Source organism: Campylobacter canis (genome assembly GCF_045504005.1).
Classification (GTDB): Bacteria; Campylobacterota; Campylobacteria; order Campylobacterales; family Campylobacteraceae; genus Campylobacter_A; species Campylobacter_A canis.
Genome location: NZ_JBJJXH010000010.1, coordinates 1 through 57,671 on the forward strand (window position 1 = coordinate 1; position 57,671 = coordinate 57,671).

At 37.9% G+C, this 57,671-nt stretch carries 52 protein-coding genes (1 of these 52 running past the window's edge); 30 read left to right on the top strand and 22 right to left on the bottom strand.

The window, feature by feature from the left end; genetic code table 11:
- Positions 1-126 precede the first annotated feature (126 nt).
- From ACHJH3_RS09445 to mqnE, 5 genes are read right to left on the bottom strand one after another with little or no spacing between them, the layout of a single operon-like run.
- Positions 127-783 carry a pilus assembly FimT family protein gene (locus tag ACHJH3_RS09445; RefSeq protein WP_407064592.1) on the bottom strand — a complete coding sequence of 219 codons (657 nt, stop codon included), beginning with the start codon at positions 781-783 and terminating at the stop codon, positions 127-129.
- 1 nt (position 784) lies between these two features.
- A complete protein-coding gene (locus ACHJH3_RS09450) occupies positions 785-1,990 on the bottom strand; it encodes an ArnT family glycosyltransferase (protein ID WP_407064593.1) in 1,206 nt (401 codons plus the stop codon).
- Between the two features lie 16 nt (positions 1,991-2,006).
- On the bottom strand, positions 2,007-2,447 hold the full coding sequence (locus ACHJH3_RS09455; protein ID WP_172201328.1) for a phosphoribosyltransferase: 441 nt from the start codon (positions 2,445-2,447) through the stop codon (positions 2,007-2,009).
- Between the two features lie 11 nt (positions 2,448-2,458).
- Positions 2,459-3,751 carry an NCS2 family permease gene (locus ACHJH3_RS09460; RefSeq protein ID WP_407064594.1) on the bottom strand — a complete coding sequence of 431 codons (1,293 nt, stop codon included), beginning with the start codon at positions 3,749-3,751 and terminating at the stop codon, positions 2,459-2,461.
- Between the two features lie 13 nt (positions 3,752-3,764).
- On the bottom strand, positions 3,765-4,829 hold the full coding sequence (gene mqnE, locus ACHJH3_RS09465; protein ID WP_407064595.1) for an aminofutalosine synthase MqnE: 1,065 nt from the start codon (positions 4,827-4,829) through the stop codon (positions 3,765-3,767).
- A gap of 60 nt (positions 4,830-4,889) precedes the next feature.
- Here mqnE and ACHJH3_RS09470 point away from each other — a divergent pair, with 60 nt between their 5' ends.
- Together ACHJH3_RS09470 and glmS are read left to right on the top strand one after the other, a co-directional pair.
- Entirely contained in the window at positions 4,890-7,430 is a 2,541-nt protein-coding gene (locus ACHJH3_RS09470) for an HD domain-containing protein (RefSeq protein WP_407064596.1), read from the top strand.
- 2 nt (positions 7,431-7,432) lie between these two features.
- Positions 7,433-9,244 (top strand): glutamine--fructose-6-phosphate transaminase (isomerizing), encoded by a 1,812-nt coding sequence (glmS, locus tag ACHJH3_RS09475; protein ID WP_407064597.1) that lies wholly within the window; start codon positions 7,433-7,435, stop codon positions 9,242-9,244.
- A gap of 51 nt (positions 9,245-9,295) precedes the next feature.
- On the opposite strand, the gene ACHJH3_RS09480 is transcribed toward glmS, so the two are convergent.
- Complete coding sequence (locus ACHJH3_RS09480) at positions 9,296-9,784, bottom strand: DJ-1/PfpI family protein (RefSeq protein WP_407064598.1); 489 nt, start codon at positions 9,782-9,784, stop codon at positions 9,296-9,298.
- 121 nt (positions 9,785-9,905) lie between these two features.
- On the opposite strand from ACHJH3_RS09480, the gene ACHJH3_RS09485 reads away from it, so the two are divergent.
- Both ACHJH3_RS09485 and ACHJH3_RS09490 read left to right on the top strand, forming a co-directional pair.
- Positions 9,906-10,271: an HIT family protein gene (locus tag ACHJH3_RS09485; RefSeq protein ID WP_407064599.1), complete on the top strand. Its 366-nt coding sequence runs from the start codon at positions 9,906-9,908 to the stop codon at positions 10,269-10,271.
- The gene (locus ACHJH3_RS09490) at positions 10,264-11,124 is read left to right on the top strand and encodes a cache domain-containing protein (RefSeq protein ID WP_407064600.1); all 861 of its coding nucleotides are present in this window, start codon (positions 10,264-10,266) and stop codon (positions 11,122-11,124) included. The genes ACHJH3_RS09485 and ACHJH3_RS09490 overlap by 8 nt, the downstream gene beginning before the upstream one ends.
- Here the strand turns inward: ACHJH3_RS09490 and ACHJH3_RS09495 are convergent.
- Genes ACHJH3_RS09495 through phsA form a run of 5 tightly spaced genes read right to left on the bottom strand, consistent with a single transcriptional unit; the run spans position 11,121 to position 16,748 of the window.
- A complete protein-coding gene (locus ACHJH3_RS09495; RefSeq protein WP_407064601.1) occupies positions 11,121-12,200 on the bottom strand; it encodes a sensor histidine kinase in 1,080 nt (359 codons plus the stop codon). The two genes, ACHJH3_RS09490 and ACHJH3_RS09495, sit on opposite strands and share 4 nt — an antisense overlap.
- 28 nt (positions 12,201-12,228) lie before the next feature.
- On the bottom strand, positions 12,229-12,897 hold the full coding sequence (locus ACHJH3_RS09500; protein WP_172201316.1) for a response regulator transcription factor: 669 nt from the start codon (positions 12,895-12,897) through the stop codon (positions 12,229-12,231).
- Between the two features lie 5 nt (positions 12,898-12,902).
- A complete protein-coding gene (nrfD, locus tag ACHJH3_RS09505; RefSeq protein WP_169940288.1) occupies positions 12,903-13,874 on the bottom strand; it encodes an NrfD/PsrC family molybdoenzyme membrane anchor subunit in 972 nt (323 codons plus the stop codon).
- Positions 13,867-14,436: a 4Fe-4S dicluster domain-containing protein gene (locus ACHJH3_RS09510; RefSeq protein WP_169940286.1), complete on the bottom strand. Its 570-nt coding sequence runs from the start codon at positions 14,434-14,436 to the stop codon at positions 13,867-13,869. Before ACHJH3_RS09510 ends, nrfD begins: the two co-directional genes overlap by 8 nt.
- Before the next feature lie 11 nt (positions 14,437-14,447).
- A complete protein-coding gene (gene phsA, locus ACHJH3_RS09515; protein ID WP_172201309.1) occupies positions 14,448-16,748 on the bottom strand; it encodes a thiosulfate reductase PhsA in 2,301 nt (766 codons plus the stop codon).
- Between the two features lie 405 nt (positions 16,749-17,153).
- On the opposite strand from phsA, the gene ACHJH3_RS09520 reads away from it, so the two are divergent.
- The 7 genes from ACHJH3_RS09520 (at position 17,154) to ACHJH3_RS09550 (ending at position 26,017) form a co-directional block, all read left to right on the top strand.
- Entirely contained in the window at positions 17,154-18,746 is a 1,593-nt protein-coding gene (locus tag ACHJH3_RS09520) for an ABC transporter substrate-binding protein (RefSeq protein ID WP_172201307.1), read from the top strand.
- Positions 18,747-18,759: 13 nt separating this feature from the next.
- On the top strand, positions 18,760-19,767 hold the full coding sequence (locus ACHJH3_RS09525; RefSeq protein WP_169940280.1) for an ABC transporter permease: 1,008 nt from the start codon (positions 18,760-18,762) through the stop codon (positions 19,765-19,767).
- Positions 19,764-20,618: an ABC transporter permease gene (locus tag ACHJH3_RS09530; RefSeq protein ID WP_407064602.1), complete on the top strand. Its 855-nt coding sequence runs from the start codon at positions 19,764-19,766 to the stop codon at positions 20,616-20,618. The genes ACHJH3_RS09525 and ACHJH3_RS09530 overlap by 4 nt, the downstream gene beginning before the upstream one ends.
- Complete coding sequence (locus ACHJH3_RS09535) at positions 20,618-21,472, top strand: ABC transporter ATP-binding protein (RefSeq protein WP_407064603.1); 855 nt, start codon at positions 20,618-20,620, stop codon at positions 21,470-21,472. Before ACHJH3_RS09530 ends, ACHJH3_RS09535 begins: the two co-directional genes overlap by 1 nt.
- The gene (locus ACHJH3_RS09540; RefSeq protein WP_407064604.1) at positions 21,469-22,245 is read left to right on the top strand and encodes an ATP-binding cassette domain-containing protein; all 777 of its coding nucleotides are present in this window, start codon (positions 21,469-21,471) and stop codon (positions 22,243-22,245) included. Before ACHJH3_RS09535 ends, ACHJH3_RS09540 begins: the two co-directional genes overlap by 4 nt.
- 248 nt (positions 22,246-22,493) lie before the next feature.
- Complete coding sequence (gene ccsA, locus ACHJH3_RS09545) at positions 22,494-25,565, top strand: cytochrome c biogenesis protein (protein ID WP_407064605.1); 3,072 nt, start codon at positions 22,494-22,496, stop codon at positions 25,563-25,565.
- 8 nt (positions 25,566-25,573) lie between these two features.
- Positions 25,574-26,017, top strand: a complete 444-nt coding sequence (locus ACHJH3_RS09550; RefSeq protein WP_407064606.1) for a fatty-acid--CoA ligase — start codon at positions 25,574-25,576, stop codon at positions 26,015-26,017.
- 188 nt (positions 26,018-26,205) lie between these two features.
- Here the strand turns inward: ACHJH3_RS09550 and ACHJH3_RS09555 are convergent, their stop codons facing one another.
- The 4 genes from ACHJH3_RS09555 to ACHJH3_RS09570 form a co-directional block, all read right to left on the bottom strand.
- Positions 26,206-26,733 carry a phosphatidylglycerophosphatase A family protein gene (locus ACHJH3_RS09555; protein WP_407064607.1) on the bottom strand — a complete coding sequence of 176 codons (528 nt, stop codon included), beginning with the start codon at positions 26,731-26,733 and terminating at the stop codon, positions 26,206-26,208.
- A 132-nt stretch (positions 26,734-26,865) separates the two neighbouring features.
- On the bottom strand, positions 26,866-28,047 hold the full coding sequence (locus ACHJH3_RS09560; RefSeq protein WP_407064608.1) for a sulfate adenylyltransferase: 1,182 nt from the start codon (positions 28,045-28,047) through the stop codon (positions 26,866-26,868).
- The gene (locus ACHJH3_RS09565; RefSeq protein WP_407064609.1) at positions 28,028-28,918 is read right to left on the bottom strand and encodes a response regulator; all 891 of its coding nucleotides are present in this window, start codon (positions 28,916-28,918) and stop codon (positions 28,028-28,030) included. The genes ACHJH3_RS09560 and ACHJH3_RS09565 overlap by 20 nt, the downstream gene beginning before the upstream one ends.
- The gene (locus ACHJH3_RS09570; RefSeq protein ID WP_407064610.1) at positions 28,915-30,033 is read right to left on the bottom strand and encodes a bifunctional 2-C-methyl-D-erythritol 4-phosphate cytidylyltransferase/2-C-methyl-D-erythritol 2,4-cyclodiphosphate synthase; all 1,119 of its coding nucleotides are present in this window, start codon (positions 30,031-30,033) and stop codon (positions 28,915-28,917) included. The genes ACHJH3_RS09565 and ACHJH3_RS09570 overlap by 4 nt, the downstream gene beginning before the upstream one ends.
- Before the next feature lie 105 nt (positions 30,034-30,138).
- On the opposite strand from ACHJH3_RS09570, the gene thiC reads away from it, so the two are divergent.
- The 3 genes from thiC (at position 30,139) to ACHJH3_RS09585 (ending at position 33,876) form a co-directional block, all read left to right on the top strand.
- Entirely contained in the window at positions 30,139-31,473 is a 1,335-nt protein-coding gene (thiC, locus tag ACHJH3_RS09575; protein WP_407064611.1) for a phosphomethylpyrimidine synthase ThiC, read from the top strand.
- Entirely contained in the window at positions 31,463-32,563 is a 1,101-nt protein-coding gene (locus ACHJH3_RS09580; RefSeq protein ID WP_407064612.1) for an Mrp/NBP35 family ATP-binding protein, read from the top strand. Before thiC ends, ACHJH3_RS09580 begins: the two co-directional genes overlap by 11 nt.
- 113 nt (positions 32,564-32,676) lie before the next feature.
- The gene (locus tag ACHJH3_RS09585; RefSeq protein WP_407064613.1) at positions 32,677-33,876 is read left to right on the top strand and encodes a tetrahydrodipicolinate N-succinyltransferase N-terminal domain-containing protein; all 1,200 of its coding nucleotides are present in this window, start codon (positions 32,677-32,679) and stop codon (positions 33,874-33,876) included.
- A gap of 41 nt (positions 33,877-33,917) precedes the next feature.
- Here the strand turns inward: ACHJH3_RS09585 and ACHJH3_RS09590 are convergent, their stop codons facing one another.
- The 4 genes from ACHJH3_RS09590 to ACHJH3_RS09605 are packed head-to-tail and all read right to left on the bottom strand — an operon-like array spanning position 33,918 to position 37,717.
- Positions 33,918-34,715 carry an alpha/beta hydrolase gene (locus tag ACHJH3_RS09590; protein ID WP_407064614.1) on the bottom strand — a complete coding sequence of 266 codons (798 nt, stop codon included), beginning with the start codon at positions 34,713-34,715 and terminating at the stop codon, positions 33,918-33,920.
- Positions 34,716-34,723: 8 nt separating this feature from the next.
- Complete coding sequence (locus tag ACHJH3_RS09595; RefSeq protein WP_407064645.1) at positions 34,724-35,533, bottom strand: DUF5131 family protein; 810 nt, start codon at positions 35,531-35,533, stop codon at positions 34,724-34,726.
- Positions 35,511-36,599 (bottom strand): GGDEF domain-containing protein, encoded by a 1,089-nt coding sequence (locus ACHJH3_RS09600; protein WP_407064615.1) that lies wholly within the window; start codon positions 36,597-36,599, stop codon positions 35,511-35,513. The genes ACHJH3_RS09595 and ACHJH3_RS09600 overlap by 23 nt, the downstream gene beginning before the upstream one ends.
- Positions 36,596-37,717, bottom strand: a complete 1,122-nt coding sequence (locus ACHJH3_RS09605; RefSeq protein ID WP_407064616.1) for a GGDEF domain-containing protein — start codon at positions 37,715-37,717, stop codon at positions 36,596-36,598. The genes ACHJH3_RS09600 and ACHJH3_RS09605 overlap by 4 nt, the downstream gene beginning before the upstream one ends.
- 182 nt (positions 37,718-37,899) lie before the next feature.
- Between ACHJH3_RS09605 and ACHJH3_RS09610 the strand changes: the two genes are divergently transcribed.
- The gene (locus ACHJH3_RS09610; protein WP_407064617.1) at positions 37,900-39,486 is read left to right on the top strand and encodes an ABC-F family ATP-binding cassette domain-containing protein; all 1,587 of its coding nucleotides are present in this window, start codon (positions 37,900-37,902) and stop codon (positions 39,484-39,486) included.
- A gap of 4 nt (positions 39,487-39,490) precedes the next feature.
- Complete coding sequence (locus ACHJH3_RS09615; protein WP_407064618.1) at positions 39,491-39,940, top strand: low molecular weight protein-tyrosine-phosphatase; 450 nt, start codon at positions 39,491-39,493, stop codon at positions 39,938-39,940.
- A gap of 66 nt (positions 39,941-40,006) precedes the next feature.
- On the opposite strand, the gene msrB is transcribed toward ACHJH3_RS09615, so the two are convergent.
- The 3 genes from msrB to tupA all read right to left on the bottom strand — a co-directional run bounded on the left by msrB (position 40,007) and on the right by tupA (position 42,691).
- Complete coding sequence (gene msrB / locus ACHJH3_RS09620) at positions 40,007-41,080, bottom strand: peptide-methionine (R)-S-oxide reductase MsrB (protein ID WP_407064646.1); 1,074 nt, start codon at positions 41,078-41,080, stop codon at positions 40,007-40,009.
- Between the two features lie 68 nt (positions 41,081-41,148).
- Complete coding sequence (locus tag ACHJH3_RS09625) at positions 41,149-41,769, bottom strand: IMPACT family protein (RefSeq protein WP_407064619.1); 621 nt, start codon at positions 41,767-41,769, stop codon at positions 41,149-41,151.
- Positions 41,770-41,875: 106 nt separating this feature from the next.
- The gene (tupA, locus tag ACHJH3_RS09630) at positions 41,876-42,691 is read right to left on the bottom strand and encodes a tungstate ABC transporter substrate-binding protein TupA (RefSeq protein WP_407064620.1); all 816 of its coding nucleotides are present in this window, start codon (positions 42,689-42,691) and stop codon (positions 41,876-41,878) included.
- Positions 42,692-42,773: 82 nt separating this feature from the next.
- Between tupA and tupB the strand changes: the two genes are divergently transcribed.
- From tupB to ACHJH3_RS09700, 14 genes are all read left to right on the top strand, one after another.
- The gene (gene tupB, locus ACHJH3_RS09635; RefSeq protein ID WP_407064621.1) at positions 42,774-43,466 is read left to right on the top strand and encodes a tungstate ABC transporter permease TupB; all 693 of its coding nucleotides are present in this window, start codon (positions 42,774-42,776) and stop codon (positions 43,464-43,466) included.
- A complete protein-coding gene (tupC, locus tag ACHJH3_RS09640; protein WP_407064622.1) occupies positions 43,463-44,428 on the top strand; it encodes a tungstate ABC transporter ATP-binding protein TupC in 966 nt (321 codons plus the stop codon). Before tupB ends, tupC begins: the two co-directional genes overlap by 4 nt.
- Positions 44,429-44,493: 65 nt before the next feature.
- Positions 44,494-46,074, top strand: a complete 1,581-nt coding sequence (locus ACHJH3_RS09645; RefSeq protein WP_407064623.1) for a cyclic peptide export ABC transporter — start codon at positions 44,494-44,496, stop codon at positions 46,072-46,074.
- 73 nt (positions 46,075-46,147) lie between these two features.
- Positions 46,148-46,939 carry a HugZ family heme oxygenase gene (locus ACHJH3_RS09650; RefSeq protein WP_407064624.1) on the top strand — a complete coding sequence of 264 codons (792 nt, stop codon included), beginning with the start codon at positions 46,148-46,150 and terminating at the stop codon, positions 46,937-46,939.
- A 241-nt stretch (positions 46,940-47,180) separates the two neighbouring features.
- A complete protein-coding gene (locus tag ACHJH3_RS09655) occupies positions 47,181-49,217 on the top strand; it encodes a TonB-dependent receptor (RefSeq protein WP_407064625.1) in 2,037 nt (678 codons plus the stop codon).
- A 238-nt stretch (positions 49,218-49,455) separates the two neighbouring features.
- The gene (locus ACHJH3_RS09660) at positions 49,456-51,423 is read left to right on the top strand and encodes a TonB-dependent receptor (RefSeq protein WP_407064626.1); all 1,968 of its coding nucleotides are present in this window, start codon (positions 49,456-49,458) and stop codon (positions 51,421-51,423) included.
- Between the two features lie 132 nt (positions 51,424-51,555).
- A complete protein-coding gene (locus ACHJH3_RS09665) occupies positions 51,556-52,188 on the top strand; it encodes a MotA/TolQ/ExbB proton channel family protein (RefSeq protein ID WP_407064627.1) in 633 nt (210 codons plus the stop codon).
- Positions 52,169-52,585: an ExbD/TolR family protein gene (locus tag ACHJH3_RS09670; RefSeq protein WP_169940218.1), complete on the top strand. Its 417-nt coding sequence runs from the start codon at positions 52,169-52,171 to the stop codon at positions 52,583-52,585. Before ACHJH3_RS09665 ends, ACHJH3_RS09670 begins: the two co-directional genes overlap by 20 nt.
- A gap of 94 nt (positions 52,586-52,679) precedes the next feature.
- Positions 52,680-53,663, top strand: coding sequence for a FecCD family ABC transporter permease (locus ACHJH3_RS09675; protein WP_173030751.1), 984 nt, complete (start codon positions 52,680-52,682; stop codon positions 53,661-53,663).
- Complete coding sequence (locus ACHJH3_RS09680) at positions 53,663-54,436, top strand: ABC transporter ATP-binding protein (protein ID WP_172201247.1); 774 nt, start codon at positions 53,663-53,665, stop codon at positions 54,434-54,436. Before ACHJH3_RS09675 ends, ACHJH3_RS09680 begins: the two co-directional genes overlap by 1 nt.
- A gap of 1 nt (position 54,437) precedes the next feature.
- Complete coding sequence (locus ACHJH3_RS09685; protein ID WP_173030750.1) at positions 54,438-55,238, top strand: ABC transporter substrate-binding protein; 801 nt, start codon at positions 54,438-54,440, stop codon at positions 55,236-55,238.
- A gap of 15 nt (positions 55,239-55,253) precedes the next feature.
- The gene (locus ACHJH3_RS09690; RefSeq protein ID WP_407064628.1) at positions 55,254-56,018 is read left to right on the top strand and encodes an energy transducer TonB; all 765 of its coding nucleotides are present in this window, start codon (positions 55,254-55,256) and stop codon (positions 56,016-56,018) included.
- A gap of 2 nt (positions 56,019-56,020) precedes the next feature.
- On the top strand, positions 56,021-57,238 hold the full coding sequence (locus ACHJH3_RS09695) for a radical SAM protein (RefSeq protein WP_407064629.1): 1,218 nt from the start codon (positions 56,021-56,023) through the stop codon (positions 57,236-57,238).
- A protein-coding gene (locus ACHJH3_RS09700) for a flavodoxin family protein (protein WP_407064630.1) crosses the window boundary here: on the top strand, positions 57,235-57,671 show its 5' portion. 76 nt of this gene lie beyond the right edge of the window; the window shows 437 of its 513 coding nt (coding positions 1-437); it begins with the start codon at positions 57,235-57,237; its stop codon lies off the right edge, out of view. Before ACHJH3_RS09695 ends, ACHJH3_RS09700 begins: the two co-directional genes overlap by 4 nt.

The window sequence follows — 57,671 nt, forward strand, 5'->3', positions numbered from 1 at the left end:
AAGGTGGTTTCTTAATTCGTGAGCTGGAATTATATAAGAGCAAAGCTTAAAGGGAGGTTAAAAAATGTGCAAATAATAAAAACTTTTTCTTATTCTTATAAAATTTATTTGAGTTTTTTTGAAATACTATAACGTAGGCACGGTAGCTCTAGTAAAGCCTGTTTCTCTTTCAATAGTTATAGTACCAGTACGTCCATTTCGAGTAATTAATGATATAACACAATTTGCATTAAATAATCTATTATGCTGTCTCGTAGCTCCTTGCATAGAACCACTTGGACGTCCAAAATTATCAAAAGATATGGTCTGTGTTCCATTGGCTCCACATCCATTAAATGTAATATTTACTATATCAAATGTTCTAGTTAAATTTAAATTTTGTTTAATAGATGCAGCAGGATAACCCTGATTACCAAAACCTGAGGTTAACCTTTTTTGAGGATCCAATGGGTCTAGCGCAATTTGATTTAATGAGTTTGGATTACCACTATAGGCACCAGCGTCTCTAAAAATAGTATATCTCCACATTCCAGCAGGCTCTCCCGTAACTGTTCCACTATGAAACAATATCCTCCAATAACCTCTAAACCAATTGCTATCTGCCGTATTAAATCTATTATCCTGCATGGCAAGGTGTTGAGTGTATCTTATATGAGAGACAATCTGATCGACGGCTTCGGCAAGATTATCACGCTCAAGTCTTGGTATAGCCATCGCAGCTAAAATTCCTATAACAACAATAACAACTACAAGTTCAATCATAGTAAAGGCTTTTTTAAGCATTTTATCTCTCTTTGATATAGTTAAATTTAGCTATCGGCTTATTAAATTTTTCGATGACTATATTAGCATATTTTTCTTTTATAACTAAATTTATAAGTTTATCTTTACCACTTTCAATCCCATAGAATTTCAACCTAAGAGCCAGTCTGGTATCGCTTGTATTAATTTGCTCAAGACCAATTTCTTTAAATTCAAAAGCTAATTCTTTTGCCACATGATACTTATAAGCAAAATGTTTTTTTGGATCTTGTAAAAAACCATAAAGAATTTCATTAAACAAAACAAAACAGAAGCTAACCACCAAAGAGATGGCAGTAAATATGGCTAAAATTTTATAAAACCTCCTAAATAAAGGCAATCTAACCCTGTATGAGCTAAAAAAAACTCTCACCATCAAAGGAGTTGATATCACGCAAAACGGTAAAAAATCTTCAAGCTCAAGCCGCTGTCTCGAAGATAAAACTATACAAAGACAAAATGATGTAACGACAACAAACCAAAGCAAGCTCTTTTGCTCTTTAATCCAAATTCTATAGATAGTATATACGAAATAAAAAAATACAAAAGGTGAAAAAACAGCCGCAAATACGCTAACTGTATCTAAAAAATACCCCCTTGGCTTACCTCCTGTTTCAAAGCCGTGCAAATAAAAACAAAGTCCAAATAAAATCCCGCAAATCCAAGCCAGTCTAGCGTCTCTTCTAAAAATTCCAAAAATAAAAAGCGACAAGAAAAAAACCAAAAACGACCCGCTTATAAAAGCAAGAACAATCAAAAGCAGATAAAAAGCTAAAATTTGCCTATTTTGATAACAATACAAAACAAGCAAGGTTAGCATTATAACGATGCCAGCGTCATTTACCAAGATCGCCGAAGCTAAGACTCCCGGTAATAATATAAACATCGCTACGCTTATCACTCTATCAAATTTACGTTTTAAAATGGATTTTGAAACCTTATAAAGCAAAGCAACGCTTATAAGATGGCAGATCACAAAAGGAAGTCTTAAAGCATAGTCGTTTTGCCCGAAAATTCCGGTTGAAATTTTTGCAAGAAGGGCTGAAATTTGATCTGTATTATAAAAAATTTCAGCCTCGTAGTAGCTTATGCTAAGCGTTGAAATTCCATACGTCAAAAAAAGCACGTCAATAAAACATATAAAAAATATCAAAAACGTCTCAGAGCTTAGTACGGATTGCTTTTGCATTGTTTGCTTTATAAATTTATATATGAATATCCCAGAAAAACTCGACCCATTCGTGAGCTTCTTTTACCTTAAATTCAGGCAATATCAAAGCTTTTTGCTTGTAAAATACAGCCGCTATCTTGATATCAAGATGCGGATACATTTTTAAAAGCTCGCGCTTAATCTCAACCATACTCTCTCCGGTGTCGATAATATCATCCACCAGCAAAATTTTAGTATAGTTAGTCAAATCAGGCACGTTAAATATATCGATAGTATCAAGCTTTTTAGTCTCTTCATAGTGAATCGAATTTAGCGTAAAGAGGTTTCGTTTATTAAGTGCAACCGCAAGCGAGTGCCCCAAAGTAAGCCCACCTCTAGCTATAGCCAAAATCACCTCCGGATCAAATTCGCTTCTTATCTCCTTAGCAAGCTCTCTTACATCTTTTTCAAATTCTTCATACGGATAATAAATCATACTCTCTCCTTTTATTGAACCCAAAATACTATAAAACTAATAAGTGCAAGGACGATTACGCCGACATTTATATGCTCAAACTCTTTTCTTAAAAGCCTAACTATCAAATACGCCAAAAATCCGCAAGATAGTCCATTGGTAATCGAGTAAGTAAGTGGCATAATAACTACTATCAAAAACGCGGCAACGCTTATGGCGGGATCTTTGAAATTCACATGCGCAAGCTCGCTAAACATAAGCACGCCAACCATTACAAGCACGGGATACACTGCATTTGAAGGGATGGCTTTAAAAAGAGGAAGCATAAAAATAGTAAGCACAAACAAAAATCCGCAAAATACCGCAGTAAGACCTGTTCTGCCGCCCTCTTCCACACCGCTTGCACTCTCTACGAACGAAGTTGTAGTACTAGTTCCCACCAAAGACCCCACTACCGTAGCTACGGCATCGGCCTCAAGAGTCTTTTCAAGCCTCTTTATGCCTTCATCGCTATGCTCATCAAATATACCTGCTCTATTTCCTACTCCGGCAAGCGTTCCTACCGAGTCAAAAAGATCGGTTACGAAAAATGTAATAATAACAGGCAAAAGAGCAAGAGAAAATGCGCTTGCTATATCAAGCTCTAAAAATATAGGTGTTATAGATGCAGGCTCTGAGAAAAATTCTTTCGGATAAGGGGCGATTTTAAAAACCCATGCGATTATAGAAGTAGATAGTATGGCAAGGATGAAAGCCCCTTTTACTCTCCAAGCCCAAAATGCGATAACAAAAAGCAGTCCTATGAGACCTAGCATTACATTTGTATCTTTTAAATTTCCAAGCCCTACGAGCACGGCGTCGTTATTTACGACTATGCCCATTTGCTGAAGCCCAATGAAGCTTATAAATACGCCTATACCCGCACTTATAGCTCGGCGAAGGTCGATAGGGATTGATTTTATAACCCAAATTCTAAAATTAGTAAAAGAGAGCGCTAAAAATATAATACCCGAGATAAAAACCACTCCAAGCGCAGTCTGCCAAGGAATTTTCATGCCTATCACAAGACCGAAGGTAAAATAAGCGTTTAACCCCATTCCGACACTCATCGCAACAGGAGTATTCGCCCAAATTCCGTTAAGCGCGGTTGCAAAAAATGTTATAAGCGCAGTCGCCGTTATAAGCGCGTCCATAGGCATACCGGCTTGACTCATGATGATAGCATTTACCGGCACGATATACATCATCGTTAAAAACGTCGTAAGTCCGGCATTTAGCTCTTGCTTGACGCTAGTGCCGTGCTCCTTTAGCTTAAAATAATCCATTCTTTCTCCTCTTTTAATAAATTTTTAACTCATTATAAAGACTATCGCGCTCTACAGGAATGAAACCTGAGCTTTTTATAAGCTCTATGAAGCTTTTCATGTCCATTCCTCTTGCGCTTTTTGCGCCTGCTGCGCTTTGAATGCTCTCTTTTTGGATCGTGCCGTCAAGATCGTCTGCGCCAAATTCTTGCGCAACCATCGCCAAATTTATCGTAGAAGTAGCCCAATAAGCCTTTATGTGAGGCACATTATCAAGCACAAGACGCGATATAGCCATAGTTTTTAAAATTTCAACCGAGCCTATAAATTTGCTAACTTTTATAAAATTATTATCGCGCTGATAGACAAGTGGAATAAAGGCGTTAAAGCCTTTTGTGATATCTTGCAAGTCGCGAATTCTAAGCATATGATCGATCCTGTGAGCTTCGTTTTCCACATGACCAAAAAGCATTGTGGCGTTGCTCAGCCTTCCTTTTTCATGCCAAATTTTATGAATTTTAAGCCAGTTTTCGCTACTTACTTTGCCTTTGCAAATTTTAGCCCGAATTTCCTCGTCAAATATCTCGGCTCCGCCTCCGGGCATGCTATCTACACCGTATTCGACCATCTTTTCTACTACTTCTTCATAGCTTAAGCCGTGATGACGAGATAAGAAATCAACCTCTGCCGCAGTTAGCGCTTTGACGTGCAAGTCAGGATAGTTTTGCTTGATTTTTCTAAAAATTTCAAGATACCACTGCCAGCTTGTATGAGGGTTGTGCGCCGAGACGATATGTATCTCCTTGGCACCGTTTTTTACGCTGGTAGCGACATCTGCCATAATTTCATCGTGACTCATCGTGTAAGGATTTGGATTTTTCCTATGCGAAGAAAAAGCGCAAAATTTGCACACATCAGCGCAGATATTGGTCGGATTTATGTGGCGATTAACGTTAAAAAAAATCTTCTTGCCGTGCATTTGCTTGCGTTTAATATTGGCGAATTTGCCGAGAGTAAAGAGATCAAGCTCATAAAGCTTTAAACACTCTTTGCGAGAAAGTCTATCGCCGCTTTGTAGTTTTTCAATCAAATTTGTCAATTTTACTCTGTCCGTTTTTTGGAAATAATAGAGCGATTATAGGTAAAAAAAGCTTTGTTTTTGCAAAATTTTAGTATGATTTATGAAAATTTCAGAAAGGCGCGTATGCAAAAAACGGCTTTAAAGAAGGAAAAAATAGACTTTTTAGAGCTAAAAGAGAGATTTAAAAATTACGAGATAAATTTAAAACAAGAGCTTAAAAAACTACAAGGAAAAGGCTTTGTAAATTTCATCTCAAAAGAGAGCGATGAGCTTATAAAGCTCTGCTTAAATGCCGTTTTAAATGAAATTTTTGATGACTTCCTGCCAGATCTTGACAGAATTCCCATCTGCGTAATCGCAACTGAAAAATACGCTCAAAATTTAGTAAGCCTTAACTCCGTGCTTGAAATTTTAGTAGTCTATAAAAATTCAAGCGGATTTAACGTAAGGCAAATTTTAAAGCTCGTTTTAAAAGCTCTTAGCGAGTGCGGACTAAAATTAAATATCAAAACGGCAGAAGTCGGCGAGATAATAAAAAATTTTAAAAACGACTTCAAGGCCAAAGCCGCACTTAGCAAAATTCGATTCATAGCAGGCTCGAAATACATGTATAAGCTCACAAGGGCTGAAATTTACGTGGCAAGAGAGCATGACAGGCAAGAAAACTTAAAACACTATATGAAAATTTTTGGCGCGTTTAACGAGATAAAAAACCTTAATCAAGAGCCGAATTTAAAATCGGATTTTGGCGGAAGCGATGAAATTTATTATCTGACTTGCGCACTAAACGGCTTTGAAAACGAGATAAGTCTGCGCTCACAGATGCTTAAATTTATTGATGAAAAGGAGCTTAGCTCTTTAAATTTGGCGATTGATTTTATACTTTGCATAAAATCGGCTCAAAATTTACTATTAAATTCGGATCATTTTAGTTCGCAAAATTTAAGCCAGATAACGGCTTTAATGCAGACAAAATCCAAAAAAACGCAAGAAACAACTAGCATCATCTCTCAAAAACTGCTTAGCTGTATGCATACGGTGGGTATTTACGCAAGATATCTTACAAGCTCGTTTTACCGCTCAAATTTCACTAGCCAAGCAAGCTTTAACGAGCTAAAAACGGCAAGACTTAAAAATGGATTTTATAGAATCGAAAATACCGTTTACACTCCGCTCAAAAAGCGCCCTACAAGCTTAAATTCGGTGCTTTTAGAGCTTCTTGAGCTTGGAGATATGGACTATAAATTTGACATAAGCGCTATCTTTTACATAAAACGCGCAGTCGTAAAAAAAGGTGAAAGCGAAAAAACGCTTGCAAATTTTAAAAGACTCTTACAAAGAAACAACAGCCACTGCATAATAAAAGCGCTACTTGACGCTGGAATTTTGCTAACTATCGTAAAGCCGATGGAGCACACAAGACACCTTGCGGTATTTGACGGATATCATAAATTTAGCGTCGATGAGCACTGCGTAACTAGCCTTAAATTCCTTGAAAACATAAAAGATAAATTCATAAAATCCCTATACGACGAGCTTTGCGTAGAGGGCAAAACTATGCTAAAGCTGGTTGCTCTCCTGCACGATGTAGGCAAGGGCTTGCCGGGCGATCACAGTATAACGGGAGCAAATATATTTAGAGCCTACGCAATGAAGCTAAATTTAAGCGCAAAAGCCGTAAATATAGGCGTAACGCTGGTTAGATACCATACCCTTATGAGCGATACGGCAAACCGCGAAGACATCTACAATCAGCGAACTATTTTTAGCTTCATATCAAAGCTAAACGACAAGCAGACCCTAAAGCTGCTTTATATCCTTACTTACTGCGTGATAAATGCAACCAACGAGAAGCTTTATAATCCTTACATAGCAAGACTTTTGAAAGAATTTTATCTCATCTCGCTTGAGAGCTTTGAGGATGAAAATTTGCTTGATGAAGCGACAAGAAGGGCTAAAAAAGAGCATAGCATAAGGCGAAATCCGGAATTTGTAAAACTTAGCGAAAATTTAAAAGATAAGATATTTTCCATTCCTTCAAATTTACTCTTTATCAAGTATCAGCCTTCAGATATCATAAATATCGCAAATTTAGCGCAGTCTTCAAACGAACTAAGCGTATTTACGCAAAATCATCAAAATTTTAGCGTTAAGATTATCATAAAATCTCATCCTAGTTTGGCTTTGGCGCTTTCAAATTTAGCACATTTAGATCTTGCCTATATGGAAATTTTTGAACTGTTTGACGATAAATTTTATATAAGGCTTGAATTTAATAAAAATGTTCGCACAAGCGAGCTTGAAAGCGTTAGAAATTTAATCACGCTTTCGCTTGAAAGCAATAACAAAATCAATGTTTCAAAGCCGACAATACTAAAAGAGGAGCTTAGTTTTGATACTAATCATTCAAAAGATTACGCTAAACTTTGCATAAACGCAAAAGATCAGCGCGGGCTTATGGCTTACGTGATGATGGTTTTTGAAAATTTGGGTATAAAAATCGCAAGTGCAAGAATTCAAACTATCAAAAATCGCACGCGAAATCTATTTTTAATAGAGAAGTCAGACGTCGCGCCGTATAATGAAAATAAAATTTTAAATTTACTAATAAGTGAGTAAAAATGTGTGGAATCGTAGGATACATAGGCAATCAAGAGAAAAAAAATATAATTTTAGGCGGCTTAAAAGAGCTTGAATATAGAGGCTATGACTCTGCGGGAATAGCGGTAATGAGCAATGATGACATATCTTATTTTAAGGCCGTAGGCAAGCTTGAAAATTTAGTCCAAAAGTGCGAAAATTTTAGCTCAAGCGGCTTTGGTCTAGCTATCGGACACACGCGCTGGGCGACGCACGGAAAGCCTACCGAGATAAATGCACACCCGCATATCGGCGAACACTCTTTCGTGATTCACAACGGTATCATAGAAAACTATAAAGAGATAAAAGACGAGCTTGAGGCAAAAGGAGTTAAATTTCTAAGCCAGACCGATACGGAGGTGATAGTTCATCTATTTGAAGAAATTTTAAAAGAGAAAAAAGATGTTTTTGAAGCTTATAAGGCTACTATAGCACGCCTTGAAGGCGCTTATGCGATACTTTTAATAACCAAGCTTGAGCCAAATAAGATATTTTTCGCTAAAAACGCGGTGCCTTTAATAATCAGCAAAAACAAAGACGGCGAAGTATTTTTCGGCTCATCGGATGCGGCTCTTATAGGCACTTCAGACGAGGCTATCTATCTTGAAGACGGGATGTATGGCTACGCAAGGCTTAATGACATAAATATCTTTAAAAACGATAGCAAGTTAAATTTATCCTTCGTAAAACTGCCTCAAGATAAGGCTTACGCTCAAAAAGAAGGGTATAAATTCTTTATGGAGAAAGAAATTTACGAGCAAAGCAGCGTCGTTACCGAAACATTAATGGGGCGAATTAAAGACGAGCAGGTAAAACTCGAGGAGCTTCAAGAGGGCTTTTTAGAAGGTATTAGCGACATCATATTTTGCGCTTGCGGTACGAGCTATCATGCCGCGCTTGCTGCAAGCTACTTATATGAGCGCATCGCAAAAATTCGCGCTAAAGTTGAAATAGCAAGCGAATTTCGTTACCGAGAGCCGATTTTAAATAAAAGCTCACTATTTATCGTCATCTCTCAAAGCGGCGAAACGGCAGACACTCTTGAAGCGCTAAAGATAGCCAAAAATGCAGGACTTAAGACTATAGCTATCTGCAATGTCGATAACTCCTCTATCGTCCGACTTGCCGACACCGCGATACTAACTCGTGCAGGCATAGAAAAGGGAGTTGCCAGCACAAAAGCCTTTGCAACGCAAGTAATCACGCTTTGGCTGCTCTGCTTGCAAATTGCGCAAATTAGGCAAACGATAGATAAAAATATACTAAAAGACGAGATAAGAGCCCTGCTTCATATACCGCAAATTTTAAATATCAAAGATGATTTACAAGAAAAAATTCGTAGGCTTTCTAAGCATTACCTGCACGGACACGGATTTTTCTTTATCGGCAGGGATATCTTTTATCCGCTTGCACTTGAGGGCGCACTTAAGCTAAAAGAGATAAGCTATCTGCACGCAGAAGGCTATCCTGCCGGCGATATGAAGCACGGACCTATCGCGCTTGCCGATGAAAATCTATTTACGATCGCCCTGCTTCCAAAAACTACTCTTTATGAAAAGAGCAAAAGCAACGTAGAAGAGCTTGCCGCAAGAGACGCTTATATATTAGTTATAAGCCCTGAAGAGTTTGAATTAAGCGATGATTTTATCAAAACAAGCAAGCAGACTCATCCTATGAGCGAGTTTTTTGAGATGATGATAATCCTTCAAATTTTTGCTCTTGAGATCGCGGTTAGACTTGGAAACGACGTGGATATGCCAAGAAATTTGGCTAAAAGCGTAACGGTCGAGTAAATAACCATCAAAGCTAAAGCAGGACTAGAAAATCCGCTTTGGCTTTTAAATTTAGTTGATGCCTAAAATTTCAGCCAGCTTTTCTTTCGCCTCTTTACTCCACTCGCAAATCGTCAAAATTTCGTCGTTTTGACAAATTTTCTCTTCACTAAATTCGCAGTACTCTTTAAGCGCATTTTTATATCCCGCCCTTACGCAAGCTTTTTTGCCTTCTAAAAATCCCGCTCCTGCGTAGATGAGAGCCCCCAAATCAAAGGCTATTTTAAGATTTGTGCTTGATGCACTTTTAATCCAGCTTAAAAATATCTCATCGTATCTAAGCCCAAGCGCGCCCATACCGTCAGGCACTATCACGCAATCATACCCGTAAAGGCTTTCACCGTAAATTTCAGGCGAAATTTTAAGTCCATGCTCATCTACTATCTCGCTTTTAAAAGCGCAAATTTTCACGTTACTTCTTAAATCAGCCGGAAACATCTGCCAAATTTGAGCGAAACTTAATAAATTAATCTTATCGTAAATCACAATTGCCGTCTTCATAATTATTCCTTTTTGATAAGTATAGGTTTTAAAAGATTAAAATTCAATTCCGTTAATTTTAACCCTTTTCTTAGCCAAATAAACATAAAATAAAACCTAATTAGCAAACAAAGGCTTAGCTATGATATATCAAGATGATTTTATATTTATAGAGCGTGAAGAGAGCGAAATTCCTTGGATTAAAATTTTTACTAAAACTCCTTTTGTGGAGATTAGCGACTGCGATGAAAGAACTAGAAACAGGCTATTTGAAGCGCTACTCATCACCGAAAAAACTATGATAGAGTTTTATAAACCCAAAAAGATAAATATCGCAAGCTTTGCAAACTACGTCCCCAGAGTTCATCTGCACGTTATGGCGAGATTTCAAACCGATAGCTTTTTCCCGGAGCCAATGTGGGGCAAAAAACAACGCGAAGGCAAGCTAGATTTGCCAAGCTTTAGAGAATTTTGCGAAATTTTAACAAGAAAGCTAAAAAATGAATAAAAAATTCGCCTTCATAACCGCGCTAGCAGCATTTGCTTTGATGTGCTTTTTGATATTTTACTGGATAGAGTATGAAAAAGAGGTCGAGATAGAAAATATCAAAAAATTTCTTGACTTTCAAACGCAAATTCTAAACAAAAACATAGAAGAAGAAAAGCTCTCAGCAATGACGGTTGCAGTGCTTTTATCAGAAAGTGAAAATATCAAAAAGTGCTTTTTGGAAGATAATAGAACTCACTGCATGCATACTCTGCACGATTTTACTCATATGCTTGAAAAAGTGCCGACATTTAAAAACGTCAGATTTCACCTTCATACGCCCGAGCTAAAGAGCCTTGCAAGAAGTTGGATACCTATATATAACGACAATCTTTCAAGCTTTCGCTTTATGCTAAAGGAGGCTAAAAAAGGAGTCGTAGCAGGCATAGAGATAGGCAGAGCCGGAGCTCTTATAAGATCAGTTGCACCTGTTTTTAAAGATAATAAAATTTTAGGAAGCGTTGAAGTCTTGCTTGATTTTGGACATCTGAGCGAATTTTTTCTAGATCAAGGAGTTGATCTCTTTGTGCTGCTTGATAAGTCCTCAAGCTCGCCTTACCAGATAGAAGAAGAAAGCGGCATAATCCAAAACTACCATCTTATAAATAAAGAGTATGCAAATTTAAACGTCTTGCCGATACTAAAAGACATTGATTTTAAAGATAATCAATTTTACAAATTTGACAATCACAACTTCGCTATAAAGCCTATGATTGATTCTCAAAACAAGCGTATAGGCTACTTCGTGATATACTTTAACTCAAATCAAAAGGAGAGAAATTTATCGAAATTAAACATCTGGTTTAAAAACTAATCAAGCAGATGTTTTGAGTAAGGAGTGAATTTATAAGTAAATTTACTACCCTTGCCCAGCTCTGAAGTTACGCTATAGCCGACACTATTTTTCACACAGATACTTTGGACGATATTTAACCCAAGCCCAAAGCCCCCCTGAACTCCCTCGTCTCTAACGTAGCGTTTCCAAATTTTATTCGTATCTTTTATCCCTTCGCCAAAGTCCTCCACTTCAAATATAATCCAATCGTCTTCAAGCTTTAAAGTTACGTTTATAACGCTTCCCGGAGAGCTATATTTAACCGCATTGCTAAGGTTATTATCGACTATCCTGCCTGCTTCTATCTTGCTCATAAAAATTTTTAGATCAGGTTCTATAAAGTCGTAAATTTTAATGTTTTTTGACATAGCAAAGCCTCGCATATAGCGCGCTCTTTCAAGACAAAATTCGCTGAAATTTAAAATTTCGGGCGGAAAAAGTATGTAACTGTGTTTTATATAGTACTCGACATCTTCATAGGTTATTTGCATCTGTTTTAAGGCTGAGCGCATTCTGGCCGTGTATTTGTTGTCGATATTAAGCATTTCTAAATTTATGCCGACTACTCCAAGTGGGGTTTTAAGCTCGTGCATAGCATCATTAAAAAAGCTGTTCATATATTTTTTAGCGTCTTTATAGGGCTTTATACTACTTACAAAAGACAGATAAAGAGTGAAAAAAACAACTATCAATATAAACACAAGCATTAGCGTAGCTATAAAAAATATCCTTGCACTGTTTTGTTTTTTGGATATTACAAGATAGTAAATTTCATCTTTTATCTTAAGGTAACTTTTGTAAAAGAGATAGCCGTTTTCCTCTTTGGTGATGAATTTTAGATTTTTTGGCGTGATGTCTAAATTCGAAACGATCTTTTTTTCTCTCAGATCAAATATCGCGTATCGATATATTAACGATGAGGGAACAGCTTCGTTTCTTTCTAAATTTTGGCGAATTTCGCCCTCATACTCCATAAGCTCAAAGATATTTTTAGAGTATTCGTCTTTCATGCTTAAATTTATAATCTCATAGCTTTGAAACAAAAAAAGAGTCATGATCGCCAAGGTGGCGAAAATAGGGATTTTAAGGCTTTTTAACATTAATCTTATAACCAAGCCCGCGAGATGAAACTATGAAATCAGCCTTGGTTTTTTGACGAATTTTACGCACGTGCATACGAACATCTGCAGGATCTACATCCTTGTCGCCCCAAACTTCCGCGCGCAGAGTTTCAAGAGAAACGAAGCTGTTTTTGTGATACAGCAAACACTCTATAAGCATTATCTCTTTTGCGCTGATATCGATCACCTCGCCTTCAAATTTAAGCTGCTTTTTAATAAAATCAAAAACAAATCCACCCTCTATCGCGAGCAAATTTTTATCGTCCGTTCCGTGATATTTGCGCATAAGCTCATTTACTCTAAATTTCAGTTCGGCTAGCTCAAAAGGCTTTTTTAGATATTCGTTGCAGCCAAGCTCATAACCTACGGCCATATCATTTATATCTACAAGCGAAGTGGTTATCATAATGGGGGTTTCAAGACCGATGTCTTTTGCGTATTTTATAACTTCGTGTCCGCTTATATGCGGAACTTTGATATCAAGTATGAGCAGGTGGTAGAAGTTATTAGCGATCTTGTCGCAAGCCACCTGCCCGTCTGGCGCCTCGTCAACCTCATAGCCTAAGGCCTGAAGATACTCCGAGACGCTCTCTCTATAATTAAAATCATCCTCTAAAAGTAGGATTCTCACTTCTATTAAGCTCCTGTAAAGACTTGTCCCGCATACACGATATAATATCTAAGCAAGATAACACCGCAAATTATAACCAATGAGTTTACTACGATGTAGCCAACTCTGTAAGCGTGATTTTTAAGTGCGGTAGCTGCGATAATTATAGGAGTAACAAGTCCTATGCCTACAACTCCTATCCAAAATATCATAGCATAATGTCCCGTAGTAAGAGCTTGCTTAGCCACTACAGCACTTGCTCCGCCTTCAAAATGAAGACCTAGGAAAAGAATCGCTATCAAAGGTATCTCAAATAAAACCGCTCGCAAATCCAGCACAAGCAAGTATTTTACATTTTCTTTATTGATTAGGTGCTTAAAGCATGTCATTCCCACTAAAATATTTGCCGCTACGCCTGAGCTAAATCCTGAAGTTAGGAATAAGATCGGAAGTATAGGCGTATTCCAAAGCGGAAGTTTATAAACCGCACTTAGCAAGAAGCCTGTGTAAATTCCAACTCCTATCGCCATTAAAAATAGTATCGTTTCAATGGTTTTAGCAAGAGGTGCAAATGAACGTATTACTCTTGACACGGGGCGTAATAGCGAAAAGATTGCGTATTTTTCTATCTCTTTTTCAAAGATAATTATCGCAAACAAAAACGCAAACGGCGTATAGATAAGTAGCAATGCAACACCTATTGACATAACGGAGCCAAAGTTATACTTAATCAAAATCCAATAAAAACTAAGCGGCTTACCAAGATCAAGCACAAGCAAAGCTAGGCCCACGCAGATAGTTACGGGGGCTACTATGGCGCCCGCTTTTACCATCGCGTCCCAAATAGTATCGTTTTCTTGTTTGTGATAGTTCCACTTAACTAAAAGTGCAACCATCATAGAGCCCGCTGAAAGACCAGCTAAAAACAGATAGACCGCAATCGGCCACGGCCAGTAAATTTCGTGATATTGAGCTACGCTTCCCCACATATTATTCATGGCTTCCTCCTTTGCGGTTTGCTATCATAGCTAGTTTTGGTCTAGTTTTAAGCTCAGCTTTTGGATAGTAGTGAGCCTTATCGTTTAAAATTTTGCTAACTTCGCTATTTGGATCATTTAGATCGCCAAATGCAAGCGCGTCTGTAGGACATACGGTAACGCAAGCAGGTTGTTCGCCTTTACTCACTCTTGTTTCAAAACAAAACGTACATTTACCTACTTCACCGGTACCCGGCTCAACGTATCTTGCATCGTAAGGACAAGCAAGGATGCAGTATTTACAGCTTACGCAGGTGCTGTGATCCATTAACGTAAGTCCATCTTCTGTCTTAAAGCTAGCTCCAGTAGGACATACGTCTACACAAGGGCTATCTTCGCACATAACACAGCTGTTTCTTATAAAATCCGTCTTTAAATTTGGAAACGTTCCGCTCATTTTTGCATGAACTTGAAGTCTATAAACTCCGTTTGGAACGTCATTTTCACTTCTACAAGCTACCGAACACGCTTGGCAACCTATACAAAGGTTTTCGTTATGAACCATTCTATATGCTTTTTTCATCTCACTCTCCCTTAAGCTTTAACTATATCAACGCCGACGTTTGTAACCATCGTAGAGCACACCGGACCCGCTTCAGGATTTAGAAGCTTACTTTGGTTTGTTCCCATTCCGTCCGTTCGTTTAAGACCTGCAGACACGTGTCCAAATCCATGATACAAGAATAATGTATCTTCTCTAATGCCTTCTGTTACAAATATAGTTGCCTTATCTTTTGAAAATTTATTTTGCAAAAAGACCTTATCGCCTGTTTTTACACCATATTTTTTAGCTGTTTTTGGATTTATCCACACAGGAGATTCACTCATTAAATCATTTAAGAAAGGAACGTTTTGAGTGTGACCGTTAGTATGGATAGGAGTTTTTCCCGTCATGATAGCAAGCTCATGTCCTGCATAAACATCCATATCTTTAACGTTATCTTCCATATTTCCTAAACAGCCGTAAGTAGGAAATTGCGCATCAACCTTTTCACTAAACAGCTCGATTTTTCCACTCTCTGTTTTAAATTTCACTTGAGAATCCATAAGTCCGTTTTCGCCTACAAATTTCTCTGCATGAGGGAATTTCTTAACAAAATTTTTAACGCTGTCTTTTTCTCTGAATAAAATTCCAGGCACTTTCCAAGTCACATATCCGTCTTTTGCAAGTTGCGCTAGTAGCTCGGCGTTACCTTTAACTTGCTGCATTCTCCACTCGTCCATAGTGTTGTTTGTATATTTTTCATCTATTTTCATGCGTCTTGCAAGCTCTCTAAAGATATCATAGCCATTTTTTGTATCGCCTACAGGATCAATTACTTTATTTCTTATCATATACGCAGGTTTTTGGCTTGATTTATCTTCAATTCCCTCATCTCTTTCAAGATATGTGCTTTCAGGCAAGATAACGTCTGCATAGATTGAAAAGTCGTTCATATAAACGTCAGAGCTTACTATAAAGTCAAGCTTTTTAAGGCTTTCTATCGTTTTGTCAGTTCCTGCAACGTTGATCATGTGATTAAATCTGATATTAAACCAACCTTTTATAGGATAAGGCTTTTCGCTCATTATGGCATCAGGAATTTCCATCAAAACGCCGTGGCTTCTACCTACGAATTTATTTCTTCCATCTTCGCCAGCTGCATCAAGTCTTGGAGTTTTTGGAACTTTTATAGCCGCATCAGGGTTTGTAATGCCAGGTATTAGCTCTTCTCCTGCTAAAGAGTTGTATTTTTTGGCGTTTTTACCGCCGAAAATTCCGCCCTTTTTCTCCCAGTTGCCCATCATCGCATTTGCAACCATGATAGCTCTTGTGCGGATGTATTCAGCCTTTGCGGTTGTTGTTTTATGACCAAAATCGATAATGACTTTTGGAGCGGCTTTCCAAATTTCACCCGCGATTCTCTCAACGGTTTTAGCAGGAATTCCGGTAATTTTCTCTTGCCACTCAGGAGTTGTATCTTTAGTGCTTTCTACGACTTTATCAAATCCTATTGTAAATTTCTCGATAAACTCTTTATCGTAAGTTCCGTTTTTAATCCATGTATGAATAAGCGCTAGTACAAACGCTAAGTCTGTTCCCGGTTTTACAGGAAGCCACTCATCGGCTTTAGCGGCTATAACGCTAAATCTTGGCTCAAGAACCAAGAGTTTAGTATCGTCTTTTTCAGCCATTTTCGCAACTTTTTTAGTGTCTGATATAACGATACCCTCAAAGAGGTTGTGACCGAAATTTACGATATATTTTGCATTTCCGAAGTCTCTTTTTAATCTTCCATCTCCATACATATGCTCACAGACCATTCTGTAAGTTATCGGACAACAGGACATGTGAGAAAAGCAGTTTGGAGAGCCGTATGCGCTTGCAAAAGTTGTCATAAGTTTATGAGTTTGGCTTGATTTTGCGGTAAATACAAAGCTCTCAGGACCATATTTTTCTTTGATCTCAAGCATTTTTTTAGCCACAAGATCAAGAGCTTCGTCCCAGCTTGCCTCACGCCATTTATTTTCACCGCGCTCACCTACTCTAATGAGAGGCTTTACAAGTCTTTGCGGATCGTATAGTTGATTGTGACCCGCGCCACCTCTTGCGCAAACTGAAGTTGCGGTTCCGCTAACTTTACCGTTTCCTTGTATAAAGATGTTTTTGCCGTCCACTACTTTAGCTTCGATAGGACAGCGAGTCGAACACATCTCGCAAAAACTATAAGCTACCCTCTCTCCGCCTTCCAATGCTTTAGCGCCGACCGCACCCAAAGTGCCGGGAGCATAAGTCATAGCTAAAAAACCGGTTGCCGTGGAAGCCTTCAAGAAATTACGTCTTGATTTGTTCATATTTCCTCCTCATTAAATTTTAATTTGATGAAATCATAAAATAACTGCGTAAATTATGCGTAAATTTTTCATATCATATTTAGTAGTTAATTGATAATTATTATCTTATAAAATCTCGTATTTTTCGTATTTTTATAAAAATAAATTTTAAATTTCTTACGTAAATTTAAAATTTATTTATTTTCATTTTTTTGTAAAATTGATATTTTTTAAGAATTTAAACAGGTTTATTCATATTTGATTTGTATAGTGTAAATTTGTTACTAAAGTTACTAAAATATAACAAAAATTAACATATTGTAAATTTTTTTGATAAATTTAGCCCATTTTATGCGCTACCAAAAAGCTTTTTTGATACAATCTGACACAGAATGCAAATTTAATTTACGATAAAGGAGAGCCAAAATGAAAAAGCTTACGATGCTTTTAATGCTTTTTTGCGCTAGTTTGTTGCTTGCCGAACCAAAATACGGCGGTACACTTGTCTTTGGACGCAGCGGTGACGCTACCGCTATGGATCCAGCTCACACTACCGACGGTGAAAGTATATTTGTAACAGACAATATATTTGACAACCTAGTTCAGTTTAAATACGGTTCAACCGAGATAGAACCAGCTCTTGCAAAGAGTTGGGATGTAAGCGCGGACGGACTTGAATATACGTTTTACTTAAGAGAGGGTGTGTATTTTGCTCCGACCAAATTCTTTAAGAAAAAAGTAGAATTTACTGCAGACGATGTAGTGTTTTCATTTAAACGCCAATTTGACAAAAGCCATCCTTTTGCAAAAGTAGGCGGCGCTTATGAATACTGGATAAATATGGACATGGACAATATTGTAAAAGATGTTGTTAAAGTAGATAAATACACGGTCAAATTTCTTCTTAAAAAGCCTGAAGCTCCGTTTTTGGCAAATATAGCTATGGATTTTGCGGGAATTCTTTCAAAAGAGTATGCTGAGGAGCTTATGAAAAACGGCAAAGCCGAGGACTTAAACCGCCTTCCCGTGGGAACGGGTCCGTTTGTCTTTGAAAAATGGATAAAAGACGATCGCGTTATACTTACGGCAAACAAAGAATACTGGGGCGGCAGACCTTATCTTGATAGAGTTATTCTTCGCGTTATACCAAACGCTTCGGTTCGCACCGCAGAGCTTAAAACTGGTCAAATTCAAATTTTAGAGCAGCCAAACCCTGCCGAAGTAAAAGATCTGGCAAAAGATCCTAATGTAAAACTTATCGAAAAAGAAGGTATGAACGTAGGCTATCTTGCCATGAATACAAATAGAGAGATGTTTAAAGACCTAAGAGTTCGCCAAGCCATAAACCATGCGGTTAATAAAAAAGCTATCGTAGATGCGGTATACGAAGGTTTCGGCAAGGTTGCATATGCTCCGATTCCGCCGAATTTATGGAGCTTTAACGATAATATCACCAAATACGAATATGATGTAGAAAAAGCAAAAGCCCTTCTTAAAGAGGCGGGGTATGAAAACGGATTTGAGGTTACGCTTTATGCTATGCCGGTATCAAGACCGTATATCCCTGATGGAAGAAAAGTGGGCGAAGCTATCCAATCAGACCTTGCAAAAGTAGGCATAAAAGCTAAAATAGTAAGCTACGACTGGGTAACATATCTTGATAAGACTAAAAATTTAGAGCATGATATGTGCTTGCTTGGCTGGACGGGAGATAACGGAGATCCGGATAACTTCTTAAACATCCTTTTAACCTCTCATGCAGCAAACGTCCCTGCGCAAAACTACGCGGCTTGGAAAAATCCTGAATTCGACAAGCTAGTAGCAAAAGCGAAAGAGACAAGCGATGTAAACGAAAGAACAAAGCTTTATCAAGAGGCTCAAGAGGTATTTGCCAAAGATGTTCCTTGGGTGACATTGGCAAATTCGGTTAATGTAGTGCCGGTAGCTAAATTCGTAGAAGGATTTAAGATAGACCCTGTCGGCAAAAGAAGATTTAAAGAAGTATGGCTAAATAAATAAAAAGAAGGCTTAATTGTTACGTTACATTATAAAGAGGTTTTTATGGGCGATACCCGCACTTTTTGGGGTATCGCTCCTTGTATTTTCTATGGTTCACCTAACTCCGGGTGAGCCTGCTTTGGCAGTTTTAGGTGAGCGGGCTACAAAAGAAAGTATTGAGAAATTTAATGAAGAAATGGGCTTTAATAAGCCTTTAACCGAGCAATATATAAGTTTCGTCACTAAATCTCTCAAAGGCGATTTTGGAAATTCAATCAAGACCAAGCAGCCCGTCTGGGACGAATTTATAGAGAGATTTCCGGCTACAGTAGAGCTTGCTACGATAGCTATGCTATTTGCTATTATTATAGGTGTCACAGCCGGCATAATATCTGCTGTAAAAAGATACAGCACTTTTGATTACGCTTCAATGTTTGTTGCGCTTGCAGGCGTTAGTATGCCGATATTTTGGCTTGGATTGATGCTTATTTATTTTTTCAGCGTGAAGCTCGGATGGCTACCCGTATCAGGAAGGCTCGGGTATGAATTTTACGTTGAACAAGTTACGGGATTTCACCTTATAGATACGCTTTTGGCAAACGATATAGATGCTTTTAAAGACGCACTTAAGCATCTTGTGTTGCCTGCTTTTGCACTTGGAACTATTCCAATGGCGATAATCGCAAGAATGTCGCGAGCAAGTATGACTTCCGTGCTAAAAGAAGACTATATAAGAACGGCAAAAGCAAAAGGATGTAGCTCGTTTAGAGTTATTATCTCGCACGCCCTTAAAAATGCTTTAATGCCTGTTATTACTGTTATTGGGCTTATGTTTGGAACTCTCTTTGCAGGAGCCATTTTAACAGAGACCACGTTTTCTTGGCCCGGTATCGGCAAGTGGCTAGTAAATGCCGTTTATCAGCGAGATTTTCCGATTATCCAATCAGCCACCCTTATAATCGCGACTATATTTATTGTTATAAATTTGATCACCGACTTGCTCTATGCGGTCATAAATCCAAAAATCAGGCTTGGCCAATGAGCAACCAACTAATAAAACAATTTACTAAAAACTACTTTGCTATGTTTGGTCTATTTATAGTTTTAGTTCTTGTTGTGTGTGCTATATTTGCACCTCTCATAGCTCCATTTGATCCAAACGAGCAAAATTTGGCAATGCGCCTTTTGCCACCTATTTATGAAAACGGAGCAAATTCGGCTTATATACTAGGGACCGATGATTTTGGAAGAGATCTTTTGTCGCGCATCATATATGGCGCAAGAGTTTCCATAATGATAGGTTTTATATCCGTCGTTATATCTCTTGCAATTGGACTCTTGCTTGGAATTTTAGCAGGTTATTACGGCGGGCTAATCGATCTAATCATAATGCGAATTGTTGATATCATGCTTGCAATCCCCGCGATCTTGCTTGCTATCGTTATCGTAGCTATCCTTGGACCAAGTTTATATAACGCCATGATAGCAATCGGTATAGTCGGAATTCCAACTTACGCAAGGATAATAAGAGCAAGCGTACTTGCCGAAAAAGAGAAAGAATACGTCATCGCTTCTCGCATAAACGGCTCAAGCGATCTTAGACTAATGCTACTGGTTATCCTGCCAAACTGCCTAAGTCCTATCATCGTACAAGCCACTATGGGCTTTGCTAGCGCGGTGCTAGAAGCGGCGGGACTGAGCTTCCTTGGACTTGGCGCGCAACCTCCGCTTGCAGAATGGGGAGCGATGCTTTCAAATTCACTCCAGTACATCACGACGGCTCCTTGGATGATATTATATCCGGGTCTTGCGATATTTCTAACAGTGCTTGGATTTAACCTTATCGGAGATGCTCTAACAGACGCGCTTGATCCGAAGCTAAGGAGTAGATGATGCTACTTGAAGTTAGAAATTTAGAGGTCGGATTTGAAAGCGAGCTAGGCTATACAAAAGCAGTAAACGACGTGAGCTTTAGCCTTGAAAACAATAAAACTCTTTGCATAGTCGGAGAAAGCGGTTCAGGCAAAAGCGTAACAAGCCTAAGCATAATGAGACTGCTTGATAAAGAGGCGCGTATAAAAAGAGGTGAAATTTTATTTAACGGCACAAATTTGCTAAGCCTCAAAGAAAGCGGTATGCGAAATATCAGAGGCTCTCAAATCGCTATGATATTTCAAGAGCCGATGACTAGCCTAAATCCTAGCCTAACAATAGGCTATCAGATAGATGAGGCACTAAAGCTTCATCAGCCAAATTTAAGCAAGAAAGCGCGAGCTTTAAAAGTAATCGAAAGCCTTGAGATGGTAGGCATAAAAGAGCCTGCAAAGCGCATCAAAGAGTATGCTTTTAAGCTTTCAGGCGGTCAGCGCCAACGCATAATGATAGCCATGGCTATGGTCTGCAAACCCCAGCTTCTTATCGCGGACGAGCCTACAACGGCACTTGACGTAACCATACAAGCTCAAGTTATCGAGCTTATGAAAGATTTGCAAAGAGCAAATAATATGGCAATTTTATTTATCACGCACGATCTTGGCATCGTTTCAAATATCGCTGATGACGTGATAGTAATGTATAAAGGTCAAATCGTTGAAAGCGGCGGAGTAAAAGAGGTATTAAAAGACCCGCGACATCCATATACAAAAGCTCTTATGGGCTCGATCCCAAAAGAGGGCGAGCGTAAAACGAGGCTTGAATTTGTTGATGAAAACATCAATTATTTAGAGTTTAAAAAAGAGATAAGATGAACCTTTTTGAGATTAAAAATTTAAAAAAATACCACACGATAAAGACCGGAATTTTAAAAAAAGAGGTTATAAAAGCGGTTGATGACATAAGTTTTGAGCTTAGAAAAAGGGAAATTTTAGGCATAGTCGGCGAAAGCGGTTGCGGCAAATCAAGCACTGCAAAACTTCTAATAGGGATTGACGAACCGACAGGCGGACATATCATCTACAAAGATAAAGACAAGGCTAAATTTGATAAAAACGATCTGAAAAATTTTAGAAAAAATGTTCAGATGATCTTTCAAGATCCTTATTCCAGTCTAAATCCGCGCTGGAACATAGGAAAAATCATATCAGAGCCGCTAGTGCTAAATACTGATTTAAGCAAGGACGAGATCAAAGGCGAAGTGCTAAAGATAATGAAAAAAGTAGGGCTTAAAGAGGAGTGGTACCACCGCTACGCCCATCAATTCTCAGGAGGACAGCGTCAGCGCATCGGAATCGCTCGCTCTCTTATCCTGCGTCCGGAAGTCATCATCTGCGACGAACCTGTAAGCGCACTTGATGTAAGCATTCAAGCTCAGGTTTTAAATTTACTTCTTGATTTGCAGGATGAATTTGGCCTTACCTATATCTTTATAAGTCATGATTTGGGTGTGGTTGAGCATATAACGGACAGAATTTTAGTAATGAATCACGGCAAAATAGTTGAAAGCGGTGAAGTGGATGAGATTTTTAGCTCGCCTAAGAACGAATTTACAAAAACTTTAATGAAAGCAATACCTAAAATTTAATTTTTATTTTTTATAAATCTTGTTTAAAACAGAAGTAAATTTTCAAATTTCAGGCTATTTTGCACCGAATTTAGCCTGTTTTTAATATATGTTATCAAATTTAAATCTCACAATTATAAATCCCTCTTAAAAAATGATACAAAATAATCTAAAAATATTAAAATTCGTTACATATTAATAACTAAGCGCAGAAATTTTTAAAGAAATATTGTTATAATGTGCCATTTGATAATTTAAAAAGGATAATAATGAGAGGGGTAAAATCTATATTTTTTAGTATGACTTCAGCTCTTATATTGTTGCTTTTGTTTGCTATCGCAAGCGGTCTTGCTACGTTTATCGAGACTTATTACGATACTAAAAGCGCATGGGCTGCGGTTTATGGTGCAGGCTGGTTCGCTGCGATCCAACTGCTTTTAGGTATAAATTTAGCTTACAATATCTACCGCTACAGGCTTATTGACTCTAAAAAACTTCCCGTTTTTATATTTCACCTTAGTTTTCTCTTCATGTTGCTAGGCTCTGCTATGACGCGCTATCTTGGATTTGAAGGCAATATTCATATCAGAGAAAATACTGCCGAAAACACAATGTATGAGATGGGCTCAAAGATAACTATGGAGACCAAAAAAGACGGCAAGGAATTTAAAGTAGCCATTCCAAAACAGATAACTTCAATGAGTCCGAACGAATTTGATATGAGCCTTGATATAGAAGGTAAAAAGGCGAATCTAACATATAAAGCCTACTATAAAAGTGCTGAATTTGAGTATTTTGAATCTAGTAGCGGCGAAGCTTTAATAGAGCTTGTAGTTTCAGATACGCAAAACCGAGAAGAAGTAGCTCTAAGACCGGGTAGCGTTAGAGAGCTTGGAGGAGTTAGCTTTGTATTTAACACCGAGCCGACACTTGAAAAATTCGTGCAGTTTGAATATAAAGACGGCAAATTTAGTATGAATTCAAGCCATAATATCGGCTATTTCATTATGGCGTCAAACGACAAAGGCGAATATGCCGCAAAGGACAAGGTTGAGTTCTTGCCTAGCCAGCTTTATACGATAGGAACAATAAATTTCGCTCCGAGAAAAATTTTAGAAAAGGCCGACAGAAGGCTTGTTAGCAAAAATGGCGATTTTGACGCGATTGTGGCAAATTTAAGCTTTGAGGGCGAAAATAAAGAGGTGATCCTTTATGAAAACCACGTCATTCCCGTCAATGAAACGGTAGGAGGGCAGGACTTTACGCTTACATGGGGTGCTCAGCCTATAGTGCTTCCGTTTTCTCTTTACCTAAAAGACTTTGAGCTTAAACGCTATCCGGGATCAAATTCTCCGATGAGCTACTCAAGCGACGTAGTCGTGCAAGATAGTCAAACCGGCAATTACGACTATAAAATTTATATGAACCACGTGCTAGATCATGCAGGATATAGATTTTTCCAAAGCTCTTACGACATGGACGAAAAAGGCACTATCCTTTCTGTAAATAAAGACCCCGGCAAAATTCCTACTTACCTCGGATACTTCTTGCTTGGAGTCGGGTTATTTTTTAACGTAGTAAATCCTCATAGCAGATTTAGAAAACTTGCAAAACTTATAAATCAAGATGCCATAAAGAAAGTAGCAAGCCTGCTTGTTATATTTGCCGCCTGTGCATTTACGCCAAGCGCTGAAGCTTACGAAGCTCCGAACATAAATGCAGATCACGCAAAAGAGCTTTCAACCGTCATAGTTCAAAGCGCAGACGGTCGCATGAAGCCTTTTGATACGATAGCAAGAGAAATTTTAAATAAAGTTCATAGAAAAGATACTATAAACGGTATGAACGCAAATCAAGTCATGCTTTCTATGATGGTAAACGCTCCATACTGGCGCGAAATTCCGATAATAGCGATTCACAACAAAGATCTTAAAAAGATGATAGGCGTAGATGAAAATGCAAAATACGCCAAATTTAACGACTTTTTTACCTATGATCAAAATACAACCAAAAGCACATATAAGCTAACCAAATATGCCGAAGAAGCCAACAGAAAGCGTCCTGCAGAAAGAGGAACTTTTGATAAAGACGTACAAAAAGTGGACGAGAGACTAAATATACTTTATATGGTATTTGTAGGTGAAATTTTCACGATGTTTCCAAAGATAGACGATCCTAACCATACTTGGTATGCGCCGGCCAGTGCGATGATGTATTTTCCCAAAGAGGAAAGAGAGCCGATTAGTAGAATTTTACAAGATTATTTTACGGGCGTAAGCGATGCGAGCAAAAGCGGCAACTGGAGCGTGCCAAACAGAGCGCTTGCAGAAATAAAAACATACCAAGAAGAGCACGGCTCTGCGGTAATGCCTGCTAAAAAACGCATAGATATGGAAATTTTATTTAACAAATATAAAATTTTTGATTCTCTAACGCCATTTTACTTATTAGCGGGCTTTGCTCTGCTCATATTCGTATTTATCAAGATGGCTCGCCCTAGACTTAACATCAACTGGATGTTTAAGATAGTTTACTCTGTTAATATCCTAGCCTTTTTGATACACACGGCAGGACTAGGACTTCGCTGGTATATCTCGGGGCACGCACCTTGGAGTAATGCGTATGAATCCATGATCTATATCGCTTGGGCACTAAGCCTTTCTGGTATCGTATTTTCTCGCCAAAGCCCTATCGCGATGGCGCTTACTTCGATTCTAGCAGGCATTACGCTATTTGTGGCTCATCTCAGCTGGATGGATCCGCAGATCACCACTCTTGTGCCGGTGCTTCAGTCGTATTGGCTAACTATCCACGTATCTGTTATAACGGCTAGCTACGGATTTTTAGGACTTTGTTCTCTGCTTGGAATGTTTTCGCTTATACTATTTATATTCCAAGGCAAAAAAGAGAATAAAGAGATATCAAGAAATATCCTTGAAGCGACACGTATCAACGAAATGGCGATGATACTAGGTCTTAGCCTTCTTACGCTTGGAAACTTCCTTGGAGGCGTTTGGGCAAACGAAAGCTGGGGAAGATACTGGGGCTGGGACTCTAAAGAGACTTGGGCACTCGTTTCCATCTTGGTTTATGCAGTAGTTTTACACATAAGATTTGTTCCAAAACTCAACAACCAATACGCTTTTGCGGTTAGCTCGATGTTTGCTTATTGGGCTATCATAATGACTTATTTTGGCGTAAATTTCTACTTAAGCGGTATGCACTCGTATGCGGCGGGCGATCCGGTACCGGTGCCTGATTTCGTATGGATAACTATGCTTATAATGGTAATAATAGCTATCACGGCATACTTTAGAAAGTCGCCAAACGTAAGACTATAAGGAATAATTTGGATACCAAATCCATAGTTATAATATCACTGATAATAGCAGTAGCGGCGGTCATCGCCATACTGCTATTGATCGTATTTAAGCTAAGAAAAACTCCTCAAGCAAAGCCTAAAGTATCAAGCGAGCCTGTTTTAAAAACTGATGAAAATATCAACTTAAATTCCTTGCTTGATATAGTAGCGAACAAATCCTCAACCAAAGACGAGCTGTTTGGCGCGCTTAAAATTTTTACTGATAAATTTAGCATACCCGCTAAACAAAATAGCAAAATTCCAAATGAAGCAAAAGCTTATCTGAGCTTTATCCTCCTTCTTGCAAGCCATTCAAATGCCGATGCGAAGCTAATAGCGTTCATGAACAACGAACTAAAAAAGAAAAATCCTACCTATGCAAACGAGATAGAATTATACGAAGAACAAGGTAAAGCAAGGCGCAGGAAGTAAATTCAGATAGTCCATTACAATCTAGTAGATGCTTAAAACAAGCCTGGACATACCGCATCTTAACAACTCTAACCTTTAAAATACTATTAATTTGTAAAAAGATAGCAAAAAGAAAAATGCAAAAATTAAATTCAGTTGTTAAATTTGCAATACAGGCATAAATTTCTTCAAATTTATGCCTGATTAGTCTATTTTAAAATTCCCTCTATCATATTTGGCACTTCGTAAAACGGCATTTGAAGGCTGATCCATTCGTAATCAAGTCCCGATTTCACAAGTAGCGCATAAGTAATCGCGCTCATCAAGGCGGCAAAAAAGCCTGCTAGCATATCATCGCCCATTACGCCAAGTCCGCCCTTAACTCCTCTATCAACCCGCCCTATGATGGAAGGCTTCGTGATATCTAAAATTCTAAAAAACACTACCGATAAAACAAACTGAACCACCGTAATAGAACTCATCGAAAGTGCGAGCCAAACTCCTGCAACCTCATCTATAACGATACTTTTATCATCATGCACGCCGGTTTGTTCTTCGTATTTATTGATAACACCGATACTTGCGGCAAACAGCAAAATAGATGACAAAAATAGCGTCTCAGGAGGTAATACAACCAGTATAAGATAAGCCGCCAAAGCTCCTGCGATACTTCCTACGGTGCCGGGCGCTTTTGGACTAAGTCCCGTATAAAAAAAGGTTAAAAATAGTTTTTGCATAAATTTCCTTAAAATTATTAAATTTCCGGCTTTATATCTAAGGCAAAGCCTAACCAAACCGCTTTACATAAAGATACCTTAAGCAGCATAAATTTAAGCCTCAAATTTTACAAGCCACAACTAAAAACAAAATCAAGTAAGCGAAGTCGTCTGATAAAGCTGCATAAGCTCCTCATAAAATTCTCTCTCGGTATGATTCTCAAGAAGTCCCGAATTTGGAAATAGATCATCATAAAGCTTTTGTAGATTTTTAAATCTATTCGGAAAAACTTCACTTAAAATCATTGCCGAGATATCCCGCCTCATCAAAATCGCAGGAGGCAAAATTCCCTGTTGAAGAAGCGCTTTAAGAGTGCTTGTGTGATATTTTATATGATGATGCTGTCCGTGCGGGCAAGTTTTCGTACTTACTATCGTCCTGCATTCGTTACAATACACAAGCTCTGGAAGCACGATTATCTCAAGCTTTAAAGCCTCTTTATATTTTTCAAGTATGGTATGCGCGACATTTTGATCATAAAACATCCCGATGCCTGCGTGATTTTGCCCGACAACGAGCTTATCTGCGCCAAGACTGTTTGCGGCTATACACTCAAGAGTCGGGTTCATATGCGCGCTAAACAAATTTGAGTTTTCAAAAGGGACTATTATGAGGCGATTTTTAGGCAGGTAGTTTTGTGAAAAATACTCCATTACGCGCTTTTTAAGCCCAAATTCTATCTCCCAATCGCTCTTGTAGCTCTTAAGCAAAAACAAAAGCACCAAGTCCGCCTTATCTATCGTCATCCTGATAAGCCTCTCATGAGCTCTGTTAAAAGGCTCGGCAGTTAGCATCACGGCGGTTATTTTTTGCGCGTTTAGCTCGTTTTTTACGGTGGCTATCTCCTCTTTTACTTTTTTAAATATATCGCTATAAATTTCAAATTTACCGCTTACCGCAAGCTCTCCGCTTTGAATCAGCTCAGTTTGGATAGTCTCATTGGCATGAAAGATGTTTTGATATTTTTTAGATTGGTTAAATTTAAAAACACTATCAACAACGATGTGTCCGACTATCTTATCATCTTTTAAAAGCTCGATCTTGTCTCCGCTCTTTGCATTTTTTAAGCACTCTTGGTTGCGCTTGCCAAAAGGGGCTAAAATAAAGCTATAAGGCATCGGCTCTCCGTTTAAAAAGCCTGTTTCATACACTTCTTGCGCCTCTTTTTCATTCATCAAGCGATTAAATTCGCTAAAAATTTGATTGTGAATCAGCTCAAGTGCACCGTAAGCTTCCTCGTTTATTAAGATAGTGTTATTTTTTCTTGACGACATCGTATTTTTTCCTCTTTTCCCAAAGCGATTTACGCGAAATGCCAAGCTTCTTGCTAAGCTCGGTGTCAGGATAATTCTCTTGATAATTCACTATAATATGCTTGATATAATCATCAATAGTCAAAATTTCATCTATCTGGAAATTTTTCTCATCGGTAGTGATATTTAAAATTTCAAAATTTGCGCTTTCGTTCTGATTGGTAGAGCTTATTATAAGCTTTCTTTTCATCGCGAGGTTGTAAATTTTATTCTTATCGTCGCTTCTTAAAATTTGAAAATTTGAAAAATACAGCAAATCCCTAGGATTGTCTTTTGCTATGGTTTCAAAATCTGGATTTTGATCAAGCGGGATAAATTTAAAGGATAAATTCATAGCCTTTGCGTATTCAAATACGAAATTATCGGCATTTATTATCTTATTGCATTTTATAAGCATAGGAAGTTTGAGTTTCTTAAAATCAAAATTCAGATTAGAAACCGCCTTAAAATGATAATTCAAATAATCCTGATAAGTCCTGATAAAGCTTTGCAGCCTTTTAAATTCCTCAAAATGCTTGATCTTACGCACAAGCTCTTCTATCATAAAAGGCTTTTGTATGTAGTCGCTCACGCCGGCTTTTATCGGATTTGAGACGGTATCGTTGCTTATATAGGTTATGAGTAAGATGATGATAGAGCTTTTAAATTTGTTGATGATCTTATAAAAATCCTCGCCCGGCAGTGTTGCAGAAAGTAACACAACATCAAAATACTCGTTCTTAAGCCCCTCTTTTACCGTCCTTGCTATCTCGCACTCATAGCCCAAATCCCCTAGCTTAGTCGCTATACTCTGAGCTAGATAAATTTCATTTTCTACTATTAAAACTTTCATGCTTGCGTCCAATCATAATATCTAAGGCTTGCCGTAGCACTTGCGGCTATACCTTCGCCACGCCCGACAAATCCTAATTTTTCCGTAGTTGTTGCCTTTACATTTATCCTGCTTGCACTTATATTTAGCGCTTGGGCTATATTTTGAGCCATCTTAAGCTTAAAAGCGCTTAGTTTCGGAGCTTGCGCCATAACGGTTATGTCGGCATTTACCAGCTCAAATCCAACGCTTTGAACGAGCTTATACGCCTGCTTTAAAAGCTCTATCGAATCGGCTCCTTTATATTTATCATCAGTGTCAGGGAAAAGCTCGCCTATATCGCCTAACGATGCCGCTCCTAAAATAGCGTCTATTAAGGCATGAGTTGCAACATCGCCGTCAGAATGAGCCTTAAATTTAAATTTATGTGGAATTTTCTCACCACAAATTGTTACGAAATTTCCCTCTTCAAAGGCATGCACATCAAAGCCGTTACCAAGATAAATTTCATTTTTCGGAGCTTTTAGGCAAGAAATTTTGGCCAAATCCTCTTTAAAGGTAATCTTTCTAGCGTTTTCATCACCCAACACATACCAAATTTTAGCCCCTATCGCTCTCATCGCCGAGCTATCGTCGGTATAAATTTTATCGCTTTGCAAGGCTTTTTTAAGCAGATCGGTTCTTGAAAGCTGCGGAGTTTGGACTAGCTTTACCCTATCTCTATCGATGACATCATCTTCAAAATAGACAGTATCTGCGACTTTAAGCACCGGCACTACGCAGTCGGCGTTATTTAGACCTTCTATTATCTTTGATAGTAAATTCGCACCGATACAGGGTCGAGCTATATCACTAACCAGAACAAATTCGCTGCTAACTTTATTAAGAGCGTTTTTTAAACTCTCTTGTCGTGTAACTCCACCACGCACAAAGCTGTAATGTGGCGCAAATTTACTCATGTAATCAGCCTCATTGCTTACCACTATGACATCTTTAAATGGATAATGAGAGCTTAAATTTTTAGTGGCAAACAACCAAAGCGGCTCATCTCCTGTGCGTAACCACTGCTTTTTTACGGGCATTTCAAATCTGGTTGAGTTGCCGGCTCCAAGCATGATAAGCGATATATCAAACAAATTTCATCCTTTTTACAAAAGTGTTACGATATTATACACTTAAAAAGCTTTTTTTTATCTTTTTTTGAGTAGTATTATTTCTATTTTATTTAGGAGAATTAGCTAATGAGAAAAGACTGGATAAAAGATAGATTAAACGATAAAACACCGACACAGATGTATTATGCTAAGCATGGCATTATCACGGAAGAGATGAAATTCGTAGCTAAAATCGAAAATTTAGATGCCGAGCTAGTGTGTAAAGAAGTAGCAAAAGGTAGCATGATAATACCTGCTAACATCAATCACGTAAATTTAACTCCAATGGCAATAGGCATGCAAGCAAAGACAAAAGTAAATGCCAATATCGGCAACTCAAGCCTTGCAAGCGATATAGAAGGCGAATTAGAAAAGCTATCTGTATGCCTAAAATACGGTGCCGATACCATTATGGATCTATCAACTGGCGGAGATCTTGATAAAATAAGAGAGGCAATCATCGCGAATTCAACCGTTCCCGTAGGAACAGTGCCTATGTATCAAATCATACACGATGTAAAAAACATCGAAAATTTAACCATAGATAAGATGCTAGCGGTCATAGAAAGACAGGCTAAGCAAGGTGTTAGTTACTTTACGATACATGCGGGATTTTTGCTAAAATTCATGCCTTTAATCTCAAAGCGAAAAATGGGCATCGTAAGCCGTGGCGGAAGCCTTATGGCAAGCTGGATGATGCACTATCATAAAGAAAATCCTTTTTACGAAGCCTTTGATGAAATTTGCGATATCTGCGCTAAATATGACGTAGCGCTATCGCTTGGAGATAGCTTACGCCCAGGATGCTTATATGACGCAACGGACGAAGCGCAGCTAAGCGAGCTAAAAGTACTTGGAGAGCTAACGCTTAGAGCATGGGAAAAGAACGTTCAGGTAATGGTTGAAGGTCCGGGTCATATACCTTTAAACGAAATTGAGTATAATATGAAAATAGAACAAGAGCTTTGCCACAATGCTCCGTTTTACGTGCTTGGACCGCTTGTTAGCGACATCGGCGCGGGATATGATCATATAACATCCGCCATAGGCGGCGCTTTGGCGGCGTATCACGGAGCTAGTATGCTTTGTTATGTAACGCCAAAAGAGCATTTAGGCTTGCCAAATGCCGCTGATGTAAGAGACGGTATCATAGCTCACAAGATAGCCGCTCACGCAGCGGACGTAGGGCGAAAGCGATCCGGTGCCATAGAGCGCGATCACGCAATGAGTGATGCTAGGTATAACTTTGACTGGAACAAGCAATTTGAACTAGCTCTTGATCCTGATAAGGCGCGTGAACTTCACGATGAAAGCCTACCTCAGGATGTTTTTAAAGAGGCTGAATTTTGCTCGATGTGCGGGCCGAAATTTTGCGCTTATAAAATTTCAAGAAATATTATAAAGGAGAATGATGTTAAGTAAAGAACAGGTTATCGAAAGATTAAAAGGCGTTATATATCCGGGCTTTGAAAAAGACATAGTAAGCTTTGGATTTGTAAAAAACGTAGAGATTGGCGATAAAATTTTAGTAGAGGTTGAGATCGTAAGCTCAAATCCCGACATAGCAAAAGAGCTTCGCTTGGATATCCAAAGAGTTCTTGGCTCAAACGAGGCTGTTATCAATATAATCCAGCCAAAAATTCCCGAGGAAAAAAGCAACTCTCAAAGCGGTAAAAACATAGCTCCGCAAGTTAAAAATTTCGTCATGGTAAGCTCAGGAAAAGGTGGAGTAGGCAAATCGACAACGACTTTAAATTTAGCTATATCCATGGCAAAGCTTGGCAAAAAAGTGGGAATTTTAGATGCCGACATATACGGACCAAACATCCCAAGAATGCTTGGAGAGGTAAATACTCAGCCTCAAGTTATAGGCAACAAGCTTCGTCCGATACTTAGCCACGGCGTTGAGATGATGAGCATGGGCGTGCTTATGGAGGAAGGAACGAGCCTTATATGGCGAGGATCTATGATAATGAAAGCTATCGAGCAGCTTTTAAAAGACGTTATATGGAGCGAGCTTGACGTGCTATTTTTAGATATGCCTCCGGGAACGGGAGATGCGCAGCTGACGCTTGCTCAAAGCGTACCGGTAACTGCCGGAATTTGCGTAACAACGCCTCAAGTTGTCGCACTTGATGATAGCAAAAGAGCGCTTGATATGTTTGAAAAACTGCATATCCCAATCGCAGGCGTGATAGAAAACATGAGCGGATTTATCTGTCCTGAAAGCGGCAAGGAGTATGATATATTTGGCAAAGGCACGACAGAAGAGATGGCAAAAGCCTATAAAACCGAAGTTTTAGCCGAAGTGCCAATCGAGCCTGCCGTGCGCGTAGGCGGCGATAGCGGAAAACCGATAAGCTTTTATGAACCAAATTCCGTAACCGCAAAACGCTACGAAAAAGCCGCCGCTCGACTTTGGGAGATAATAGAAAATATCAATAATGGCGGCGGAGCCGATAACTCATCGATCCAGCCTGTAATGGACGGCAAATCAGCCTGCAGTAAGTAATAAATAGTTTAAATCCCCTGTTTTTGGGGATTTAACCAACTAACACAACTTCAAAATTTCATCTTAAACAATATTTCGTTAAACTTCACAAAATAAATTTACAAGGAGTAAAAATGTCAAAAGAGTTTAAAACAGCCGATGAATTTAAAGAATTTTGCGAGAAATTTAGAGCTAAAAAGGGCTATAAAGACCCGGTTGCGTTTGCTATCGCTAGGGTGGATAGAGGTCAGCTTAACAGAGATAAAATCCTGCAAGCAAGCTACGCGGTAGTAAATTACAATGAAAGCTTTTTGTCAGCCGCCGCGTTTATATGGGCGCTTGAAAAGTGCGGAGTGGAGGTTGATTTTACAGATAGCGAATTTGTAGCCGAATTTACTCCAAAAGTAGCCAAAAAAGCAAGCAAACTCTTTAGCGTCTTTGAAAACGAGCTTGAAAAACACAAAAACGTGCAAGTTTTACACATGATAAAACACGCTTTTGAAGAGGATTTGGAAAACAACGAAGATAAATTTAAGATCGTATTTATGTTTGAAGATGCTAAGCCAAAGAGCGTTGAAATCGTATATCTGAAGCTTTATCTACTCTCTTTAAACAAAGCTCCCCTTAGAAGCCTGGTGATTGACGGAGCATTTGGCGTGCTACCAAACGTAGCATGGACGAGCCGCAATATCCCGATCGAGCTTGAGTGGCTTCGCAAAAACGAAATTTGGCTAAAGATGAGCGGTGGATATCCTGCGATAGTAAGCGTAGATAAGTTCCCGCGTTTCTTAAGTCATATCATTCCAAGCGATAATACAAGAATCCTTGATAGCGCAAAGGTTCGCCTAGGTGCGTCCATACATCCGGGCACTACGGTAATGCCGGGCGCTGCGTATGTGAATTTTAACGCAGGCACGACGGGTTCTGTTATGATAGAAGGGCGAGTAAGCAGCTCGGTCGTAGTCGGCGAAGGAAGCGACGTGGGCGGAGGAGCAAGCATCCTTGGCGTGCTAAGCGGCACAAACGGCAACCCTGTAAGCATCGGCAAAAACTGCTTGCTTGGCGCAAATTCCGTTACGGGAATACCGCTTGGTGATAAGTGCATAGTCGATGCAGGAATCGCGATACTAGAAGGCACAAAGGTCTTTATAAACGAAGCCGAGCGAGCAAAACTAAACGAGATAAATCCAAATTTCAAATTTGATCGCGAAATTTACAAGGGTCTTGAGCTAGCAAATCTTGACGGACTTCACTTCCGCCAAAACAGCCAAACAGGTCAGATCACGGCAAGCGCAAGCAAGCGCGCGATAAAACTAAACGAAGCGCTTCATTAAAATTTGTTTTTAAGCCCGCTTAAAACAAGGCGGGCTTAAGACTACTTGCTTAAAATTCCTTCTAAAATTCGCTCAAATTCCGCATTATAAAGTATATCGTTATGTCCCGCATCAATCTCATAAAATTTATCCGTAGGCTTTAAAATTTTAGCTAATTTATGAGAATTTAAAACTTCTATAAGATCATCAAATTTGCCGTGAATTATCGATATGTTCGTATTTTTTGCCTCTTTTAAGAACGAAACTGTCGGAATTTTGTATTTAACTATAAATTTTGGCACAAAAAACACTTTTGAGCTTGCCAGCTCGTCAAATTTAAAATAAGGCGCAACCAAAACAAGCTCGCGTACGTCAAATTTGCTCGCGATATTTGCTGCAAGTCCGCTTCCAAGAGAGTATCCAACCAGCTTTATCTTGCTTATATCAAAATCCTCAAGCACTCGCTTCATCATCTCGTAGCTATCATTATAAAGCTCGTTTTGATTTGAAATTTCGCCGCTACTTTTGCCATAGCCCCTATAGTCAAAAACATAAAAATCATAGCCTAAATCTGTATAAAATTTACCAAAACCGCCCCAGCCTTTTAGCGAGCCTGCATTGCCGTGCAAAAACAAAACCGCTCCCTTTGGATCGTGTGCATAAAAATGAAGCCCGTTTAAGGTTGCGCCCTCTACATTTAAATTTATCTCTTCAAACTTACCGCCAAACTCGAATTTATAGTCGCTTGCAAGCTTTGTGGGAACAAACAGGAGTTTTTCTTGAAATACATAAAGCAGAGCTAAAACAACCAGATAAAACAGAAAAAATACACTAGAAAGATATAAAACGGTCTTACCCATAAAAATCCTTAAAAAAATATCTTGTATTGTAGCTTATTAGCGTTTAAAACATCTTGCAAATTTGATTTAAGACCTACGTAGTAACTATCATCGCCAAAAATATAAATTTGCTTATAAAGTCCTAAAAGATGCGGGAAATTTCGCCCTATAAAGGCTAAAATTTTATCTTTAAAAGCAGGATACAAATTTAGCCTGTCAAACATAATCTCATCTGCCATATCGCCGTAATCTTGTGCGAATTTAATCGCAGGCGTAATAGCCGGAAAAATAGGAGCAACAAATAAAAATGTCTTAATCCCCTGCTCTCTTAAGCTCCTTAACGCATCTAAACGCTCACTAATCCGACTTGCTCTGGGCTCAAAAACGGCTCGCAAATTTTCATCAAGAGTAGAGAAACTAAGCCCTACTATTAAATTCGGCATAGTTTTAAAAAGATCGATATCACGCACTACCAAGCTTGACTTGGTTAGAATTTGCAAATTCACATCCGAATTTGCTAACGCTTCAAGCACTTTGCGAGTGTTTTTAAATTTAGCCTCAAACGGATTATAACAATCCGTAACCGAACTCATAAAAATCCTCTCGCCTTTGTAACTTTGCATAAATTTTTCAAGCGAGCTTTCATCAAACTCCTTAATATCAACAAATTCTCCCCACTTTTCAGAGTGTCCGCTCATCTTTTGCATAAATTCGGCATAACAATAAATGCAAGCGTGCGGGCAACCAACATAAGGATTGATAGCGAAGTTAAAGCCTGAAATTTTAGAAGAAGAGATGATGTTTTTGGATTTTAAGCTATATATTTTCAGAGTTGCTATCTGCGATTGTCTGAGATATTATTACTTTGCCTAAAACGCAATTTTTTCCACTTCGTTTTCCCTTAGCCAACATATCGTCAGCTTCATTTGTGATGTATTGCATATCAAGGTCGTTATTTACAAAAACACTAACAAAACCGAATGTCATTGATATTTTTACTTTGTCTTCACCGAATTCAAAGGTATGAGTATAAATTTTTTCTCTAATTCTGTTTAAGATAAAGTCCGAATTAGAGAAATTAGTATCGGTTAAAATAATCAAAAATTCTTCACCTCCAAGTCTAAAAGCATAATCCTGCTTTCTTAGACTTGTTCTAAAGATATTGGCGACTACTTTTAAAACCTCGTCGCCGGAGCTATGACCATACCTATCGTTTACTTTCTTAAAGTCATCCAAATCCGCAACTGCAACACTAATATGACGCTTAAGATTTAAAGTATTACTTTCTAAAACACTATGAAACGCTCTGCGATTCGGTAGACCGGTTAAATGATCCTTGTTTGCTATAAGCTCAAGCTCTTGTTGTTTATAAATCATATTAAGATATACCATGGTATTAAAAATTTTGAGAATATTAGAAGCTATAACCAAAGCAAAAACAACTAGAAAAAAGTTAAATATATATATAATATCAGCCTCTATAGTTGAGTTGATATTTGGTAAATCTTGAGATAAAAAATACAAGAAAACATAAGCTAATCCTTGCAAAACAGCAGTCACATATCCAAATGTTTTGCCTAGGGCATTTGTAAAAAAAGATACCGAAATAAGAGCCAATATAATATTTTGAAAACCATAATCCCAGCCTAAGGCAAGTGCGCAAACAAAGGCATGCGTAAAAATTTCCAATCTGGCTATTAAAAAAACTTTTTCTGCGGTATCGTTCTCTTTTAATATGTATATTAAATATACGTATACCAAGATGCTAATTATATTCATCATAGAAAGATATGAATGGTTGATATATATAAAAATAGCAAAATACACAACATGAATAATCATAAAAAGTATCATTATACTTTGTAGATTTTTACATATTTCGCTATTTATTGTATTCCTGATCACTTTTTATTCCATTTTGTAATTTTAACTCGGTTTTTGCCATCTGTTTTACCTTGATACAAAAGCTCATCAGCTAGCTTGACTATATTTTTTATATCAATTTCATTACAAGAACCACACTCTACGACTACTGCGCCAAATGTTATTCCTACGCCTCCATCATCAGGAGTTTTTACCATATTTATTTTTCTTAAAATTCTGTTTAAAATTTTCTCGGCATCTGTTTGATCATCAACAAAAACAGCTATCAAAAATTCCTCGCCACCCCATCTTGAAACAACGTCTTGGTTTGACCTAAAATTATCCGAAAGCACTTCGGCAACACTTTTTATAACCTCATCGCCAAAGCCATGACCGAAAGTATCATTTATCTTTTTAAAATTATCAATATCTGCAATAGCTATTAAAAAATCTTTTTTTGCTTCCGTGACTTTTTTATTACTACATGTCTTTAGCATATTTTCTATCGCATGCTCTACCCCCATGCGATTTTTAAGACCTGTTAAATAATCATGCTCGGACATCTCCTTAACCTTGCTACTCTGTTCTTGAATATCGTTAAAATTTTTAATATGCATAGAGCCTAAAGTCATAGATCTTTTTACAAAAGAGGCAAATATACATAAAAATATAATCAAATAACAAGATTCTTTGTATTTATAGTCCAATATACCAAAGCCTAGATGATCTTTAAAAATAAAAAACAAAACATATACAATAGCTTCAAACATAATAATAACAATAGGAAAAAGTTTTCTTTTTGATACTATAAAATAGTTTGCTCCTATAGACCAAATAAGCAAATTTTCCATTCCAAAGCCCCATCCATAAACGAGAACCCCAAAAACAGCATGAAAAACAACTGTGGCATGAACCCAGTAAACAACAACTTCTTTTACCGATTTTTCTTTGTAGTATAAATAAGATGCCATAATACTAGTAAACAAATAGACGTTTACAACTTCTACAAAAACATCTTGGCGCAATAAAAAAACTGAAAATATAATATTAATCGATATAAAAAGAAGGAGTAAAAATCTATATACCTCATCGCGCCCTGTCTCATTAACCTCTTCGCGTATTTTGAGTATATTGTATTTTTTTGTTACGGCATTTGACATTAAAATGAGTTACCTTCCATATAACCTAAAATTTCATATATCAAAATCTGAGTGATTATACATCATTATGGCTTTAAAATAGCTATACCACACAATAGATTTATAAAGTTTATACGAATTTTAAACAACTTTTTGGCAAGATAATTAGATTATTAAAAATAACGAAATTCAGAGGTAAATTTATGGTTGAGATTAAAAATTTAGTTATGAGATTTAATGCGCAACTTCTATTTGAAGATGTAAATTTAAAGCTAAATCGCCAAAATAGATACGGACTCATCGGCGCAAACGGTGCGGGCAAATCAACGTTTTTAAAAATTTTATCAGGAGAGCTTGAAGCAAATTCAGGCGACATCATCATCGAAAACGGACTTAGAGTAGGCACGCTCGGGCAAGATCAGTTCGCATTTGAAAATTTCACTATTAAAGACGCCGTTTTATACGGTAACAAGCGCCTTTATGATGCGGTTAAAGAGAAAGAAAAACTTTACATGAGTGAGGAATTTACCGACGAGATAAACGAGCGCTTAGGCGTTTTAGAGATGATAACGGCTGAAGAAGATCCAAGCTACGAGTATGAAACAAGGATAGAAAAAATCCTAAGCTCGCTTGGGTTTAGCGACTTTGATAAGCTTATGAGTGAAGTTGAAAATTCGGACAAATTTAAAGTGCTTTTAGCTCAAGTGCTCTTTCCAAAGCCTGATATTTTATTTTTAGACGAGCCGACTAACAACCTTGATATCGAAAGTATCAAGTGGCTTGAAAACGAGCTAAACCGCCATGAGGGCACGATGGTTGTTATAAGCCACGACCGCCACTTTATCAACGCTGTCTGCACGCATATCTTGGATGTGGATTTTAAGAAAATTCGAGAATTTACAGGCAACTATGACGACTGGTATATCGCCTCAACCCTCGTTGCAAAGCAGCATGAGATGGAGCGCGATAAGAAGCTTAAAGAAAAAGAGGAGCTTGAGAAATTTATCGCTAGATTTAGCGCAAACGCAAGTAAAGCTCGCCAAGCTACAAGCCGTCAAAAACAACTAAGCAAGCTTGATATCGAAGAGATAAAAGTCTCAAGCAGACGCGATCCGAGCATACTCTTTCGCACCAAGCGCGATATCGGAAATGAAATTTTGGAAGTTCGCAACATAAGCAAGAAATTTGACAAAACGCTTTTTGAAAATTTTAGCTTTAAGCTCGAAAAGAACGACAAAGTAGCCATCATCGGCGCAAACGGCGTAGGCAAAAGCACTCTGGCTAAAATCATCATAGGAGAGATTAAGCCCGATAGCGGCGATATCCACATAGGTGCAACCATCGAGCCAAGCTACTTCGCACAAGATACGACAAATAAAATTTCAGGCGAACTTAAGCTATACGAGTGGCTACAAGATGAGAAAAACAAAGACCTAGATGAGATCAGAAAGTGCCTTGGTAGAATGCTCTTTAGCGGTGCCGAGCAGGAAAAATCGGTAAGCTCGTTAAGCGGAGGCGAAAAGCACCGCCTAATGCTTAGCAAGATCATGCTTGACCGCGGAAACTTGCTGATCTTAGATGAGCCAAACAACCACCTTGACCTTGAGGCTATCATCGCTCTTGGCGAGGCGCTTTATAAATTTAACGGCAACGTAATCTGCATAAGCCACGACAGGGAGCTCATTGATGCGTTTGCAAACCGCATTATCCACCTTAAAGGAGATGGCGAGATAGTGGATTTTAAAGGAACATTTGAAGAGTATATGCAGCAGCTTGAGGCTGGAGTTTAAGTACATGATAAAGGTTTTATTCGTATGTCACGGAAACATCTGCAGAAGCACGATGGCGGAGTCTTTATTTACACACATAGTTACGAGGCATGGTTTAGCGAGCAAATTTGAGATAGCTTCGGCAGGCACAAGCAGTGAAGAGATAGGCAATCCCGTTCATCACGGCACACAATCTAAATTAAAAGAAAAAGGCGTAGCGGTAGTATCACACAGAGCCGTTCAGATGAAAAAGAGCGATATAGACTACTACGACCACATAATCGCAATGGATACGGCAAACATCAGAAATATCGAGCGTATCGCAGGGTATAAAAGCTCAAAAGTTGCAAAGCTGCTTTCGTTTGCAGGCTCTAGCGATGATGTCGCCGATCCTTGGTACACAGGGGATTTTGAAACCACATTTAAAGATATTAAGATGGGACTTGAGGGGTTTTTGTCTACTTTAAAATTTTAGGCTAAATTGCTTGGTTTTAGCCTAAAATTCATGCACCGCCTAAGGCTAGACGATGCATGAAATTATCTATTTTGCAGCCTTAGCTTGCTCGTTAAGATACGGTATCAAGTAGCCATAGCCCTCTTTTTCCATATCCTCTTTTGGGATAAATTTAAGAGCAGCGCCGTTGATGCAGTATCTTAGACCACCCTTATCTCTTGGACCATCGTCAAAAACATGCCCAAGGTGCGAATCAGAAAGACTTGTGCGCACTTCAACCCTTCGCATACCGTAGCTATTATCAGCCACTTCGCCAAGCAAAGAGCCGTCTATCGGCTTAGTAAAGCTTGGCCAACCCGAGCCTGAATTGAATTTATCATAAGATGAAAATAGCGGCTGTCCGTTAGTTATATCTACAAATATCCCTTCCCTTTTTTCATCATTTAGTTCGCTCGTAAAAGGTCTTTCCGTAGCCGAGTTTTTAACTACGTCATAAGCCAGATCGCTAAGCTCGCTTTTAAGCTGTGCATCGTTTTTATTTTGATAACTTTTTAGCTTATCCATATCCATTTTCGCTTCTTTCTTTTTACTGCTTAGCACCGCGTCTTTTGGAGGTAAGCTCTCAAATGTCACGTGGCAGTATCCGTTTGGATTTTTAGTTAAGTAGTCTTGATGATACTCCTCTGCTTTGCTGATATTTTGCAGCGGCATAACCTCGACAACTATAGGCTTACTATACTCTTTTTGCTTTTCTTTTATAAAAGCTAAAATTTCAGCCTCGTCCTTTGGATCGGTAAAGTAAATTCCCGTTCTGTACTGAGTTCCGCGATCATTTCCCTGCTTATTTAAGCTAGTCGGATCAATCGTATAGAAAAAATACTTAAGCAAATGCGGCAAATCGATAACATACTCATCATACTCGACATATACGGCTTCAGCTGCATTTGTGTTGCCGTAGCTTACTTGCTGATAGCTTGGATTTGGTACTTTTGAATTCGCGTAAGCGACATACGTATCTTTGACTCCTGGAAGCTGCTTAAGATAAGCCTCCGTCCCCCAGAAGCACCCTCCCGCTAAAACTATAGTTTTATTTCCCATTTCGGCTCCTTTTGCCCATGTTGATACGGCTGTAATAAGCAAAGCCGCAACGATTTTTTTAATCATTTTCTCTCCTCATTTCTAATTTTATTTTGAAATGATATATTAGATTTGTAAAGCTAGTGTTAAATTTATATAACAATTTTATTTGCAAAGAGCGGCAAGGCTAGAAATTTAAACTCCTCAATCTCAAAAACAGTTGCAAATTCATAAAATTTACTCATCTCTTCTTCGTTAAATTTAGCCGTCCATATCGCACCGCTACTGTTAAATTCACGCTCGAATTCGTTTAAATTTTGAGAGCTAAAAAAATGCTCAAAGCGAGACATCAAAGCAAAAGGAGTATAAAATTTACACTCGTCTTTAAACTCAAATTTTTTAAGCTCCGCTTCGTTTATTGCTAAATTTACGGCCGAGCTATAAGCTCTTACAAGCCCGCCCGTGCCAAGCTTGATCCCGCCAAAATAGCGCACTATAAACACGCCTGCATTTATCAAATTCGCTCCTCGCAATGCGTTTAAGCTAGGCGCTCCACTCGTGCCTTTTGGCTCGCCGTCATCGCTTTGATTTTCTACGATTTGACCGTATTTATTTAGCTCGCGGTAAGCCCAGACTATATGCACGGCTTTTGGATGCTCAGTTTTAAGGCGCTCATGGACTGATTTAAACTCGTTAAGCGGCACAAGATAGCTTAAAAATATAGATTTTTTGATCTCGCTTTTAGCGGTGTAAATTTCAGATATTGTCTGCATAGCGGGTGAATTTCCTAAAAATTTTAGTTGATTTTAGCAAATTTGTAAAATTTAAAGAAGTTAAAAAGAGCAAAGAGAGCGGAAAATCCGCTCAAATTTAGCAAAATTATTTGCGAGTAGTTGCATCAGGAGTAAATAAAGGCTTATTCATAAGCTTAAAGTCGGCTATGAATTTTTGCCCTTTCTCGCCTGTTATCCACTCGATAAATTTATTTGCATTTTCTACGTCAGTTTTTGCGCAGTGTTTAGGATTTACGGCGATTACGGAGTAGAAATTTTTAAGATCGTCATCGCCTTCATTTACGATTACAAGCGACGGATCGTTTTTCATGTTCGCTTCATATTTGATATATGTGCCGCGATCGGTAAACGTAACGCCTTTTTGCTCGGCAGCCGCATTTATAGTAGCTAGCATGCCTTGACCTGTTTGAGCGTACCAAGCGTCTTTTTCAGGAACTTCGCCTGCAACTTTTTTCCAGATGCCTTTTTCTTTATTATCGGTGCCTGATTTATCGCCGCGTGAGAAAAATTTAATGCCCTCAGCCTTAATCATCTCAAAAGAGCCTTTTATGTCTTTACCCTGAAATTTAGGCGCGATTGATTTATCGGCGATTAAAACGAAGTCATTATACATAACAGCCTTGCGCTCAACACCAAAGCCTTTTTCAACGAATTCTTTTTCAACCTTTGGCGAATGCACGAAAAGTATGTCGGCATCGCAGTTCTCGCCAAGTTTAAGTGCCGCTCCCGTGCCTACGGCAGTCCATTTTAGATCCACTCCCGTTTCAGCCTTATAAGCAGGATAGATAGCATCTAGCAAGCCAGTATTATCGGTACTTGTCGTAGTAGCCATCACAAGATCTCTATCAGCGGCAAAAACAGCAGATGCAACAACAAGTGAGCTTAAGATTAACTTTTTCATTTTTCTCCCTTTAAAATTTTAATAAAGATGTGCTATCATAGCAGATTTTAAATAAATTTAAATCAAATTTGGGAAATTAATTTTGGATTACATCTTAGAGGGGATAATATCCGCCTTCGGCTTGCTTTTAAATGGCGATGCAGAGACTTATTCGGCGATTAAGGCGACACTTTATACATCAAGCATATCGATCATGCTTGCTATCATCTGCGGATTTCCTATCGGCTTTATTTTGGGATTTTACAACTTCTTCGGAAAGAAATTTCTAAGACTTCTAAGCGATACGGCTCTAGCAGTGCCGACGGTCGCTATCGGACTTATACTTTATGCTTTTATCTCAAGACACGGTCCGCTTGGAGAATTTGGACTTTTATTTACGCTAAAAGCCGTCATGCTGGGGCAGTTTGTGCTAGCTATGCCTATTGTTGTTTCGCTAACGGCAAGCGTTATAGAAAATATGGAGCGCAAACACTATCTTACGCTAATGAGCTATCGTTTGAGCAAATTTAAGCTCATTCTAGCCGTTCTTTACGAGCTTAGATACTCGCTTCTTGTAGTTTTTGCAACCGCTTACGGCAGGATCGTGGCCGAAGTGGGCGTTGCGATGATGATAGGTGGAAACATCAAGTGGTTTACCCGAACTATAACCACGGCGATATCGCTTGAAACAAACAAGGGCGAATTTTCTATGGGTATCGCTCTTGCTTTGGTGCTGATTTTTATCGCATTTGCCGTAAATTTAACTACTCACCAGCTAAAAAGACTTGACAAATGATAAAGCTTAAAGGCGTGCTCGTAAAATACGAAAACAACATCGTGCTCGATATAAAAAATTTAGAGCTTCAAACAAGAGGTATAACCGCACTTATGGGCAACAACGGAAGCGGCAAAAGCACGCTTATAAGAGTTGTGTCCTTTCTTCAAAAGCCAAATTCGGGCTATGTGGAAATTTGGAAAGAAAGCAAGCCTAGTCTAAAAACCCTGCGTCAAATTTCAGTGCTTTTTCCCGAGCCCATGCTTCTTAAAAGAGGCGTGAGGCAAAATTTTGAATTCGCGTTAAAAAGTAGAAATTTAGAGCGCGAATTTAACCAAAGAGTTGGCGAAGCGCTAGAGCTTGTAGGGCTTGATGATAGCTTTTTGGATAAGAAAAATTATGAGTTAAGCTCGGGTCAAACTCAGCGCATAGCGTTTGCTCTCGTGCTTGCTTTGCGTTCAAGGCTAAATTTACTTGACGAGCCGACAAATAGCGTAGATCTAGCCACTTCAAAGCTGTTTGGCAAAGCCGTAAAATATCAACACGAACAGTATAAAAGCGGCTTTATAATCGCAAGCCACGATGAAAAATGGCTAAGCGCAATCGCACAAGATAGCGTGTTTTTGCACAGAGGTAAGGTAAGCGAATTTGAGATAAAAAACATATTTGAAAATCAAAACGGCTTTTTAAATTTTGGCTCCGAAGTTAAATTTGCATTGCCGCAAGCTCTAAAAAACGCAAACAAAATCGCAATCAATCCAAACAAGATAATATTAAGCAAAGAGCCTTTTGTCGGTAGTTTTAGCGGACTCTTGCACTCCGTTTCCATTATCTACGGCACATCTCTTTTGGTTAAGGTTAAAATCGGAGATTTCCTTATAAAAGCGGTCGTTAGTAGCGAAAATTTTATAGGAAATAAACTAACAACAGGCGAAAATGTATATTTTGGCTTTAGCGATGAGGCATTTTTGGATATAGAATAAATTAAAAATTTATAAATTTCTTGATATGATAATGATTTTTAAATTAATAAGGTTAAAAATCGAAAATGGACTCAAAAATTTCAAGAAATTTGGCTATGAAAATCCTTGCGATGATAATTTTAGGGGCTATTTATAGCGGCTCAAGCATACTGATACTATTTTTTATCAACAAATACCTACTAACCTTAACTCAAAAAAACGCTCTTGTTTTGGCTAGCTTCTTTGGGCTTTTGGCTGCATTTTTGATCTCTTCGATACTTTCTCGCATAGCGCTGTCTGCTATCGGTCACAACTTCGTCTTTGATATGAGAATGCAGATAATAAAGCGAATTTTAGACACTCCCAATCAAAAAATAGCCGCCATAGGAAAGTCGAATTTATTAGCCTCGCTTTCAAGCGACATCATAAGCCTTACAAACGGATTTACGAGGATTCCGGACATCATACAAGGAAGCTTGATCATATCCTTTGCGAGCTTTTATATAGCCTACTTGTCGCATGAAATTTTTCTTTTTTTGCTTATTTGGATGAGCGTTACGATATTTATTAGCAACGCTTCTATGAAAAATATCTATAAATACTACGGACTTCACAGACAAAACGAAGATACGTTATACAAAGACTACCAAACCAGCATAGAAGGGCACAGGGAGCTAAGCCTAAATTTAAAAAGAGCAAAAAAGCTTTACAATGACAGATTCGTGCCAAACGCCAAGGATCTTCGCTCAAATATCATAAAAGCTGAAATTTACTCATCGTTTGCCAGCAACTGGATCAGTGCTATGATGCTAGGCGCCATAGGAGCGGTTATTTATATCTGTCTTGCGTATCAAGTTACGACTTTGCAAGATGCTATAACGATAGCCTTAACCATACTATTTTTAAGAGCGCCGCTTATGATGGTTGTCTCAAGCATTCCGAGTCTTTTTAAATCAAAAATAGCCTACGAAAAACTAAAAAAGCTTGATCTAACCAAATACGAAGCGGAATTTAGCATGAGTGAAAATTTCCCGCAAAGCTGGGGCAAGCTAAGTTTAAAAAATATAAATTTCAAATACGACATAAACGACGAATTTGGCTTACATGATATAAATTTAGAGATAAACAAAGGCGAAGTGGTATTTCTGGTGGGTAAAAACGGAAGCGGCAAATCAACTCTTTTTATGATATTAGCAGGACTCTTAAAGCCAAATAGCGGAGAGATGTATGTGGATGATCTGCTTATCACAAAAGAGAATTTAAAAGCCTATGCAAATACGATAAGCGCCGTATTTAGCGACTTTTATCTATTTGATGAGGTCTTAAGCGATGATGATAAATTTATAGACGAACTTCTTAAAAAGATGTTTTTAGATAAAAAAGTAAGCATAAAAGACGATAAATTTAGCACCCTAAACCTCTCTCAAGGGCAAAGAAAACGCCTTGCTATGGTTGCGGCACTACTTGAAAAACGCAAATTTATCATACTTGACGAGTGGGCCGCCGATCAGGATCCGCAGTTTAGAAAGATGTTTTATAAAGAAATTTTAAACGAACTAAAACAGGACGGCTACACTGTTTTTGCCATCAGTCATGACGATGCTTATTTTGAATGTGCGGATAAAATTTACAGCATAGAAAACGGAAATTTAAGTCAAATAAAATAATTTTTGATTTTAATTATTAATTAAATTCTATTTTGTTACTATTGAGTAATTTTTTAAATTTTAAGGAGTGTTAATGAAAGAAAGAGCGATCGAGCATATGAACTCAGATCACATGGAAACCGTTATTGCGTTTTGCAAGAAATTTGGTTCTTTTAAAGATGTAAGCAACGTAAAACTAACCGATATGAACGAAGACGGACTTATTATCACATGTGATCAAGGTGAAGTTTTTGCGCCGTTTTTACAAAAAGTGGTTAATGGAAATTATAAAGACGAGATAATGGCTCTTTATAGAAGCCTTGATGTAGGAAGCGGGCTTGAAAAGATCGAAAAAGGCGTTATCGAACTTATCGACTCTCTAAAAACGGTTATCGTTTCAAGCGTGCATAGCAACATGCAATGTGTCGGCTCATATACGCCGTTTGTAAGAATTAATGAAGATATATACATCTGCCTAAGTTCGGTTGCCGAGCATTACCACTCGATAAAGGCAAACCCTGATAAAATTTCTTTGCTTTTCATAGAAGATGAAAGCTCTGCAAAAACGATATTTGCAAGAAACCGCTTAAGCATAAAAGGTGAAGCTAAATTTGTAGAAGACGAAGCACTTAGAAATGAAATTTTTGATAAACTTGCCGAGAAAAACCCAAAAGAATCAGCTATCAAACAGCTTAGAAATATGGCAGATTTTTATATCATAAAAGTTGATCTAAAAGAAGGCAGATATGTAAAAGGATTTGGCGCAGCGTATAATTCAAACGGTCTTAAACTAAGCCAGGCTGCAGGAGAGAGCAATCCTCACCAAAAAAACCCGCACGGACACAATCCTCACGGCGCACACAACCCACACCAAAGACAACACTAAAAATCACTTTCTATAAAACATAGTCGCTAAATTTAGCGACTATATCTCTTTCGGCCTAGTTTTTAAATTTAATAAAATTTATAAAATATTAATTATTCAAAAAATATACTTTTTTCATAATACAATATTGATTTTAATTATCGATTAAGTAATAAAGTTATAATATTACTACTAAATTTTATATTTGTTCTAAATAAAATAACTATATTTTAAAATACTAATTACACAATAAGGAGCAAAAATGTATGACAAAAAAGAGGTAGGCTTAGTAAAAGCGGTCATCATCACGTCTTTTGTGACTACGATAAGCTTATATGGCTCGGGCGAACAAATTACGAAACTCAACAAGACTATCGTAACCTCAACAGGCTTTGAAACCCAACTCAAAGACGAGGTAAAAAATGCATACATCATCACAGCCGACGAGATTAAGGATAGAGGGTATACAAGCGTATCCGAAGTGCTTGAAAGAGCGCCCGGAGTATATATATCAAATGCGGGAATATTTGGCGAAGAAGAGATAGATATGAGAGGTCAAGGACCTTATGCAAAAACCAATGTCAAAACACTAATTAACGGAGTGAATCTAAATACTCTAAAAGCGGGACATGGAAGTATAGCTACGCCGTTAAATTTAATAGCGGTTGAGGATATAGAAAAGATCGAGATAATACCAGGAGGCGGAGCAGTTCTATACGGAGGAGGAACTGCGGGTGGCGTTATAAACATTATCACAAAGAAAAAACCTAGAGATTTTTACGCTAACGCCTCATCTAAAATCGCTTCATACAACTATAAAGATGCAGTTATCGGTATAGGCGGACTCGTAAACGAAGATCTGTTTTTAAAATTTAGTGCAAAAGGCTTTGATTCCAAAAGATATAAAAGAGGCGAAGAGACAAACGGATACTATCTAAACGGCGGTATCACTTATCAGATAAACGATAATCAAAGTATATCTATAACTCCTAGCTTTTACTCTCAAAAATATGAAAATCAAAGCGGAGCTCTTACAAAACAGCAAGTAGAGCAGGATCGTCGCCAATCAAGTAGACCTGAAGCTCCGCAAACTTATAAAAAATTTGATATCACGCTTGATTACTCTTTAAAACTTAGCGATAACTACGAAATCAACTTTATGCCTTACTATTTACACACCAAATTTGAGCAAAACGGAAAAAATATAATCAAATTTTCGGATAAAAAAATAGGTGCGAATTTAAAAAATAGACTTACTTACGACAGAGGCGAGTTTATTTTCGGATACAACTACGAAGATATATATGACAAGCTATCTCAAAAAGACGAATTAGGAAAAGAGATCCACTCGGTATATTTTTTAGAAAAGCATAATTTTACAGATATGCTATCTTTAAATTTGGGCGCCAGATACGAAAGAGCCTCCTATGACGTAAAAAGACCCGAAAGCAAAGGTGCCATAAAAAGACCTATGTTTCATGCTAGCAAAAATACAAATTCTTACGCATTTGAGATAACTCCAAATTTTAAGTATTCAGATACGGGAAATACTTATGTGAAATTTGAAAAAGGCTTTGTATCACCTTCTCCGCAAGAACTTGTGGACAATATCAAAATTCCCGGCGGATACGAGTATCAATTTAACAACTTAAAGCCAGAAACCTTCTATACATATGAAGTCGGATTAAAAGATATGATTTTTGATCAGTTCTTTAGTGCAGCACTGTTTTATACGGATACTACGGACATGATATTTGCCAAATGGACTCAACCGCACGGCAATCCTATGAATCCAAACATTAACTGGGAAAGAAAATATATAAATTTAGACAAGGCTAAAAGATACGGGCTTGAGCTTTATTCAGAGCAATCTTTAATAGAAAACAAGCTAAAGCTCACTCAGTCATACAGTCGTGTAACCGCCAAAGCTACATTTAAAAGAGAAAACCCAAGAACAGGGCAAACGATAACCGTAAAAGAAGAACTTCCAAACATAGCCAAGCAAAAATTTATATTTGGAGTTGATTATGCGCCTATTAAGAATCTAAATTTATATGCAGACGTAAAATATCTTTCAAAAATTTTAAATAATAGTAATGAAAAAATGAGTTCAAAAACGCTAGTAGATGTATCGGCAAGATATAATTTTACAAAGAATTTTTCATTAGTAGGCGGTATTAAAAATCTATTTGATAAAAAACACTACATATACTATGACACTACCGCAGAAAGAGGAAGAGGCATTTACCACCCTGCTCCGGAGCGAAATTACTACGTAGAGTTTAAATATAACTACTAACAAATTTAGGCGAGTAAACCGGCTCGCCTAAACTCTCTTTGTAAGATAATTAAAATATTGATTTTAATTATCGATTAATAAATTTGATGATACAATTTTTTTCCGTAAATTTCATAAAAAACAATTTAAGACAACAAAACCGCAACTATAAAGTGTGTGTTTAACATATCTTGCGCGGTATTAAATATATAAAAATAAAAGTAGATAAAAACAGTTCAAAATAGACAAGGAGAGAAAGGTGTTTAAAAAAATCACAACCATTAGTATTGTCGCGGTAGCCGCTCTTTACGGCTCTGATGTAAATACAAGACTTGATAAGACCGTTATCACGGCTACTGGCTTTGAGAGTCCTTTAAAGGATGAGGTAAGAAACGTATCGATAATAACCTCCCAAGAGATAGAAAACAGAGGCTATAAAAATTTAAAAGAAATTTTAGAAAAAGCTCCCGGAGTTAGCTTCAACGGCAAAACTGTAGATCTTAGAGGTCAAGGAAGCAAGGCAAACACATCTGTTAAGGTGCTTTTAAACGGTGTTGCGATGAATATGATAGATACCACCCCTACGACTATACCTATAGATCTCGTTCCAATAGAAGATATCGAACAAATAGAAATCATACCGGGCGGTGGAGCCGTGCTGTACGGAAGCGGAACCAGCGGAGGAGTTATCAATATCATAACAAAACAAAAATCCGTAAAACCATACGCAAACATATCTACCAAAATAGCCTCATACTCATACAAAGATCTAAATTTAGGCGTTGGCGGGAATGTAACGCAAGATCTATTTTTAAAAGCTACCGCCAAGGCGTTTGATGAAAAGGGCTATAGATATGACGAGAAAAACAAAGGTCACTACGCCTCTTTTGGATTAAATTACAAAATTTCAGATAACCAAAGCATAGTTTTTAACCCAAGCTATTTTAAGGCCAAAACTTACGGGGTGCCAACTTTATCCGCAGAAGAGATGGCTATAAATAGACGACAAGCGGGAGGGGAATCAACCCTAACCACAAGCAAAAGACTAAATTTTGACGCAGACTATGCGATTAGATTTAATGATAAATTCGATATGCACATCATGCCTTATTATCAAGACGTGAAAATTCTTCAAGACGGTTTTCATATGAAAGATAAAAAAACCGGAGCAAACGTAAAAACAAGATATAACTACGGTAGCGGCGAACTTATAGCAGGTTATGATTACTTAAATAACGAAGGCTACAGGATGATAAACGTCAATGTTAAAACGCCTATGTTTTCAAGAAATCAACTTACCGTATTTGATATGCAAAAGCAAACCCACTCTTTATATCTGCTTGAGAAACATAACTTCACCGACATCTTTTCTCTAAGTGCAGGAGCGAGGTTTGAAAGAGCAGATTATGATGTAATAAGAGATGTTAGTGTAGCTATGAGTAGGGGCGGTAGAACTATAAATACAAAAGACTACTTAAAAGTAGGAGACGATAAAAACAACTACGCCTATGAGATAACGCCGAATTTTAAATATTCAGATAGCGGAAGTGTTTATTTTAAATTTGAGCGCGGATATATATCTCCGGGACCAAATCAACTTATAGATAAGCTTGGGCCAAACGGACCTTATGTCTTAAACAATCTTAAATCAGAAACATATCATGGATATGAGCTTGGACTTAAAGATCTTATTTTCGGAAATTTCTTTAGCGCGACTCTTTTTTTAACGGATACCAAAGATGAAATTTTAACAGTCTCTCTTGGAAGAAACGTTAGCGACGGATGGAATTTTAAAAATATAGACAAGACCAGAAGATATGGAACCGAAATTTATTCAGAACAAGAATTTGGAAAATTTAAGCTAAAAGAGAGCTTTTCGTATGTAAATGCAAAGATCAAAACAGGCAAAAATTCAGGACGCAAAGTTCCTTTAGTGGAAAGAAGCAAATTTGTAATAGGAGCCGAGTATGAACCTATTAAAAACTTAAATTTTTCAACCGACTTTAAATATCTATCAAGCTCTCTTGATGCAAACTATGACAAGATAGACAGCAGGAAAATTGTTGATGTGGGTTTAAGCTATAAATTTACAAAGGGAATTTTAGTGTCTGCGGGTATAAAAAATTTATTTAATGAAAAATATAATTATACTCAAAGCAAACAAAACAACTCTTACGACCCTGCTCCGGAGCGAAATTACTACGTAGAGTTTAAATATAACTACTAACGAATTTAGGCGAGCAAAGCAAGCTCGCTTAAATTTTACTATATATCTATAGCATATTGATTTTAATTATCGCTTAATAAATTTGATGATACAATTTTTTTGTAAATTTCATAAAACAAAGAACGGGGAACTATGATTGAGTATTTACAAACAGGCGGCATATTTATGTGGCCTATATTTTTTCTATGTGTTTTGGCTGTTGCCGTATTGCTTGAGAAAGCTTTTTACTTCACTTTTGTAGAGATAGATGCAACAAGCACATTTAAGATGAAACTTAGCAATCTCATACTAGAAGGCGATACCAAAAAGATAAGGGAATTTTGCAAAAATTACAAAAATTCGCTTGCAAAAACAACTATATTAGTTCTTGATAATATCGAAAATTTAAACTCCACAAGCAAAACTCAAGTCGAATATATCATAGAAGAAGCCGTGACCGTAGAGCTTTCAAATTTAGAAAAAAGAAGCTGGATATTAGGACTTTGTGCAAGCGCAAGCCCTCAGCTTGGACTTCTAGGAACGGTTGTGGGCATGATAAAGGCATTTGAAGGACTTAGCTCAAGCGTAAATGCTCCACTCGTAGCTATAGGCATATCAGAAGCGCTTTATACGACTGCGGCGGGACTTATAGTGGGAATTCCTTCGCTAGTGTTTCATCTAATGATAAATAAAAAGATTGATTTTATACTAAATGATTTAAACAGGCTCATAAGCTTATTTGGTAGATGCTGTGAAAGGAAATGCTGTGAAGTTTGTCCGTCGTAATAGACACAAAAGTGCTAGCATTTCTATGCTAAATTTGATTGATGTCATATTTGTCTTGCTTTTGTTTTTTATGGTAACGACTACTTTTAACAAATTCGCTCATATAGACATAGCTCTACCTCAAACAAACTCAAATTTGGAAGAAAATAAAGATGACGTGGTTCAGTTATTTTACTTGCTTGACGAGAGTTTGATACTTAAGATAAATGAGGTCGAAAAAACGCTAAATCACGAAAATTTAAAAGAGGAGATTTCGAATTTAAGCCCTTCTCAAAAGAAAAACATAACTTTAAATGCGGACGAGGCTATAAACTACGGCAAAGTAGTTGATGTGATATCAAATTTAAAAGACGCAAACGTCCAAAACGTAGAGCTTAATATCAAAAAGAAAAACTGATCAAAAAGGATAAACAAAGTGCTTAATAAAATTATCGTATCAAATACACCTGTATATAAATACAATACCCAAACCAACCACTTAGAGTTTAAATATGCTTACTAAAACCAAGATGAGTATCGTTCTTGCGATACTCACCCTTATTCTTTGTATCATATCACTAAGCATAGGCGGAGCCGATATCAGCCAAAGCGATATCATAAATTTCTTTCTTGGCAAAGAGATAGATGAGATCAAGCAGACTATATTAGTAGAACTTAGGCTTCCTCGCTTGATTATGGCGCTTTTAATAGGCATGCTTCTTGCAAGCTCAGGCGTAGTCGTTCAAAGCGTATTTTTAAACCCGCTTGCAGATCCATACATCATAGGAATAGCGGCTAGTGCTACATTTGGTGCTGTTATAGCCTATCTTTTTAAGCTACCTGACATATACTATGGAATTTTTGCCTTCATTAGCTCGGCGATACTTTCTATCATCATTTTTAAACTATCCAAAAAAGGCAAATCAATAGCCACTCTTTTAATCATAGGCATAGCCTTCGCCTCTTTTTTAGGTGCTTTTACATCTTTTGCAGTCTATCTAATAGGAGAAGATAGCTTTAGGATAGTAGCTTGGACAATGGGGCATCTAAGCGGTGCTACCTGGGAGAGAATTACATATATCATAATACCGCTAGCGTTTTCAATGTCATATTTTTATCTAAAAAGATTTGAGCTAAACGTCATTTTAAGCGGAGATGAAGAGGCTCAAAGTCTTGGGGTTGATATAGAAAAGACTAAAAAAATTTTACTCATCGTCTCATCTTTAGCTGTTGGCTTCTCAGTCGCTTTTACAGGAATGATAGGCTTTGTAGGACTTATCATTCCTCACATATTAAGAATGCTGCTAAAAACTTCAAGCAATGCAGTCTTAATCCCGGCTTCAGCGTTTACGGGCGCGTTTTTTCTTTTGGCATGCGACACGATAGGCAAAAGCGTGCTAAATCCTATCGAAATTCCCATAGGAGTTGTAACTGCGTTTTTCGGTGCACCGTTTTTTCTATTTTTAGCGATTAAATCAAAGCAAGGTATAGTCTGATGAGTGTGGTTGTTGAGAATTTAAATTTTACTTACGGCACCAAAGAGATACTAAAAGACATAAGCTTAAGTGCTAAAAATGGCGAATTTATAGGAATTTTAGGTCCAAACGGATGCGGCAAATCAACTCTTTTAAAAAACATCTTAAGAGTACTTGCACCAAAAAGCGGCATAGTGCAAATCAGCAACAAAGCCCTTAAAGACTACTCACTTAAAGAGCTTGCCAAGACTCTTGGATTCGTTCCTCAAAAGTCCGTTCTCTCAATGCCTCTTTTAGTTGAAGATATCTTGCTTATGGGGCGTTTTTGTCATCTTAAAAGCCAATTTTCAGGATACGGCAAAGAGGATAAAAAGAAAGTCGAAGAAGTAATGGAGCTACTTGATATATCGCACTTTGCAAAACGTATCGCGCACTCTTTAAGCGGTGGAGAATTTCAAAGAGTTTTGCTGGCGCGTGCACTTGTAAGCGAGCCGAAAATTTTACTTTTAGACGAGCCTACTTCGGCACTTGATCTAAACTACGCAATTGAGATTATGAAAATTTGCACTAAGCTTACCAAAGAGCTAAATTTACTATCTATAATGGTTTTGCACGATCTGAATTTAGCATCGATGTTTTGCGATGAAATTTTGATGCTAAAAGATGGAAAAGTAAGATATAAAGGCGCTCCAAAAGAGCTTTATACGAAAGAAATTTTAAAAGAAATTTACGGTCTTAACTGTGATGTAATCGAATATAAAAATAACCCGTTTGTGGTTGCATTAAAGGATTAATATGAAAAAAATATTTGTAGTTTTAGCTATATTGGCAAGCTTTATAAACGCCAAAAAGTTGGTCGTACTCGACCCTGCCGTTGTTGAGATTATTTATATGCTTGAAGCGGAAGATCAGATAGCCGCTATCTCAAATTTATCTATGTCAAAAATTTGGCCCGAAGAAAAGACTTCCAAACTAAAAACGGTAGGCACTTATACAAAGCCGAATTTAGAAAAGATAGTCGAGCTAAAGCCTGATCTTGTTATCGTTAGTTTTCACTCGGTAGATATACAAGACAGCCTTAAAAAGCTAAATTTACAAACCATTACCCTAAAAGCGGATAGCGTTAATGACATCTATCACAATATCGAGGAAATGGGCAAAATAACAGGCAAAGAGGCAAAAGCAAAAGAGGTAATCGAAGGCATAAAAGCTAAATTTAAAAGCTTTGAAGATCCGAATTTAAAAGACAAAAAAGTAGTTTCGCTATTTTCTTCAACTCCGATGATGGCATTTACGTCAAAAACTCTAGCAGGAGATATGCTCAAACAGCTTGGTTTTGTAAATGTAGCTGACGGACTAGAAGGCGCAACTCCTGTAATTTCGCCTGAATTTATACTATCTTCAAATCCTGATTTTATAGTCATCATAGGCGGAATGGGCGGGGATAGCGACTTCTTAAAAACAAATCCCGTGCTTGCTAAAACAAATGCGGCTAAAAACAATAAAGTCATAACCGTTCCTTCTTCGCTCTTGCTTCGCGGAACGCCTCGCATAGGAGAAGGTATAGAAAAGCTTTATGATATGCTTACAAAATAAAAAAGAAGAGTAATTATGCGCTACTTTATAATCTCTTTGGCGATTAATATCGCTATTTTGTTTATACCGCTAAAATCGGATGAAATTCTTTCAAAAAAAACCGAGGAAAACAAAGAGATAAAAGTAGTGCTAAATTTACAAAAAGAACAACCAAAACAGGCTGAAATTTTGCCAGAGCAACCCCAGTCGCAACCTGAAATTCTTGAGCCTGATTTCAAGCCAAATATAGACCATGAACCTATTGTGGAGCCTGAAATTTTGCCCGAACCCGTTACCGAGCCTGAGATCAAGCCTAAACCAAATCCCGAAATCAAAAAGGCTGAAAAACCAAAAGATATAAAAAAGCCAAAGCCTAAAAAGCAGATCAAAAAACCTGAAAAAAAGATAGTAGAAGAGATAAAAGAGCTTACTGACACACCTATGATACAAGAGCCTGCGCCACCCGTAGAGCAGCCGCAGCCCTTGTATGTGCCTCAAGCCAAAGAATCAAATATAGACAAAGAGAGCTACTGCAAAGAAAATATCGGCTTTAGGGTCTTAAAAGAGCCAAGAGCGGATTATCCTAAAAAGGCGATTATGCTTAGACTTAAGGATACTTTTTATGTTGAAGTTGATTTTAAGGTTACAAACGGCGATATCCAGATAGTCTCCGTAAGAGGAAAAAATAAAATTTTTAACGACGAAGCGGCAAAAATCACAAAAGAAATGCAGATATCGGTACTAAAAGATATCAATCACTGCATCATAACCAAACCTTACGAATTCAAAATAAAGGATTAAAAATGTTTAAAGAGCGCGTAAAAGGACATCACACGGGAGGCGGAGGCAGACCGATACCTGCAAGCGAGGAGGAGCTTTTTTCATTTTTACAAGGATCTCCCAAGCAAAAAGAAGGCGTGATATACTTTCATATCCCGTTTTGCGATAATATCTGTTCGTTTTGCTCGATGAATCGCAGCAAACTTGACGGCGAGCTTGACACTTATACGGAATTTTTGCTAAGCGAAATCGAAAAATACGGAAATTTCCCATATCTAAAAGAAAAAAGCATAGAGTCGGTTTATTTTGGCGGAGGCACTCCGACGACATTAAAAGAGCGCCATTTAGAGCCTATCATAAACGCTATACATAAAAATTTTAAAATTTCTTCCACCTGCGAATTCAGCCTTGAGAGCACTCTGCACAACTTAAATCTAAAAAAGCTCAAGCTGCTTGATAGCCTTGGAGTAAATCGCTTTAGTATAGGCATTCAAACCTTTAGCGACAAGGGAAGAAAGCTTCTAAATAGAGTTTACGGAAAAGATGACGCTATAAAAAGACTTAGCGAAATTCGCCAAAATTTCGATAAATTCGTCTGTATAGACATCATTTATAACTACCCGAATCAAACAGTAGATGAAGTGCTTGAAGACGCACGCCTCATAAAAGAGCTTAAGATAGATAGCTCAAGCTTTTATTCGCTGATGTTTCATGAAGGCTCCGTGCTGTCTAAGGAAATTTCGTCTGATTACTATGACTTACAAACCGATAAAAAGCTTCATCACGCTTTTGCAAATTCACTTCTTGAAAGCGGAGATTACGAAGTTTTAGAACACACAAAGATAAACCGAAAAAACAGAGACGAGTATAAATACATCCGTCTTTCACACAAAGGCACGGATATATTGCCTATCGGTTTTGGAGCAGGCGGAAAGATCGGCGAATTTAGCATGTTTGCGATGAATAAAGAGCGCAAAATGATATCCAAAACAACCGAAAATCAAAGAAAATTCGGTAAATTTATGAGTATGTTTCAGTATCCAAGCGTAAAATTTAACGACATAAGCGGTTATATCAGCAACGAAACTCTTAGCGAGCTTAAAGAGCTATTTAAAAAATGCGAAGAGCACGGATATATGAGCGTAGATGAAAAAGGTATAAAATTAAGCATAGACGGCGTATTTTGGGGAAATACAATCTCAAAAGAGATATCGACAATAGCAAGAAAGGATTTTGAATGAAAAAAATTGTAGTTTATAGCTCGCTAACAGGAAATACACGAAAAGTAGGCGAAGCGATAGCGCAAGAGATCGGCTGTGAAGCGGTTAGCTTTGAAGATGAGAGAGTTAAAGACTTAAGCGAATTTGACTTCGTGGGAGTTGGATTTTACGTCGATAAGGGCGGTCCCGATGCGCATTTTAAACGCTACATAAAAGAAAAAATCAAAAACAAAAACGTCGGGCTTTTCATAACTCTTGGAGCCGAGCCTGAAGGCGAGCACGGTATCAAAATGCTTGAGGTCGGTAGAGAAATTTTAGAGCAAAACGGCAATAAAATCATGCGAGAATTTATCTGTCAAGGCGCAATCGATCCAAAACTGATAGAGCAGATGCGAGAAATGGCTGCCAAAGCAGGTGATAAAGCGCTTCATCCTATCACTCCGGAACGTGAAGC

Excerpts from the sequence above, each read along its gene's own strand:
- ACHJH3_RS09510 (WP_169940286.1), bottom strand. The coding sequence starts at position 14,436 with ATGAAAAAAGCATATAGAATGGTTCATAACGAAAACCTTTGTATAGGT.
- nrfD (WP_169940288.1), bottom strand. The coding sequence starts at position 13,874 with ATGAATAATATGTGGGGAAGCGTAGCTCAATATCACGAAATTTACTGG.
- ACHJH3_RS09460 (WP_407064594.1), bottom strand. The coding sequence starts at position 3,751 with ATGGATTATTTTAAGCTAAAGGAGCACGGCACTAGCGTCAAGCAAGAG.
- ACHJH3_RS09675 (WP_173030751.1), top strand. The coding sequence starts at position 52,680 with ATGCTTACTAAAACCAAGATGAGTATCGTTCTTGCGATACTCACCCTT.
- ACHJH3_RS09610 (WP_407064617.1), top strand. The coding sequence starts at position 37,900 with ATGGTTGAGATTAAAAATTTAGTTATGAGATTTAATGCGCAACTTCTA.
- ACHJH3_RS09555 (WP_407064607.1), bottom strand. The coding sequence starts at position 26,733 with ATGCAAAAACTATTTTTAACCTTTTTTTATACGGGACTTAGTCCAAAA.
- ACHJH3_RS09650 (WP_407064624.1), top strand. The coding sequence starts at position 46,148 with ATGAAAGAAAGAGCGATCGAGCATATGAACTCAGATCACATGGAAACC.
- ACHJH3_RS09625 (WP_407064619.1), bottom strand. The coding sequence starts at position 41,769 with ATGCAGACAATATCTGAAATTTACACCGCTAAAAGCGAGATCAAAAAA.
- ACHJH3_RS09565 (WP_407064609.1), bottom strand. The coding sequence starts at position 28,918 with ATGAAAGTTTTAATAGTAGAAAATGAAATTTATCTAGCTCAGAGTATA.
- ACHJH3_RS09445 (WP_407064592.1), bottom strand. The coding sequence starts at position 783 with ATGCTTAAAAAAGCCTTTACTATGATTGAACTTGTAGTTGTTATTGTT.
- ACHJH3_RS09540 (WP_407064604.1), top strand. The coding sequence starts at position 21,469 with ATGAACCTTTTTGAGATTAAAAATTTAAAAAAATACCACACGATAAAG.
- ACHJH3_RS09680 (WP_172201247.1), top strand. The coding sequence starts at position 53,663 with ATGAGTGTGGTTGTTGAGAATTTAAATTTTACTTACGGCACCAAAGAG.
- tupA (WP_407064620.1), bottom strand. The coding sequence starts at position 42,691 with ATGAAAAAGTTAATCTTAAGCTCACTTGTTGTTGCATCTGCTGTTTTT.
- ACHJH3_RS09530 (WP_407064602.1), top strand. The coding sequence starts at position 19,764 with ATGAGCAACCAACTAATAAAACAATTTACTAAAAACTACTTTGCTATG.
- tupC (WP_407064622.1), top strand. The coding sequence starts at position 43,463 with ATGATAAAGCTTAAAGGCGTGCTCGTAAAATACGAAAACAACATCGTG.
- ACHJH3_RS09490 (WP_407064600.1), top strand. The coding sequence starts at position 10,264 with ATGAATAAAAAATTCGCCTTCATAACCGCGCTAGCAGCATTTGCTTTG.
- ACHJH3_RS09665 (WP_407064627.1), top strand. The coding sequence starts at position 51,556 with ATGATTGAGTATTTACAAACAGGCGGCATATTTATGTGGCCTATATTT.
- ACHJH3_RS09535 (WP_407064603.1), top strand. The coding sequence starts at position 20,618 with ATGCTACTTGAAGTTAGAAATTTAGAGGTCGGATTTGAAAGCGAGCTA.
- ACHJH3_RS09605 (WP_407064616.1), bottom strand. The coding sequence starts at position 37,717 with ATGTCAAATGCCGTAACAAAAAAATACAATATACTCAAAATACGCGAA.
- thiC (WP_407064611.1), top strand. The coding sequence starts at position 30,139 with ATGAGAAAAGACTGGATAAAAGATAGATTAAACGATAAAACACCGACA.
- glmS (WP_407064597.1), top strand. The coding sequence starts at position 7,433 with ATGTGTGGAATCGTAGGATACATAGGCAATCAAGAGAAAAAAAATATA.
- ACHJH3_RS09590 (WP_407064614.1), bottom strand. The coding sequence starts at position 34,715 with ATGGGTAAGACCGTTTTATATCTTTCTAGTGTATTTTTTCTGTTTTAT.
- ccsA (WP_407064605.1), top strand. The coding sequence starts at position 22,494 with ATGAGAGGGGTAAAATCTATATTTTTTAGTATGACTTCAGCTCTTATA.
- phsA (WP_172201309.1), bottom strand. The coding sequence starts at position 16,748 with ATGAACAAATCAAGACGTAATTTCTTGAAGGCTTCCACGGCAACCGGT.
- ACHJH3_RS09690 (WP_407064628.1), top strand. The coding sequence starts at position 55,254 with ATGCGCTACTTTATAATCTCTTTGGCGATTAATATCGCTATTTTGTTT.
- ACHJH3_RS09480 (WP_407064598.1), bottom strand. The coding sequence starts at position 9,784 with ATGAAGACGGCAATTGTGATTTACGATAAGATTAATTTATTAAGTTTC.
- ACHJH3_RS09485 (WP_407064599.1), top strand. The coding sequence starts at position 9,906 with ATGATATATCAAGATGATTTTATATTTATAGAGCGTGAAGAGAGCGAA.
- ACHJH3_RS09520 (WP_172201307.1), top strand. The coding sequence starts at position 17,154 with ATGAAAAAGCTTACGATGCTTTTAATGCTTTTTTGCGCTAGTTTGTTG.
- ACHJH3_RS09560 (WP_407064608.1), bottom strand. The coding sequence starts at position 28,047 with ATGTCGTCAAGAAAAAATAACACTATCTTAATAAACGAGGAAGCTTAC.
- ACHJH3_RS09495 (WP_407064601.1), bottom strand. The coding sequence starts at position 12,200 with ATGACTCTTTTTTTGTTTCAAAGCTATGAGATTATAAATTTAAGCATG.
- ACHJH3_RS09615 (WP_407064618.1), top strand. The coding sequence starts at position 39,491 with ATGATAAAGGTTTTATTCGTATGTCACGGAAACATCTGCAGAAGCACG.
- ACHJH3_RS09645 (WP_407064623.1), top strand. The coding sequence starts at position 44,494 with ATGGACTCAAAAATTTCAAGAAATTTGGCTATGAAAATCCTTGCGATG.
- ACHJH3_RS09455 (WP_172201328.1), bottom strand. The coding sequence starts at position 2,447 with ATGATTTATTATCCGTATGAAGAATTTGAAAAAGATGTAAGAGAGCTT.
- ACHJH3_RS09585 (WP_407064613.1), top strand. The coding sequence starts at position 32,677 with ATGTCAAAAGAGTTTAAAACAGCCGATGAATTTAAAGAATTTTGCGAG.
- ACHJH3_RS09655 (WP_407064625.1), top strand. The coding sequence starts at position 47,181 with ATGTATGACAAAAAAGAGGTAGGCTTAGTAAAAGCGGTCATCATCACG.
- ACHJH3_RS09695 (WP_407064629.1), top strand. The coding sequence starts at position 56,021 with ATGTTTAAAGAGCGCGTAAAAGGACATCACACGGGAGGCGGAGGCAGA.
- ACHJH3_RS09685 (WP_173030750.1), top strand. The coding sequence starts at position 54,438 with ATGAAAAAAATATTTGTAGTTTTAGCTATATTGGCAAGCTTTATAAAC.
- ACHJH3_RS09450 (WP_407064593.1), bottom strand. The coding sequence starts at position 1,990 with ATGCAAAAGCAATCCGTACTAAGCTCTGAGACGTTTTTGATATTTTTT.
- ACHJH3_RS09580 (WP_407064612.1), top strand. The coding sequence starts at position 31,463 with ATGTTAAGTAAAGAACAGGTTATCGAAAGATTAAAAGGCGTTATATAT.